59 protein-coding genes (2 of these 59 running past the window's edge) are annotated in these 53,974 nt (G+C 69.2%); 31 read left to right on the top strand and 28 right to left on the bottom strand.

Features of this window, described 5'->3' with window-relative positions:
* Positions 1 to 92 carry the 5' end (the start) of an isoprenylcysteine carboxylmethyltransferase family protein gene (locus Q0581_RS04115; RefSeq protein WP_298697827.1) on the bottom strand. 538 nt of this gene lie to the left of the window's left edge, so only the first 92 of its 630 coding nucleotides appear in the window; it begins with the start codon at positions 90 to 92; the stop codon falls past the left edge of the window.
* 61 nt (positions 93 to 153) lie between these two features.
* Positions 154 to 1,125 (bottom strand): M28 family peptidase, encoded by a 972-nt coding sequence (locus Q0581_RS04110; RefSeq protein WP_298697825.1) that lies wholly within the window; start codon positions 1,123 to 1,125, stop codon positions 154 to 156.
* A gap of 122 nt (positions 1,126 to 1,247) precedes the next feature.
* On the opposite strand from Q0581_RS04110, the gene ligA reads away from it, so the two are divergent.
* On the top strand, positions 1,248 to 3,569 hold the full coding sequence (ligA, locus tag Q0581_RS04105; RefSeq protein WP_298697823.1) for an NAD-dependent DNA ligase LigA: 2,322 nt from the start codon (positions 1,248 to 1,250) through the stop codon (positions 3,567 to 3,569).
* Positions 3,570 to 3,729: 160 nt separating this feature from the next.
* Here ligA and Q0581_RS04100 read toward each other — a convergent pair whose 3' ends face one another.
* The 3 genes from Q0581_RS04100 to Q0581_RS04090 form a co-directional block, all read right to left on the bottom strand.
* Positions 3,730 to 3,969 (bottom strand): phosphotyrosine protein phosphatase, encoded by a 240-nt coding sequence (locus tag Q0581_RS04100; RefSeq protein WP_298697822.1) that lies wholly within the window; start codon positions 3,967 to 3,969, stop codon positions 3,730 to 3,732.
* A 77-nt stretch (positions 3,970 to 4,046) separates the two neighbouring features.
* Positions 4,047 to 4,481: a hypothetical protein gene (locus Q0581_RS04095; RefSeq protein WP_298697820.1), complete on the bottom strand. Its 435-nt coding sequence runs from the start codon at positions 4,479 to 4,481 to the stop codon at positions 4,047 to 4,049.
* Complete coding sequence (locus tag Q0581_RS04090; protein ID WP_298697818.1) at positions 4,478 to 6,010, bottom strand: acyl-CoA carboxylase subunit beta; 1,533 nt, start codon at positions 6,008 to 6,010, stop codon at positions 4,478 to 4,480. The genes Q0581_RS04095 and Q0581_RS04090 overlap by 4 nt, the downstream gene beginning before the upstream one ends.
* Positions 6,011 to 6,143: 133 nt before the next feature.
* Here Q0581_RS04090 and guaB point away from each other — a divergent pair, with 133 nt between their 5' ends.
* The 5 genes from guaB to guaA are packed head-to-tail and all read left to right on the top strand — an operon-like array spanning position 6,144 to position 11,679.
* Positions 6,144 to 7,601 carry an IMP dehydrogenase gene (guaB, locus tag Q0581_RS04085; RefSeq protein ID WP_298697817.1) on the top strand — a complete coding sequence of 486 codons (1,458 nt, stop codon included), beginning with the start codon at positions 6,144 to 6,146 and terminating at the stop codon, positions 7,599 to 7,601.
* An 18-nt stretch (positions 7,602 to 7,619) separates the two neighbouring features.
* Positions 7,620 to 8,018 (top strand): MAPEG family protein, encoded by a 399-nt coding sequence (locus tag Q0581_RS04080; protein ID WP_324523761.1) that lies wholly within the window; start codon positions 7,620 to 7,622, stop codon positions 8,016 to 8,018.
* A gap of 12 nt (positions 8,019 to 8,030) precedes the next feature.
* Positions 8,031 to 9,431, top strand: coding sequence for an RsmB/NOP family class I SAM-dependent RNA methyltransferase (locus Q0581_RS04075; protein ID WP_298697815.1), 1,401 nt, complete (start codon positions 8,031 to 8,033; stop codon positions 9,429 to 9,431).
* Positions 9,428 to 10,123: a 5'-methylthioadenosine/S-adenosylhomocysteine nucleosidase gene (locus tag Q0581_RS04070; protein ID WP_298697813.1), complete on the top strand. Its 696-nt coding sequence runs from the start codon at positions 9,428 to 9,430 to the stop codon at positions 10,121 to 10,123. The genes Q0581_RS04075 and Q0581_RS04070 overlap by 4 nt, the downstream gene beginning before the upstream one ends.
* Positions 10,120 to 11,679 carry a glutamine-hydrolyzing GMP synthase gene (gene guaA / locus Q0581_RS04065; RefSeq protein ID WP_298697812.1) on the top strand — a complete coding sequence of 520 codons (1,560 nt, stop codon included), beginning with the start codon at positions 10,120 to 10,122 and terminating at the stop codon, positions 11,677 to 11,679. The genes Q0581_RS04070 and guaA overlap by 4 nt, the downstream gene beginning before the upstream one ends.
* A 30-nt stretch (positions 11,680 to 11,709) precedes the next feature.
* Here guaA and Q0581_RS04060 read toward each other — a convergent pair whose 3' ends face one another.
* Genes Q0581_RS04060 through Q0581_RS04045 form a run of 4 tightly spaced genes read right to left on the bottom strand, consistent with a single transcriptional unit; the run spans position 11,710 to position 16,566 of the window.
* The gene (locus Q0581_RS04060; RefSeq protein ID WP_298697810.1) at positions 11,710 to 12,396 is read right to left on the bottom strand and encodes a hypothetical protein; all 687 of its coding nucleotides are present in this window, start codon (positions 12,394 to 12,396) and stop codon (positions 11,710 to 11,712) included.
* 27 nt (positions 12,397 to 12,423) lie between these two features.
* Entirely contained in the window at positions 12,424 to 14,451 is a 2,028-nt protein-coding gene (locus Q0581_RS04055) for a hypothetical protein (protein WP_298697809.1), read from the bottom strand.
* Between the two features lie 2 nt (positions 14,452 to 14,453).
* Positions 14,454 to 15,983: a hypothetical protein gene (locus Q0581_RS04050; RefSeq protein WP_298697807.1), complete on the bottom strand. Its 1,530-nt coding sequence runs from the start codon at positions 15,981 to 15,983 to the stop codon at positions 14,454 to 14,456.
* 31 nt (positions 15,984 to 16,014) lie between these two features.
* Entirely contained in the window at positions 16,015 to 16,566 is a 552-nt protein-coding gene (locus Q0581_RS04045) for a hypothetical protein (protein ID WP_298697806.1), read from the bottom strand.
* 290 nt (positions 16,567 to 16,856) lie between these two features.
* Between Q0581_RS04045 and Q0581_RS04040 the strand changes: the two genes are divergently transcribed.
* The 4 genes from Q0581_RS04040 to Q0581_RS04025 all read left to right on the top strand — a co-directional run bounded on the left by Q0581_RS04040 (position 16,857) and on the right by Q0581_RS04025 (position 18,573).
* On the top strand, positions 16,857 to 17,204 hold the full coding sequence (locus Q0581_RS04040; RefSeq protein WP_298697805.1) for an arsenate reductase: 348 nt from the start codon (positions 16,857 to 16,859) through the stop codon (positions 17,202 to 17,204).
* 96 nt (positions 17,205 to 17,300) lie between these two features.
* Positions 17,301 to 17,723, top strand: a complete 423-nt coding sequence (locus Q0581_RS04035) for a hypothetical protein (protein ID WP_298697803.1) — start codon at positions 17,301 to 17,303, stop codon at positions 17,721 to 17,723.
* A gap of 30 nt (positions 17,724 to 17,753) precedes the next feature.
* Positions 17,754 to 18,284 (top strand): RNA polymerase sigma factor, encoded by a 531-nt coding sequence (locus Q0581_RS04030; protein ID WP_298697801.1) that lies wholly within the window; start codon positions 17,754 to 17,756, stop codon positions 18,282 to 18,284.
* Positions 18,274 to 18,573: a hypothetical protein gene (locus tag Q0581_RS04025; protein ID WP_298697799.1), complete on the top strand. Its 300-nt coding sequence runs from the start codon at positions 18,274 to 18,276 to the stop codon at positions 18,571 to 18,573. The genes Q0581_RS04030 and Q0581_RS04025 overlap by 11 nt, the downstream gene beginning before the upstream one ends.
* Here Q0581_RS04025 and Q0581_RS04020 read toward each other — a convergent pair.
* Entirely contained in the window at positions 18,560 to 19,369 is an 810-nt protein-coding gene (locus Q0581_RS04020) for an endonuclease/exonuclease/phosphatase family protein (protein WP_298697797.1), read from the bottom strand. The genes Q0581_RS04025 and Q0581_RS04020 overlap by 14 nt on opposite strands.
* 167 nt (positions 19,370 to 19,536) lie before the next feature.
* Here Q0581_RS04020 and Q0581_RS04015 point away from each other — a divergent pair, with 167 nt between their 5' ends.
* From Q0581_RS04015 to der, 7 genes are all read left to right on the top strand, one after another.
* Positions 19,537 to 19,941, top strand: coding sequence for a DUF6249 domain-containing protein (locus Q0581_RS04015; RefSeq protein ID WP_298697795.1), 405 nt, complete (start codon positions 19,537 to 19,539; stop codon positions 19,939 to 19,941).
* A gap of 25 nt (positions 19,942 to 19,966) precedes the next feature.
* Entirely contained in the window at positions 19,967 to 20,521 is a 555-nt protein-coding gene (locus Q0581_RS04010; protein ID WP_298697793.1) for a sigma-70 family RNA polymerase sigma factor, read from the top strand.
* Positions 20,511 to 20,924, top strand: coding sequence for a hypothetical protein (locus tag Q0581_RS04005; protein ID WP_298697791.1), 414 nt, complete (start codon positions 20,511 to 20,513; stop codon positions 20,922 to 20,924). Before Q0581_RS04010 ends, Q0581_RS04005 begins: the two co-directional genes overlap by 11 nt.
* A complete protein-coding gene (gene panB / locus Q0581_RS04000; RefSeq protein WP_298697789.1) occupies positions 20,925 to 21,761 on the top strand; it encodes a 3-methyl-2-oxobutanoate hydroxymethyltransferase in 837 nt (278 codons plus the stop codon). It abuts the gene before it with no gap.
* 80 nt (positions 21,762 to 21,841) lie between these two features.
* Positions 21,842 to 22,654 (top strand): tetratricopeptide repeat protein, encoded by an 813-nt coding sequence (locus tag Q0581_RS03995; protein WP_298697787.1) that lies wholly within the window; start codon positions 21,842 to 21,844, stop codon positions 22,652 to 22,654.
* A gap of 29 nt (positions 22,655 to 22,683) precedes the next feature.
* Complete coding sequence (locus tag Q0581_RS03990) at positions 22,684 to 24,114, top strand: PQQ-like beta-propeller repeat protein (protein ID WP_298697785.1); 1,431 nt, start codon at positions 22,684 to 22,686, stop codon at positions 24,112 to 24,114.
* A 20-nt stretch (positions 24,115 to 24,134) separates the two neighbouring features.
* Entirely contained in the window at positions 24,135 to 25,757 is a 1,623-nt protein-coding gene (gene der, locus Q0581_RS03985; RefSeq protein WP_298697783.1) for a ribosome biogenesis GTPase Der, read from the top strand.
* Here der and Q0581_RS03980 read toward each other — a convergent pair.
* A complete protein-coding gene (locus tag Q0581_RS03980; RefSeq protein ID WP_298697781.1) occupies positions 25,754 to 26,506 on the bottom strand; it encodes an SDR family NAD(P)-dependent oxidoreductase in 753 nt (250 codons plus the stop codon). The genes der and Q0581_RS03980 overlap by 4 nt on opposite strands.
* Positions 26,507 to 26,576: 70 nt before the next feature.
* Here Q0581_RS03980 and Q0581_RS03975 point away from each other — a divergent pair, with 70 nt between their 5' ends.
* Positions 26,577 to 26,834 carry a CopG family transcriptional regulator gene (locus Q0581_RS03975; protein ID WP_298697779.1) on the top strand — a complete coding sequence of 86 codons (258 nt, stop codon included), beginning with the start codon at positions 26,577 to 26,579 and terminating at the stop codon, positions 26,832 to 26,834.
* Positions 26,831 to 27,148 (top strand): type II toxin-antitoxin system RelE/ParE family toxin, encoded by a 318-nt coding sequence (locus Q0581_RS03970; RefSeq protein WP_298697777.1) that lies wholly within the window; start codon positions 26,831 to 26,833, stop codon positions 27,146 to 27,148. The genes Q0581_RS03975 and Q0581_RS03970 overlap by 4 nt, the downstream gene beginning before the upstream one ends.
* Here Q0581_RS03970 and Q0581_RS03965 read toward each other — a convergent pair.
* From Q0581_RS03965 to Q0581_RS03910, 12 genes are all read right to left on the bottom strand, one after another.
* Positions 27,142 to 27,486, bottom strand: coding sequence for a VOC family protein (locus tag Q0581_RS03965; RefSeq protein ID WP_298697775.1), 345 nt, complete (start codon positions 27,484 to 27,486; stop codon positions 27,142 to 27,144). The genes Q0581_RS03970 and Q0581_RS03965 overlap by 7 nt on opposite strands.
* A gap of 6 nt (positions 27,487 to 27,492) precedes the next feature.
* Complete coding sequence (purF, locus tag Q0581_RS03960; protein ID WP_298697773.1) at positions 27,493 to 28,998, bottom strand: amidophosphoribosyltransferase; 1,506 nt, start codon at positions 28,996 to 28,998, stop codon at positions 27,493 to 27,495.
* 30 nt (positions 28,999 to 29,028) lie between these two features.
* Positions 29,029 to 29,616: a CvpA family protein gene (locus Q0581_RS03955; RefSeq protein WP_298697771.1), complete on the bottom strand. Its 588-nt coding sequence runs from the start codon at positions 29,614 to 29,616 to the stop codon at positions 29,029 to 29,031.
* Positions 29,617 to 30,163: 547 nt separating this feature from the next.
* Positions 30,164 to 31,528: a DNA repair protein RadA gene (radA, locus tag Q0581_RS03950; RefSeq protein ID WP_298697770.1), complete on the bottom strand. Its 1,365-nt coding sequence runs from the start codon at positions 31,526 to 31,528 to the stop codon at positions 30,164 to 30,166.
* Positions 31,529 to 31,601: 73 nt separating this feature from the next.
* Complete coding sequence (gene alr / locus Q0581_RS03945; protein WP_298697768.1) at positions 31,602 to 32,648, bottom strand: alanine racemase; 1,047 nt, start codon at positions 32,646 to 32,648, stop codon at positions 31,602 to 31,604.
* A gap of 41 nt (positions 32,649 to 32,689) precedes the next feature.
* Positions 32,690 to 34,147 (bottom strand): replicative DNA helicase, encoded by a 1,458-nt coding sequence (locus Q0581_RS03940; RefSeq protein WP_298697861.1) that lies wholly within the window; start codon positions 34,145 to 34,147, stop codon positions 32,690 to 32,692.
* A gap of 152 nt (positions 34,148 to 34,299) precedes the next feature.
* Positions 34,300 to 34,686, bottom strand: coding sequence for a hypothetical protein (locus Q0581_RS03935; RefSeq protein ID WP_298697766.1), 387 nt, complete (start codon positions 34,684 to 34,686; stop codon positions 34,300 to 34,302).
* Positions 34,687 to 34,818: 132 nt separating this feature from the next.
* Entirely contained in the window at positions 34,819 to 35,403 is a 585-nt protein-coding gene (gene rplI, locus Q0581_RS03930) for a 50S ribosomal protein L9 (RefSeq protein ID WP_298697765.1), read from the bottom strand.
* 1 nt (position 35,404) lies between these two features.
* Entirely contained in the window at positions 35,405 to 35,680 is a 276-nt protein-coding gene (gene rpsR, locus Q0581_RS03925; RefSeq protein WP_298697763.1) for a 30S ribosomal protein S18, read from the bottom strand.
* 12 nt (positions 35,681 to 35,692) lie between these two features.
* A complete protein-coding gene (gene rpsF, locus Q0581_RS03920; RefSeq protein ID WP_298697762.1) occupies positions 35,693 to 36,082 on the bottom strand; it encodes a 30S ribosomal protein S6 in 390 nt (129 codons plus the stop codon).
* A gap of 184 nt (positions 36,083 to 36,266) precedes the next feature.
* Positions 36,267 to 37,001, bottom strand: a complete 735-nt coding sequence (locus tag Q0581_RS03915) for an arginyltransferase (RefSeq protein ID WP_298697760.1) — start codon at positions 36,999 to 37,001, stop codon at positions 36,267 to 36,269.
* A gap of 115 nt (positions 37,002 to 37,116) precedes the next feature.
* Positions 37,117 to 38,019 (bottom strand): flagellar motor protein MotB, encoded by a 903-nt coding sequence (locus tag Q0581_RS03910; RefSeq protein ID WP_298697758.1) that lies wholly within the window; start codon positions 38,017 to 38,019, stop codon positions 37,117 to 37,119.
* Between the two features lie 166 nt (positions 38,020 to 38,185).
* On the opposite strand from Q0581_RS03910, the gene Q0581_RS03905 reads away from it, so the two are divergent.
* Genes Q0581_RS03905 through Q0581_RS03895 form a run of 3 tightly spaced genes read left to right on the top strand, consistent with a single transcriptional unit; the run spans position 38,186 to position 40,100 of the window.
* Positions 38,186 to 38,692 carry a flavin reductase family protein gene (locus Q0581_RS03905; RefSeq protein WP_298697756.1) on the top strand — a complete coding sequence of 169 codons (507 nt, stop codon included), beginning with the start codon at positions 38,186 to 38,188 and terminating at the stop codon, positions 38,690 to 38,692.
* Positions 38,689 to 39,564 carry an NAD(P)-dependent oxidoreductase gene (locus tag Q0581_RS03900; protein ID WP_298697754.1) on the top strand — a complete coding sequence of 292 codons (876 nt, stop codon included), beginning with the start codon at positions 38,689 to 38,691 and terminating at the stop codon, positions 39,562 to 39,564. The genes Q0581_RS03905 and Q0581_RS03900 overlap by 4 nt, the downstream gene beginning before the upstream one ends.
* Positions 39,504 to 40,100 (top strand): hypothetical protein, encoded by a 597-nt coding sequence (locus Q0581_RS03895; protein ID WP_298697752.1) that lies wholly within the window; start codon positions 39,504 to 39,506, stop codon positions 40,098 to 40,100. Before Q0581_RS03900 ends, Q0581_RS03895 begins: the two co-directional genes overlap by 61 nt.
* Here Q0581_RS03895 and hemB read toward each other — a convergent pair.
* Entirely contained in the window at positions 40,064 to 41,068 is a 1,005-nt protein-coding gene (hemB, locus tag Q0581_RS03890) for a porphobilinogen synthase (RefSeq protein ID WP_298697751.1), read from the bottom strand. The two genes, Q0581_RS03895 and hemB, sit on opposite strands and share 37 nt — an antisense overlap.
* Before the next feature lie 221 nt (positions 41,069 to 41,289).
* Here hemB and Q0581_RS03885 point away from each other — a divergent pair, with 221 nt between their 5' ends.
* The 3 genes from Q0581_RS03885 to Q0581_RS03875 are packed head-to-tail and all read left to right on the top strand — an operon-like array spanning position 41,290 to position 44,326.
* Entirely contained in the window at positions 41,290 to 42,429 is a 1,140-nt protein-coding gene (locus tag Q0581_RS03885) for an acyl-CoA dehydrogenase family protein (protein WP_298697750.1), read from the top strand.
* Positions 42,426 to 43,478, top strand: a complete 1,053-nt coding sequence (locus tag Q0581_RS03880; protein ID WP_298697749.1) for an enoyl-CoA hydratase/isomerase family protein — start codon at positions 42,426 to 42,428, stop codon at positions 43,476 to 43,478. Before Q0581_RS03885 ends, Q0581_RS03880 begins: the two co-directional genes overlap by 4 nt.
* Before the next feature lie 56 nt (positions 43,479 to 43,534).
* Positions 43,535 to 44,326, top strand: a complete 792-nt coding sequence (locus tag Q0581_RS03875) for a hypothetical protein (protein ID WP_298697747.1) — start codon at positions 43,535 to 43,537, stop codon at positions 44,324 to 44,326.
* Between the two features lie 75 nt (positions 44,327 to 44,401).
* Here the strand turns inward: Q0581_RS03875 and Q0581_RS03870 are convergent, their stop codons facing one another.
* Positions 44,402 to 44,752: a hypothetical protein gene (locus tag Q0581_RS03870; RefSeq protein WP_298697745.1), complete on the bottom strand. Its 351-nt coding sequence runs from the start codon at positions 44,750 to 44,752 to the stop codon at positions 44,402 to 44,404.
* A gap of 286 nt (positions 44,753 to 45,038) precedes the next feature.
* Here Q0581_RS03870 and Q0581_RS03865 point away from each other — a divergent pair, with 286 nt between their 5' ends.
* From Q0581_RS03865 to Q0581_RS03855, 3 genes are read left to right on the top strand one after another with little or no spacing between them, the layout of a single operon-like run.
* Positions 45,039 to 45,911: a 50S ribosomal protein L11 methyltransferase gene (locus Q0581_RS03865; protein WP_298697743.1), complete on the top strand. Its 873-nt coding sequence runs from the start codon at positions 45,039 to 45,041 to the stop codon at positions 45,909 to 45,911.
* A gap of 55 nt (positions 45,912 to 45,966) precedes the next feature.
* Entirely contained in the window at positions 45,967 to 46,416 is a 450-nt protein-coding gene (locus Q0581_RS03860; RefSeq protein ID WP_298697741.1) for a hypothetical protein, read from the top strand.
* 48 nt (positions 46,417 to 46,464) lie between these two features.
* Positions 46,465 to 48,276 carry an aminopeptidase P family protein gene (locus Q0581_RS03855; RefSeq protein ID WP_298697740.1) on the top strand — a complete coding sequence of 604 codons (1,812 nt, stop codon included), beginning with the start codon at positions 46,465 to 46,467 and terminating at the stop codon, positions 48,274 to 48,276.
* 4 nt (positions 48,277 to 48,280) lie between these two features.
* Here the strand turns inward: Q0581_RS03855 and Q0581_RS03850 are convergent, their stop codons facing one another.
* Positions 48,281 to 49,036 carry a pseudouridine synthase gene (locus Q0581_RS03850; RefSeq protein WP_298697739.1) on the bottom strand — a complete coding sequence of 252 codons (756 nt, stop codon included), beginning with the start codon at positions 49,034 to 49,036 and terminating at the stop codon, positions 48,281 to 48,283.
* A complete protein-coding gene (locus tag Q0581_RS03845; RefSeq protein WP_298697737.1) occupies positions 49,036 to 49,659 on the bottom strand; it encodes a DUF938 domain-containing protein in 624 nt (207 codons plus the stop codon). The genes Q0581_RS03850 and Q0581_RS03845 overlap by 1 nt, the downstream gene beginning before the upstream one ends.
* A gap of 208 nt (positions 49,660 to 49,867) precedes the next feature.
* On the opposite strand from Q0581_RS03845, the gene Q0581_RS03840 reads away from it, so the two are divergent.
* Both Q0581_RS03840 and Q0581_RS03835 read left to right on the top strand, forming a co-directional pair.
* Positions 49,868 to 51,715 (top strand): phosphoenolpyruvate carboxykinase (GTP), encoded by a 1,848-nt coding sequence (locus Q0581_RS03840; RefSeq protein ID WP_366876593.1) that lies wholly within the window; start codon positions 49,868 to 49,870, stop codon positions 51,713 to 51,715.
* A gap of 40 nt (positions 51,716 to 51,755) precedes the next feature.
* On the top strand, positions 51,756 to 52,778 hold the full coding sequence (locus Q0581_RS03835; protein ID WP_298697733.1) for an FAD-dependent oxidoreductase: 1,023 nt from the start codon (positions 51,756 to 51,758) through the stop codon (positions 52,776 to 52,778).
* On the opposite strand, the gene Q0581_RS03830 is transcribed toward Q0581_RS03835, so the two are convergent.
* Positions 52,759 to 53,493 carry a TonB family protein gene (locus Q0581_RS03830; RefSeq protein ID WP_298697731.1) on the bottom strand — a complete coding sequence of 245 codons (735 nt, stop codon included), beginning with the start codon at positions 53,491 to 53,493 and terminating at the stop codon, positions 52,759 to 52,761. The genes Q0581_RS03835 and Q0581_RS03830 overlap by 20 nt on opposite strands.
* A 131-nt stretch (positions 53,494 to 53,624) precedes the next feature.
* On the opposite strand from Q0581_RS03830, the gene Q0581_RS03825 reads away from it, so the two are divergent.
* A protein-coding gene (locus Q0581_RS03825; RefSeq protein WP_298697729.1) for a transglycosylase SLT domain-containing protein crosses the window boundary here: on the top strand, positions 53,625 to 53,974 show its start. It continues 466 nt past the right edge of the window; 350 of the gene's 816 nt are visible here — the first part of the coding sequence; it begins with the start codon at positions 53,625 to 53,627; the stop codon falls past the right edge of the window.

Below are 53,974 nucleotides of genomic sequence, written 5' to 3'. Positions count from 1 at the left end.
GCGCCGATCAGCGCCAGACCCAGAAGCAGCACCGCCAGCTTGCGAAGCTTCTGGACCGCCTGAATGTCGAACAGGGACGGAACGACCGACATCAACACACTCCAACCGAAGAGATGCACACCCTCGCGCCGTGGCGCGAGGGCGTCAACGCAATCAGCGGCTCAGCGACCGGTCGATATTCTGGAAGGCGCTCCAGGCCAGTTCGGTGACGCTGATGAAGACCGACGGGGTGATCCGCTCGAAATCGTCGGTCGGCTGGTGATAGTCGGGGTGATAGTTCACGCCGAAATACAGGAAGGGCAGGCCCGCCCGGTGAAAGGCGCCGTGGTCCGACGCCATGACCCAGTTGTCGGCGCCCTTGTCTTCCGGCGTGTCCTTGCCGAACGCCAGGCTGATGGCGCCGTTGGCCGGTATCGGCTCGAGCAGCGGACGCAGGTTCGGATGCTGGTACGTGCCGGTGACCCACAGCTTGTTATCGCTCTCGGCCCGCGCGGTCATGTCGTAGTTCAGGTTGATGGCGATGGCGGTCAGGGGCATGGGCGGCGCCTCGACGAAATGGCGGGCGCCCAGAAGGCCGCGCTCCTCTCCGTCCAGGGCCACGATCAGCACGCTGTGCTCCGGCGGGGCGGCCTTCAGCCGGGCGGCGATCTCCAGCATGGTGGCCACGCCCGAGGCGTTGTCGTCGGCGCCATTGTAGATCTGGCCGTCCTTGACCCCTTCGTGGTCATAGTGGGCGGTCAGCACGATATAGCGGTCCGACACGCGCGTGCCCGGAATGACGCCCAGCACATTAACGCCGTTGAAGGTGCGGGTCGCGCCGTCGCGGCCGTTCACCGTCGCCTCGAACGGCTGCAGCCGCCCCATGGCCGGCGCGGCGATGCCCATGGCCTCCAGCCGTCCGACGATATAGTTGCGCGCCGCCTCATTGCCCGGCGTGCCGATGGCGCGTCCGGCCATGTCGTCGGCCGACAGGATGCGCAGGTCGTCCATCATCCGGGCATAGGGGTCCGGCTGGGGCGCGACGGGTTCGGCGGCGGGCGCCGTCGCCTGGGGCGCGCCGAAGCACGAGGCCAGCGCCAGGGCGGTCAGGCTGACCAGGGCGAAACGGGCGAATGTCGGGCGCATGCGGAATCCTTGAAAGGGGCGATACGACGGGCATCCTATCGGCCCGGTCTTCAGGCGTCAGCTTAACGTCCTGTCATGGCGGCGCTAGAACCTCTGTCCAGTTTCCGCCGTTTGCGATTCCCATGGCCCCCATTCCCGTCGACGATCTGACCGAAGACCAGGCCCGGCAGGAGCTGGCGCGCCTGGCCGACGAACTGGCCCATCACGACCGCCTGTATCATCAGGACGACGCCCCCCAGATCACCGACGCCGACTATGACGCCCTGCGCCAGCGCAACGCCGCCATAGAGGCGCGGTTTCCGGCCCTGGCCCTGGCCGACAGCCCCAGCCTGAAGGTCGGCGCCGAGGTCTCAAGCCAGTTCGCCCCGGTGCGTCACGCCGTGCCCATGCTCAGCTTGGACAACGCCTTCGACGATGGAGAGGTCACGGACTTCGTCGCCCGCATCCGGCGCTTTCTGAAGCTGGACCCGGCCGAAGCCGTCGCCTTCGTGGCCGAGCCCAAGATCGACGGCCTGTCGGCCAGCCTGCTGTATGTCGACGGGGTGCTGGAGCGCGGGGCCACGCGCGGCGACGGCAAGACCGGCGAGGATGTGACCGCCAATCTGCGTACCCTGGACGACATTCCCGAACGCCTGTCGGGCGACGGCTGGCCCGCGCGGATCGAGGTGCGGGGCGAGGTCTACGCCCCCAATGACGCCTTCGACGCCTTCAATGCGGCGGCCGAGGCGGCGGGCCAGCGCACCTATGCCAACCCGCGCAATTTCGCCGCCGGGTCGCTGCGCCAGAAGAAGCCCGAGATCACGGCGACTCGGCCCTTGCGCTTCTTCGCCTATGCCTGGGGCGAACCGGCCGAAGGGTTCGCCGAGACCCAGCATCAGGCGCTGGAAAAGCTGGCCCAATGGGGGTTTCCCACCAATCCGCGATCCGAACGGGTCGAAGGGGCCGACGGGCTGATCGCGGTCTATCGGCGGCTGGAGGCCGACCGCGCGACCCTGGGCTATGACATCGACGGCGTGGTCTACAAGGTCGACCGCATCGACTGGCAACAGCGGCTGGGCTTCATCGCCAGAAGCCCCCGATGGGCCATCGCCCACAAATTCCCGGCCCAGCAGGCGACCACGGTGCTGGAGGGCATCGACATTCAGGTGGGCCGCACCGGCTCCCTGACCCCCGTCGCTCGCCTGACGCCCGTCACGGTCGGCGGCGTGGTGGTGCGCAACGCCACCCTGCACAACGAAGACGAGATCGCCCGCAAGGATGTGCGCATCGGCGACACGGTGGTGCTGCAACGCGCCGGCGACGTCATCCCCCAGATCGTGACCATCGTGCCGGATCGACGCCCCATCGACGCCGCCCCCTATGTCTTCCCGACCCATTGCCCCGTCTGCGGCTCCGAGGCCGTGCGCGAGGAAGGCGAGGCGCGTCGCCGCTGCACCGGCGGCCTGATCTGCAACGCCCAGATCGTCGAGCGACTGAAGCATTTCGTCGGCCGCCGCGCCTTCGACATCGAGGGGCTGGGCGAGAAACAGCTGATCGCCTTCCACGAACGCGGCTGGATCCGCGAACCGGCCGACATCTTCCGCCTGGCCCGTGATGAGCAAAAGCTGGCGGCCCTGCGCGCCGAAGACGGCTATGGCGAGACCAGCGTGCGCAACCTCGTCGCCGGCATCGCCGCGCGGCGCACCATCGCCCTGGACCGCCTGATCTTCGCCCTGGGGGTGCGCGAGATCGGGGAACAGACCTCCCTGCTGCTGGCGCGCGAGTTTGGAAGCTGGGAGGCGTTTCACCAGGCGGGTCTGGAGGCGGCGGCGGGCGTGCCGTCCGCCGACTGGACGGCGCTGAGCCTGACGCCAGGCATATCGCCGCGCGTCCTGTCCATCCTGGCCGCCGCCGAACCGGCCGAGACCGACCCCTGGCCCGAGGCGCCGCTGGATCAGAAGATCGCCCTGGCCTTTCCCGGCCTGGCCGCGCCCGCCCGCCGCGCCCTGGCCGAACGCGCGCCCGACTGGCCTGCCTTGCGCCGCCTGGCCCGGATCGCGCGGGACGAGCGGCCGTCCGAAACACTGGGCCGCATCGCCGGGATCGCCGGGGTCGGCCCGGTCGCCGCCCGCGCCATCGCCGACTTCTTCCACGAAGACCACAACAAGGACGTGGTCGCCGCCCTGGTCGCCGAACTGGAGCGGGTGGAAGACGCCGAACGGCCCCAGACCGACACGGCGGTGGCGGGCAAGACGGTGGTCTTCACCGGCGCCCTGGAGCGTTTCACCCGCGACGAGGCCAAGGCCCGCGCCGAAAGCCTGGGGGCCAAGGTGTCCGGCTCGGTGTCGAAGAAGACCGACTATCTGGTCGCCGGCCCCGGCGCCGGATCGAAACTGGCCGAGGCCCAGAAGCACGGGGTGAAGGTGCTGACCGAGGACGAATGGCTGGCCCTGATCGTGGGGTAGACCTTCCCGACCCGCTCATCCCCGCAAAAGCGGGGATCCAGTGTTTTGGGCGATCCAGATTATCCATCAGCCCTCGGACAGAGATCCCAGACATCGTGCGTCGCAACAGGACTGGATCCCCGCGGTCGCGGGGATGAGCGGCTATTGGATTGCGCCCTGGTCACAGATGCCGCGCCACCCGCTGTTCCAGCAGGGTGACCAGTTCGGGCTGCATGAAGGCGTAGTCGTCGGGGATATCCAGGCACACCACCCGCTTGCTCCGCAGCCGGTCGCGGAACCGGCGGTTCAGCTTGGCCCGATGCGACCGCTCCATCACGAAGATGACGTCGGCCCAGTCGATATGGTCGGCGTCCACGACCTCTTCCGCATCCGGCGCCAGCCCGGCCGACGCCGTCTCCACGCCCGGCCGCCCGGCGAACACCCGCTCGGCCGTCGGCGAACGCAGGCGGTTACGGGCGCAGAGGAAGAGGAGGTTGGTCAGGGCCGCCGCCGCGTCAGCCAGGCCCGGAGCGCGACCTGCGCATCAGCTGTACCGACCGGGTCGTCCGCACCGAAGATCGAGTCAGATTCGAGCCATTCGATCAGCATGTCCAAAATCGCCTCACGCTGGTCGGCCTGCCAACTATCGAAACCGGCGTAATCCAGCTTGTCGGCCAGCACTTCGGGAACCGTGATCCATCCATACGACGGTGCAGCGGCGCTACGGATCAGGAAAGACGGCAACACCCATTTGAAAGTCTCCGGGCCGCCTATCGTCGTCTGGGCGCGGGACATCACGACATTGATGTCTTCGTGTGACCAGCCTGCGCGATCACTCGCGAGCATCCGCGCAACACGCTCGTGATCCTCGTCGCGCGCGGCATGGAGGGGGGCTTCTGGACGAACGGCATCAAACGCGCGCGGAAATCTCACAGCGGAATGTTATCGTGCTTCTTCCACGGATTGCTCTGGGTCTTGCCCTTCAGCGTCCGTAGCGCCTTGATCAGCCGCCGCCGCGTGCCGTGGGGCATGATGACGTCGTCGATATAGCCCAGTTTGGCCGCCACGAAGGGGTTGGCGAAGCGGTCCTTGTATTCGGCTTCGCGCGCCGCCAGGGCCTCGGGGTCGCCGGCCTCTTTCCTGAAGATGATCTCGACCGCGCCCTTGGCGCCCATGACGGCGATCTCGGCGCTGGGCCAGGCGTAGTTGACGTCGCCGCGCAGGTGTTTGCTGCTCATCACGTCATAGGCGCCGCCATAGGCCTTGCGCGTGATGACGGTCAGTTTCGGCACCGTCGCCTCGGCATAGGCGAACAGCAGCTTGGCCCCGTGCTTGATCAGGCCGCCGTATTCCTGGCGCGTGCCGGGCATGAAGCCAGGCACGTCGACGAAGGTGACGATGGGGATGTGGAAGGCGTCGCAGAAGCGCACGAAACGGGCGGCCTTGCGGCTGCTGTCGATGTCCAGCACGCCCGCCAGCACCTGGGGCTGGTTGGCGACGATGCCCACCGGCGCGCCGTCCAGGCGGCCGAAGCCGCAGACGATGTTTTTCGCATAGTCGGCGCCGATCTCGAAGAAGTCGGCCTCGTCCACCGTCTTCAGGATCAGCTCCTTGATGTCATAGGGCTGGTTCGGATTGGCGGGCACCAGGGTGTCCAGCGACGCCTCGTCGCGGTCGGGGTCGTCATAACTGTCGCGCACCGGCGGCTTTTCGCGGTTCGACAGGGGCAGGAAGCCGATCAGGCGCCGCACCTCGGCCAGGGCCTCCAGGTCGTTCTCGAAGGCGCCGTCGGCCACGCCCGACTTGCCGGCATGCACCCGCGCGCCGCCCAGGTCTTCGTGGCTGACGACCTCATTGGTGACCGTCTTCACCACGTCGGGGCCGGTCACGTACATGTACGATGTGTCCTTCACCATGAAGATGAAGTCGGTGATGGCGGGCGAATAGACGTCGCCGCCCGCGCACGGCCCCATGATGACGCTGATCTGGGGGATGACGCCCGAGGCCAGGGTGTTCTGCAGGAAGATGTCGGCATAGCCCGCCAGGCTCTCGACCCCCTCCTGGATCCGGGCGCCGCCGGCGTCGAACAGGCCGATGATCGGCGCGCCATTGGTCAGGGCCATGCCCTGAAGTTTGACGATCTTGGCCGCATGCGCCCCCGACAGAGACCCGCCGAAGACCGTGAAATCCTTGGAGAAGACATAGACCAGACGGCCGTTGATCGTGCCGCGGCCGGTCACCACCCCGTCGCCGGGGATGCGCTGCTTCTCCATGCCGAATTCGTGGCTGCGGTGCTCCACGAACATGTCGGTTTCCTCGAAACTGCCTTCGTCCAGCAGCACCTCGATCCGCTCGCGCGCGGTCAGCTTGCCCTTGGCGTGCTGATTGGCGATCCGGGCCTCGCCCCCGCCCAGTTTCGCGGCGGCGCGGCGGGCTTCCAACTGGTCCAGGATGTCTTGCATGGGGCGGGTCTCCTCAAGGGTTGGGATAGGCGCCGTTCCCACAAGACGCAAGCGATCGGCGCCCGGCCGCACGTGCGCGGTTGACACCACGCCCGGCGCAGGGGATACGCGGCCCGCAAAACGGAGGCTCCTGATGGAGATACGCGAAGGCCTGACCTTCGACGATGTTTTGCTTGAACCCGGTCCTTCCGAGATAATGCCCGCCGATGCGGACGTCTCGACCCGGCTGACGCGCGACATCCGGTTGAACATGCCCCTGACCTCGTCCGCCATGGACACGGTCACCGAGGCGCGGCTGGCCATCGCCATGGCCCAGGCCGGGGGCTTGGGCGTCCTGCACCGCAATCTGACGGTCGAACAGCAGGCCGACCAGGTGCGTCAGGTCAAACGCTACGAAAGCGGCATGGTGGTGAACCCCGTCACCGTCACGCCCGACACCACCCTGGGCCAGGTGCGCCAGATCACGGCGGCCAAGAAGATCACCGGCTTCCCGGTGGTGGACCCGCAGTCGGGGCGTCTGGTCGGCATGCTGACCAACCGCGACATGCGGTTCGAGAGCGACCTGAACCGCAAGGCCGCCGATCTGATGACCACCGGCCCCCTGTTCACCGTGCGCGAGGGCGCCGGGCGCGACGAGGCCATCGCCATCCTGCGCGAGCGCAAGATCGAGCGGGTCATCGTGACCGACGATCAGGACCGCGCGGTTGGCCTGATCACCATGAAGGACATCGAGAAGGCCCAGGCCTTCCCCCACGCGGCCAAGGACGACCAGGGCCGGCTGCTGGTGGGCGCGGCCTCGACCGTTGGCGACAGCGGCTATGAGCGGTCGATGGCGCTGGCGGATGCGGGCGTGGACGTGGTGGTGATCGACACCGCCCATGGCCACTCGGTCCAGGTCGCCCGCGCGGTCGAGCGGGTGAAGCGCGAGAGCAACCGCATCCAGGTCATCGCCGGCAATGTGGCCACCTATGACGCCGCGCGCGCCCTGATCGACGCGGGCGCCGATGCGGTGAAGGTCGGCATCGGCCCGGGCAGCATCTGCACCACCCGCATCGTCGCGGGCGTGGGCGTGCCGCAACTGACCGCCATCCTGGAGGCCGTGCGCGCGGCCGGCGACAGCGGCGTGCCGATCATCGCCGACGGCGGCATCAAATATTCCGGCGATCTGGCCAAGGCCATCGCGGCGGGCGCCAGCGTGGCCATGATGGGCTCGATGTTCGCCGGCACCGACGAAAGCCCCGGCGAGGTCTTCCTGTACCAGGGCCGGTCCTACAAGTCGTACCGCGGCATGGGTTCGGTCGGCGCCATGGGCCAGGGCTCGGCCGACCGCTATTTCCAGAAAGAGGTCGAGGCCCAGAAGCTGGTGCCCGAAGGCATCGAGGGCCAGACGCCCTACAAGGGGCCGATCGCCCCGGTGATCCACCAGCTGGTCGGCGGCCTGCGCGCGGCCATGGGCTATGTCGGCGCCGGGACCATCGACGAATTCCAGAAGCGGGCGAAATTCGTGCGCATCACCGGCGCGGGCCTGCGCGAAAGCCATGTCCACGACGTGATGATCACGCGCGAGGCGCCCAACTATCGTCAGGGCTGACCGGGGAGGGTCGAGACCATGGATATGACGCCTGAGTTCATCATGCTGGCCTTCACCCTGATCCTGGCGCTGGTCCAGATCATGTGGGCGGCGTCGGCGCGGACGTCCGAGCTGGGGCTGAAGTGGAACGCCGGCGCGCGCGACGGCGTGCCGCCGCCGCCGGGGCCTCTGGCCGGGCGTCTGATGCGGGCCCAGGCCAATCTGTTCGAGACCCTGCCGATCTTCGCCGCGGCGGTGATCATGGCCCATGTGGCGGGCGAGGACGGTCAGCTGACCTTCGTCGGAACCCACCTCTATTTCTTCGGGCGGCTGGCCTATCTGCCGCTCTATGCCTTTGGCGTGCCCTATATCCGGTCCGTGGCCTGGGCGGTCAGCCTGGTGGGGCTGGTCATGGTCATCGCCGCCCTGTTCGTCTGATCCCGAGGTTCCGTGACCCCTGCCGCCCGTCTCGCCGCCGCCGCCTCGGTTCTGGACTCCATCGCCCAGGGCCGCCAACCGGCCGAGGCCGTGCTGAAGGCCTGGGGCCAGGCCAACCGCTATGCCGGGTCCAAGGACAGGAAGGCCATCGCCGACCGGGTTTACAAGGTGCTGCGCGCCCGCGCCCGACTGTCGTGGGCCATGGGCGGGCGCGAGGACGGGCGGGCGCTGGTGATCGGGTCGCTCAGCCTGATCGACGGACTGGCGCTGGATCAAATCGAGGCCCTGCATTCGGGCGACGGCTATGGCCCGCGTCCGCTGTCGAAACAGGAACGGTCGCGGCTGACGGCGGCGGGCGAGGGGGATCTGCCTGGCTGGGTCGCGGCGGGCTTGCCGGCATTCGTAGTCGAGGATTTCAAGGCGACCTTCGGCGACCGCTGGGCCGAAGAGGCGCAAGGGTTGATGGCGCCGCGCGCGCCGATCGACCTGCGGGTCAATACGCTGAAAGCGGATGTAGAGGCCGTGCGCGCCGAACTGGCCGAAGCCGGGCTGGAGGCGACGCCGACGCCGGGATCGCCCGTGGGCCTGCGCCTGGCCTCGGAGCCGCCGCCGAACATCCAGGCCACCGACGCCTTCAAGGACGGCCGCATCGAGATCCAGGACGAGGGCAGCCAGATCGTCTGCGCCCTGGCCGGGGCCGCGCCGGGCATGACGGTGGTCGACTACTGCGCCGGGGGCGGCGGCAAGACCCTGGGGCTGGCGGCCATGATGTTTCCTTCCCCCCTCGCGGGGGAAGGTGTCTCGCAGCGCGAGACGGATGGGGGGGCTGTCGGCGACACACCCGATCATCCTGCAGACGAGACGAGGGACCAGCCCCCCCATCCGAGCGGCTCCGCCGCCCACCTTCCCCCGCGAGGGGGGAAGGGACGATTGATCGCGTCCGACGTCGTGCAGAAGCGTCTGGACAATATCCGGCCCCGGCTGGCGCGCGCGGGGGTGGAGGCGGACCTGCGTCTGCTGGGCCAGAACGGTGGGGGGATGGAGGATCTGAACGGACAGGCCGATCTGGTCTTCGTCGATGCGCCGTGCAGCGGATCGGGCACCTGGCGACGCCGGCCCGAGGACGCCTGGCGGCTGACGGCGGATGAGGTCGCGCGGCTGCACGCCCTGCAGGTGCGCATTCTGGGCCAGGCGGCGAAACTGGTGCGGCCGGGCGGGCGGCTGATCTATGTCACCTGCTCGATGCTGGCGGCCGAGAACGAGGCCAGCGCCGACGCCTTCGAGGCCGCGCATCCCGACTTCCGGCCTGTGGCGCTGGATCATGCGAGTGCCGTGGGCCATCGCCTGCGCCTGTCGCCGGCCAGCACCGACACCGACGGCTTCTTCGCCGCCCTTTATGAGCGGTCGGCATGAGGCTGGAACGCTATGGCCCGGTCGTCGTCCTGCCGGTCATGGCGGCGCCGGCGGAATATGGCGCGCATCTGCAGGCCCGCATCGACCCCTTGATGACCGGCGTCGGCCCGGTCGAGGCGGCGGTGGCCCTGACAGCCGCCCTGGCCAGGCTGGAGGCCCAGGGTCAAACGCCGGACCTGATCGTGTCGCTGGGCTCGTGCGGGTCGCCGACGCTGGATCATGCGGCCGTCTATCAGGCGTCGTCGGTGGCCTATCGCGACATGGACGCCAGCCCGCTGGGGTTCGAGAAGGGGATCACGCCCCTGCTGGACCTGCCGGCCGTCCTGGCCCTGCCGTGCCCCGTTCCGGGCGTGCCCTGCGCCCGCCTGTCGACCGGAGCGAACGTGGTGTCCGGCGCCGCCTATGGCGCCATCGACGCCGAGATGGTGGACATGGAGACCTGGGCCCTGCTGCGGTCGGCCCAGACGTTCGGCGTGCCCCTGGTGGCCCTGCGCGGCGTGTCGGACGGGCGAACCGAGCTGAAGGCCCTGAGCGACTGGACCGACACCCTGCATCTGGTGGACGCCCATCTGGCCGTCGCCCTGGACGCCCTGGCCGAGGGGCTGCGCACGCGCGGCCTGGGCCTGCTTGAAATCCCGGCCGGACACGGCCAAGACCCCGCCCATTCACGCTCCCTGGACCTGATCCCATGACCACCGCCGCCCACCAGAAGGTCCTGATCGTCGATTTCGGCAGCCAGGTGACCCAGCTGATCGCCCGGCGCCTGCGCGAGGCGGGGGTCTATTGCGAGATCCATCCGTTCGACAAGGCGGGCGCGGCCCTGGCGAAGATGCAGCCCCAGGCCATCATCCTGTCGGGCGGACCGGCGTCCACGACCGAAGCCGAAAGTCCGCGCGCCGATGCGGCCCTGTTCGAGGCGGGCGTGCCGGTGCTGGGCATCTGTTATGGCCAGCAGGCGATCTGCGCCCAGCTGGGCGGCAAGGTCGAAAGCGGCCACCATCGCGAGTTCGGTCGCGCCGAGATCGCCGTCCAGAAGGACAGCCCCCTGTTCGCCGGCCTGGCCGCGCCGGGCGAGGCCGAGCCGGTGTGGATGAGCCACGGCGACCGCGTCACCGCCATCCCGCCGGGGTTCGAGGTCATCGCCACCAGCGAAGGCGCCCCCTTCGCCGCCATCGGCGACGAGGCGCGGAAAATCTATGGCGTCCAGTTCCACCCGGAGGTGATGCACACCCCGCGCGGCGCGACGATCCTGAAGAATTTCACCCACCGGATCGCGGGCCTGACCGGCGACTGGACCATGGCCGCCTATCGCGCCGAACAGGTCCAGAAGATCCGCGCCCAGGTCGGAACGGGCAAGGTGATCTGCGGCCTGTCGGGCGGGGTCGACAGTTCGGTGGCGGCGGTGCTGATCCACGAGGCGATCGGCGACCAGCTGACCTGCGTCTTCGTGGACACCGGCCTGTTGCGCAAGGACGAGGCCAAACAGGTCACGACCCTGTTCCGGGAACACTACAACATCCCGCTGATCCACGTGGACGCCTCGGCGGAATTCCTGGGGGCGCTGGCGGGCGTCTCGGACCCGGAGACCAAGCGCAAGACCATCGGCAAGATCTTCATCGACGTGTTCGACCGCGAGGCGAACAAGATCGAGGGCGCCGAATTCCTGGCCCAGGGGACGCTGTATCCCGACGTGATCGAGAGCGTCTCGGCCAGCGGCGGCCCCAGCGCGGTGATCAAGAGCCACCATAATGTCGGCGGCCTGCCCGACTATATGAAGCTGAAACTGGTCGAACCCCTGCGTGAACTGTTCAAGGACGAGGTGCGGGCCCTGGGCCGCGAACTGGGCCTGACCGACGCCTTCGTGGGCCGCCATCCGTTCCCCGGGCCGGGCCTGGCCATCCGCATTCCGGGCGAGATCACGCCCGACGCCGTGGCGACCCTGCAGGAAGCGGACGCCATCTATCTGGACGAGATCCGCAAGGCGGGCCTGTATGACGAGATCTGGCAGGCGTTCGCGGTGCTGCTGCCGGTCAAGACGGTGGGCGTCATGGGCGACGCCCGCACCTATGAGAAGGTGCTGGCCCTGCGCGCCGTCACCTCGACCGACGGCATGACGGCGGACTTCTTCCAGTTCCCCTGGGACGTCCTGGCCCGCACGGCGACGCGGATCATCAACGAGGTGCGCGGCGTCAACCGCGTCGTCTATGACGTGACGTCCAAGCCGCCGGGGACCATCGAGTGGGAATAGGGGACGGCGCGGCCGTCCCCTGTCCGTAGATCAGATTTCCACAGCGCGGGGCTGGGTGCTGCTGGAGTCCTGGGGCTCGGCCACGCCGCCCTTGGCCATGATGGCGCGCATCGGCGTCCACATCGAACGCGCGGCGTTGGTCTGGATCATGATCAGCTCGGCCGCCGCCCGCAGCTGACCCAGCTTGGTCAGCATCATCGGGTTGCGGGCGATATTGTTGACCAGGGTCGGCGCCTGCTGGGCCAGGCGCACATTGCGCACCATGGCCAGCGAGAAGTTGAAGGCCGCGTTCAGCATCAGGCTGCGCTGGTCGCTGGAGGCGCCGTCGAAACGGGTCTGCCAGACTTCGGCTTCGGCCGCATTGGCCGACAGGGCCTGCAGGTCTTCCTGGAAGGCGGCCTTGTGGGCGTTCAGTTCGCCGACATTGGTGGAGCCGTTCAGCTGGGTGATGCGGGCGCGATACTGTTCGCGGTTCTCGCGCTCGTCGCTGGCGGCGCGCAGGGCGACGGCGGCGATCATCATCATCTGGGTGGTCTGAGCGGTTTCAGCCAGGAAGGCGTCCGGGCTGTAGCTGGCGGCGTTGCCGCCGCCGACGCCCGGCACCAGGCCGCGCAACTGGCCCAGTTGGCCCAACTGGGCCTGGGCCGAACTGGCGACGAGGCTTAGCGCCACCGCCCCGGCGATGAGGCCGGCAGTATGAGTCTTGTTGGTTTTCATGGCTTTTCCCTCCCAATAAGCCGTGGATCAACGCGATGATGGCGGCGCGGTCTCGCGCGCGGCCCGTGACGCCAGGCCGGCGGCGGCCTCGGCGATGTCGGCGACGATGGAGCGTTCGACCATCTCGGCCGGCGCTCCGGCGCTCAGGGCCGCAGGCGTCAGCGTCTGTTGCAGACCGCGGCCGGCCACCCGTTCGCCGTTCTGTTTCAACGTATAGCCGACGGTCAGGTCGTAGCGGCGGCCCGACCGTGCGTCCGCAGCGGCCGGCTCGATCTGATTGACCGGCTCGAAGCAGATGTCGGGCGACCGGGGCGACAGCACGCCGGCCTGGGCGTCCGACTGAAAACCGCCATCGCCCAGGCGCGCGGCCAGCACGGGGGCGAACTGCGGGATATGCACGGCCCCGCCGAAACCGGCGGCGAAATTGTTCAGGGCGATCGGCTGGAAATGCACCGGCGCGATCGAACCGCGCTGGCTGATCGAAGGGGCGCCATTCGGCGCGAGGCACTGGGCGAAGACCGCGCGCGACGACGAGCCGACGCCCGACGCTTCATAGGCCAACTGGTCGCCCGAACGGATCGCGGGCTGTTCGACGTCGGCATAGCGGGCGAAACCCTGGCCGCCCGACACCTCGGCCACCTCGACGCGGGTGACGGGAGCCCAGACCTCGCCCTGGACGCCGGACACCGAGCCGATGCGGCGCAGGATCACGCCGTCCACGCCCGGCGACAGCCGCTGGCCCGCGTCGCGGATGGTCGCGCCGCCCGAGGCCGGCGACACCGGCACGCGCAGGCGCGCAGGCTTGAAATTCGTCCCCACCGCCTGCGACAGTCGGGTGATGGCGTTCTTGATGGCCGTGTCGCGGTCCTGGGCCGCGCCCAGGCCGCCGCCGTCGACAAGGTCGCTGTTCAACTGGTCCGCCGCCTGGGCGGCGAAGACGACGCGCCCCTGGTGGTTCAGGATCTCGACCATGGCGCGGGCGTGGGTGGTGCGCCGGCGGATGTTGGCGACATTGGTGCCGGTTTCGATCGGGTCGAAGGCCACCACCGAGACGCGCGCAAAATAGTCGGGCCAGGTGCGCGGGCGGGGCGAGACCGAGGCGTTGCCCAGGGCCTCTTCGCGGATGCGGGCGAAACTGGCGTTGACGGGGGTGACGGCCAGGCCCGCCGAGGCGGCGAAGGCGTCTTCGGCCATCTGGGTCAGATAGGCGGGCGACTGTTCCTCGGGCGCATCGACGACCACGACCAGGACCGACGGCCGTTCCAGCACCTCGACCGGCTGGGCGACGTGTCGCGCTAGGGTCTGGCCCACCGACAACTGGCCCAGCATCGGCTCGACGATGGCGTAGTCGGCGTCGGCGAAAACCACCGAGGCGTCGCCCAGGGCGTCGCCTTCGCGCACCCCCTGGCGGCGGCCGATATTGACCACATAGCGGTCGCCCGCGCGTCCGCGCACCGTGCCGGTCACGGCGTGAGGACGGAATTTCGTCGCGGCGTCATTGACCAAATGCTGAAGCTCCTGGTCGATCAGGGCCGGCAACTGGCGCGCGGCCTCGGCCTCGAAGGTGCGGTCGGCCAAAACCCCCCCGACGATGGTCGAGCGGCTGACGGTCAGCAGCACCTCGCCGGTCAGGGCGTTCGAGAAGGTGATGCTCATGGCCAGGGGCGTGATCGCCTCGGACCCGGAGGATTTGCGCACCCGCCACAGGTCGGCGCGGGTCAGGTGCAGGGTGGCGACCACCGTGCCGGACAGCATGGCCTCGCGCGTGACGCCCGGGGGCAGGGCGTCGTTCAGCCCGGCCGGGCCGTCGGGAAAGCGCTGGCGCATCAACTGGTCGAAGCGCACCCCGACCTGCCGGCTGGCCTGCGGCCCGAACAGGCCGCAGAAGGCCGAAGCGATCCGCACATTGCGGGCGCTCTGGGGAATCGAGGCGCAGTCCGAGGCTTCCGGCCCGTAAAGGCCCGGCGACGGGAAGACCCGCAACGCCGGGGCCTGGGCGGCGGCCGGCGCAGCCAGAAGGGCGGCGGCCACGCCAGACATGGCCAGCCGCCGCATGATCAGCAGGTCCCGGACAGGCAGATCAGCACGGATTGCGGCGCCGCTTCGGCCTTCATTTCGGCGAAGCGAGCGTTGGCGCGCATGCGCTGGTACAGGGCCAGGTGCAGCGGGGTCGAGCCGGTGTAGCGGACCTGGAACGTCATCTGGTCGCCCGACTGTTCCAGGAAGGCCGAACCGGAAATGCCCGGAATCGCCGACAGAACGTCCAGGATATCCGCCTGCATCGCCAGGTCCGACGCACCGCGGACGGTCAGGGTGTAGTCGGTGGTCCCGGTCGCGGCCTGCACGGCGCCGGCGCGGGCGCGGGTCTGGTTGCGCCAGAAGCGCTGGATCTGCGGGCCCAGGGTTTCGGCCGCCTGTTTCGACAGCGATTCCGCCAGCTGGCTGGCGCACAGCTCATAGCTGGCGGCCGAGGCGGCGCCCGATTTGGTGGTCGAGCCGATGTCTTCATAGCTTGCCGAGGCATAGGCCTGGGCGGCGATTTCGCCGGTGCAGCTGGGCTGGCCCGTGGCGGGGTTCACGCCGTTGTCGCGGATCGAGAAATGCCCGCCCATGAAGAAGGGTGCATTGCGCGACACATGGGTCATGAAGTCACGCAGGCGACCGCTTTCCTGCAGGTCGGCGTACAGGGGCTGCATGCCCGGCGCGAAGTCGGCCATGGCCGGCACGGCGTTGCTGGTGGCGATGTCGTAGTTGATCAGTTCGCCCGTCAGGGCCGCCACGGCGGCGCGGCCGGCGGCGGTCGACGCGGTGGTCTGATAGGTGATGCGCTGGCTGAAGCGGACATTGTCGTGGGCGCTGGCCTGGACGTTGTTGGCCACGGCCAGATCCCGCGAGGACGAATAGGCGGCGGAGCTGCTGCCGCGAACGGCGCTGGAGCGCGAACCCGAGGCGCGGCTGGCGCCCGAGCCATAGCCGTCCGAATAGCCCGAGGCCGACGAACCGCTGGCGCTGCTGCCGGCGGCGTAGCTGCTGGACTGGCCCGCACGCTCACGCTCGGACAGGGCCATGCGCGAGGTGTCGCTGTATTGGGCGCCGCTGTCGCGCGAGTATTCGGTCACGACCTCGGCGGGCGCCTGCAGGTCGCGCGCGGCGCCGACCACTTCGTCCAGCATGACCAGGATGCGCTGGCGCTCGCCGCCGCCGCGACGGCTGGACGACTGGATGCCCTCGTCGTCCAGACGGGCGATGACCCAGGACCGATCGACCCGCGCCGACACGGTGGTGCGGAACTCGCGCCCGACTCGTTGCGACGAATAGTCGACGATCATTTCCGGGCGGATCTGGTTGGCGATGCGCAGGATGACGTCCGACGACAGTTCGCCCATCCGCTCGGCGCCCAGAATTTCGCGGGCCAGCGACCGGATCAGGTCCGCGCGGGCCGCGGCCTCGGCGGCGGCGCGCGTGGCGTTGGCGTCACGCGTCACGGCGGCGGCGCCCGTACCGGACACGACGCCGTCCTGGGCCAGGGCGGGAACAGCGGCCGCAACGGCCAGGGCGAATACGGAAACGGCGGCGAAACGACGCATGATTGGCACTCTTGGCTGAATGTCGGGGGATTTAGTTGGAATCGCGCAGGACGACGTCGCCGGCGCGAACGACGCCGCCGTTCGGGCCTTCGATGATCTCGACGTTGCCGGCGCGGATCCGGGTCTCGGGCGCGCGTTTGCGGGTGGTCGAAGCGGCCGACGCAGCCTTGGCCGGCGTCTCCGGGGCCATGGCGGCCTTGACCGCGCGGAACGGTTGCGAGCTGCGGACGGAATCGAACACCGGCTCGGCCAGGGCCGCCTGCGCGTCGGGCAGTTCAGCCGCCAGAGCCTGCAGGAAGGCGGTCGCCGAAGCCTTGGCGTCGCCCTTGGCGGCCTCGGCCTGGGCGCGTTGCAGGTGCGCCGTCGGATCTTCTGGGCGGGCGGCCTGGGCCATAGCGGCCATCTGGGCGGCCTGGCCGAAATTTTGCGCCGTCATGGCGCCGTCAAAGCCGGACAGAGCGGCCGCTTCCCCCTGAGCACCGTCCGCACCGGCCGGCGAACCCAGCCGATCACAGCCCGAAACCGCCAGCGCAGCCAGTGTGAAAGCAAGCGCAAGGCTGCGCCCGTTAATGTGTTTGTGCATGAAAAAGCCCCTGAATGGCCATGATCTAGCACTGTTCGGTCGGGCTGCGTCAAGCCTGCGTTAACGCCTCCGTCAGGGTTCGTCAGGCCATCAGGGGCGTGCCCTGACTAATCTTCATCGCGATTATGCGGATATGTAAACGAATTGTGCGGGCTTCCGGCGCGGGCGGAATGGCGTCACGACCCATGGATGACGCGCCGCAATTGTCTCGCGTCATGCGTGTGTGGGCGTCGGTTCTCATCACCCGAAAACGCTTGATCCCCCTGCGCGGGGCCGCCAGATGCGGAGGCATGATCACCCTGTACGGAATCCCCAACTGCGACACGGTCAAGAAGGCCCGGACCTGGCTGGACCAGAACGGCGTGGCGCATGTGTTCCACGACTACAAGAAGGCCGGGATCGACCGGACGCGGGTCGAGGCCTGGGTCGGCGAACTGGGCTGGGAGACGGTGCTGAACCGCGCCGGCACGACGTTCCGCGCCCTGCCGGATGCGGACAAGGCGAACCTGGACGCCGGGCGCGCGGTCGATCTGATGCTGGCCAATCCGTCGATGATCAAGCGGCCGATCCTGGACACGGGCGCGCGCCGCGTGGCCGGGTTCAAGCCGGACGTCTATGCGGGCCTGGACCTGGGCTGAAAAACTTCAGTCGTTCTGCATCCGATCGGCACGGGCGTGACGACTAGGGGGTGAAGGACGATCCGGCGAACCGGCCGGCGTCAGGAGGATGAGACGATGGAAGACCTGTTCCGTTCCTACTGGTGGCTGATGTTCCCCATGGCCTGGTTCGTGGTCGGGGGCTTCACCAGCTTCCTGAACTATCGCCGCCAGAAGGAGACGTTGGACCTGCTGCGGACCTATGCCGAGAAGGGGCAGGAGCCGCCCGAGGCCCTGTTGAAGGTGCTGAACCGCCCGATCGACAGCGACACCGAGTTCTTCGGCGGCGCCTATGACGCTCCGTCCAAGTCCAATGAAGGCAACTGGTTCTCGGTGGTGCTGTTCGGGCTGCTGGCGGCCGGTTTCGGCTATGCCGCCTGGGCCGACATGTATGGCGCGGGCCAGGCGTTTCTGATCGTCGCCTTCGTGCTGGGCTCGGTCTGCGTGGCCTGCCTGGTCTCGACCCTGATGAAGCGGGGGCGTCGCCGGGGCGGCGAGTGATCGCGGGGCGACGGGGCAGGGGAGGCGGCCTTGAGCGACGAGGCCGAATGGGTGCGCCGCGCGCAAGGCGGATCGGACGTGGCCTTCGCCCGTCTGGTCCAGCAGCATCAGGCGCCGGTGCGGGCCTTCCTGCGCCGCACCCTGGGCGGCGGCTGGGCCGAGGCGGACGATGTGGCGCAAGACACCTTCATCGCCGCCTGGACGACGCTGCGGGCGCTGAAGGAGCCGGCGCGTTTCCGGTCCTGGCTGCTGGGCGTGGCGTGGCGGCGGGCGCAGGATCACATCCGGTCCCGACGCCGGGGCGCCGCGCGCGACGCCGCCTGGCTGGAGGCGGCCGAGACGCCGCCGGGGGTGTCGCACGAGGACCGCATGGCCATGGCGCGGGCGATGGGCGACCTGGCGCCCGATGTGCGGGCCTGTGTGGCCTTGTGCCTGGCCGACGGCTGGTCGCATTCCGAGGCGGCCTCGGCCCTGGGCTTGCCCCTGGGCACGGTGAAGTCGCATGTTGCGCGCGGACGCACGCGCCTGCTGGCGGCGCTGGGAGGGTCCGATGACGCCTGAGGACACGCTGAACCGCCTGTTCGCCGCCCAGAGGCCGCCCGCGCGCGACCTGGCGTTCGAGACGGCGGTGGCCGAGCGGATCGCCCGGCGGCGCGCCTGGGGCGCGGTCGGGGCCATGGCGCCCTGGGCCGTGGCGGCCACGGCGGCGCTGTGGGGGCTTCAGCCGGTGGCGGCGACCCTGGGCCAGACGCTGGGCCAGGCTTTGGCGCCCACGGCGGCGATGCTGGTGCTGGGCGGGCTGACGGCGACGGCGGCCCTGCGGCTGACGCGCCGGTTCAACGCAGGCTGACGGTCGCGGCCACGCCGAAATGGTCTGACGGATATTCGCCCTGGGTCGGCTGGTCGCCGATGCGCCGGGCGCTGACGGGCGCAAAGGCCGTCTCCTGAGCGAAGATATGGTCGATGACCCGGTTCGGGTGGCCCTTGGCCGGGTTCAGGGTGGTGTCGACGCTGTTGCGGGGCAGGGCGCTGAAGAAGCCGGGGCCGGTCAGGGCGTTCAGGCCGGCGTCCTCCTGAACCGCATTGAAATCGCCCATGACGATCAGCGGCGTCCGGTCCCGGGGCAGCCAGGCCATCAGGTCGGCGATCTGACGCGCGCGCACTGCCTGGGCGTCGGCCTGCCAAGCCAGGTGGGTGTTGACGATGTCGACGGCGCGGCCGCCGACCCGGACCCGCGCCCGGATGGCGGTGCGATAGTCGTCCAGCGGCTCCAGCTTCTTCCAGTCATGCTGGATGACCGGCAGGCGCGACAGGATGGCGTTGCCATACCGACGCGGCGCCCCCTCGGCGTCGGTTGAGCAGAAGTGCACTTCGTATCCCCCTAGCGCTTGCGCCAGGTCGCGCGCCTGGTTCGGCAGGTCGACGGCCGCATCCTCCAGCACCTCTTGCAGGCCGATCACGTCGGCGTCGGCGTCGCGCAGCGCCTGGATCAGCAGCGGCCGTCGCGCGGCCCAGTCGCCCTGATTGTGCCAGATGTTGAAACAGGCCAGCTTCAGAGAAGGCGCGACGCCGGTCGCCCGCGTCGTGGCGCAACCGGCCACGGCGGCGGCCCCCAGGCCGGTGATCAAGGTGCGGCGGGCGATCATGGCGTCCTCCCAGACGACGATTTCGGCGCCAGTGTAACCGGTTTCACGAACCTGTCGAAAGTTTCACCTTGGGCGACGCATCCATCGGCGGGGTTCGCAGTCTCTTGTTGTCAGAAGGCCCCGGCATCACGCTGGGGCGCACATGATCCAAAGCGGGGAGTTCAAACATGGAAGACTTCATTCCGGTCATCGCCATCCTGTCGGTCTTCGGCACCATCACGGCCATCATCGTCGGCCCGACCTATTTCAAGACGCGCGAGCGCCGCGACATGCAGAAGACGGTGCGCGCCGCCATCGACAAGGGCCAGCCCCTGCCGCCCGAGGTGATCGAGGCCCTGTCGAACGAAGCGGCCCGCGCCCTGCCGTCGCGCACCCGCGACATCCGCCGGGGCATCATCTGGCTGGCCGTGGGCATCGGCACCATCGCCTTCGCCCTGGTGAAGGACTTCAACTCGGTCAACGGCGGCTGGGAAGACGGCGTCAGCAACGGCCTGCTGGGCCTGGCCTGCATCCCGGTGACCATCGGTCTGGCCTATATCGTCCTGAGCTTCTTCAACAAGAACAAGGACTGAGGCGCGCGGGCGAGGGGGCGACGGCATGGTTCCGTCCATCAGAGACCTGCATGACACCGAGCTGGCCGCCCTGTCGGCGGCCGGCGGGCGGCGCGAGTTCGGCGAACTGGTCCGGCGGCACGGTTCGGCCGTGCGCGGTCTGCTGCGCCGGATGGGCGCCGCGCCGTCCCTGGCCGACGACGTGGCCCAGGACGCCTTTTTGCAAGCGTTCGAGAAATGCGCCGAGTTTCGCGGCGACGGCCCCTTCGCGGGCTGGGTCAAGCGGATCGCGGCGCGGCTCTATCTGAAGCGCATCGCCCGCGAGGCCCGCTATGTCGATGCGATCGAGACGGATCAGGCGGCCCCGGCCGCCGATACGGACGGCCGCATGGACCTGGACGACGCCCTGAAGGGGCTGAGCGAGGTCGAACGTCTGTGCGTTTCATTGTGCCATGGCGCGGGTCTGTCCCACCCGGAAATCGCCGCCGCCATGGATTTGCCGCTGGGAACGGTGAAGTCTCATGTCAAACGTGGTCTGGATAAACTCCGCGCCCGGCTTCAGCCGCAGGCGCAGCCCGGGAGGACGGCCGATGTCGGCTGACGAGTTCGATCCCTTCGTCGAGCGTCTGTTCGCCCAGACGCCCCCCATGGCCGACGCCGATCTGTTCGCGCTGGAGGTGCAGGGGCGGTTGGCCAAGCGTTCGCGGGTGCGGACCGTGGTTCTGGGCGTGGCGGGCCTGCTGGGCGGGCTGACGGCTGTGCGCGAAGTGGCCGGCATGGACCTGGCGTTCGGCCGCGCCGCCATCGGCGGCGGCCAGATGACCGAAGGCGCCCGTTCAGTCGTGGCGGCGGCCCAGTCGGATATCCAGGGATCCCTGGATCAGATGGGCCTGGCGAACCTGAGCCTTGGATCGATGGGGGCGATGCAGCTATTCTGGCTGACGGCGGCGGCGCTGGTCGCCTTGCTGGCCGCCGGCGCCATGAAGCTGTCCCAGGAGATGTAGTTGTCCAGCCAGAAGCAGGAGACGGTCCGCCGGATCGCCGCACCCGACATCCTGGCGCGGAAAGGGGGCGAGCCGATCGTCTGCCTGACCGCCTATGACGCGCCGACGGCCGAGATCCTGGACGCCCATTGCGACCTGCTGCTGGTCGGCGACAGCGTCGGCATGGTGGTGCACGGCCTGCCCAATACGGTCGGCGTGACGCTGGAGATGATGATCCTGCACGGCCAGGCGGTCATGCGCGGCGCCCGGCGGGCCATGGTCGTCATCGACATGCCCTTCGGCAGCTATGAGGGCGGCAAGGAGCAGGCGTATGAAAACTGCGCCCGCGTGATGAAGGAAACGGGCGCGCAAGGGGTCAAGCTGGAAAGCGGCCCGACGGTGCCCCAGACCATCGACTATCTGGTCCAACGCGGCATTCCGGTCATGGGCCATGTCGGCCTGCGGCCCCAGGCGGTGCTGACCGACGGCGCCTTCAAGGCCAAGGGGCGCACCGAAGAGGAGCGCCTGCGCGTCATGGCCGAGGCCGAGGCCACCGCCGACGCCGGCGCCTTTTCGGTGGTGATCGAGGGCGTGGCCGAAGGGCTGGCGCGCGAGATCACGGCCGCCATCGACAAGCCCACCATCGGCATCGGCGCCTCGTCGGCGTGCGACGGCCAGATCCTGGTGGCGCCCGACATGCTGGGCCTGTTCGACTGGACGCCGAAATTCGTGCGCCGCTATGCCGGACTGCGTGGCGAAATCGACCGGGCGGTCGCCGAATACGCCGCCGACGTGCGCGCCCGCCGTTTTCCTGCCGAAGTCGAGACCTACTTCTCGAAAAAGCCGGTCCAGCCGTGATCGTCCGCGTTGCGGCGACGGTTGCAAGCCTCTAGGGTCGCGCCGGTTTTTGCTGTCAGCGGTTTTTGGGGCGACGTTCCGTGGTTGATGTCTTCGAGCAGGTCGAGGAAGACCTTCGTTCCGACCGCTATCGCCGCATGGCGCGCGTCTGGCTGCCGATCGTCGGCGGTCTGCTGGCCGTGGCCCTGGCGGCCGCCCTGGCCTGGTGGGCCTGGGACAGCTTCCAGACATCCAATGCGTCCAAGGCGTCGGTCGCCTATGACCGCGGCATGGAGGCCCTGCAGGCCCAGGACCTGAACGGCGCCAAGGCCGCCTTCGAGGAGGCCGCCAAGGTCGGCGGCGGCGCCTATCGCGTTCTGGCCCTGACCCAGCAGGCCGGTCTGGCCGTCCAGCGCGAAGACGTCCCCGAGGCCATCCGCCTGTATGACGAGGCCGCCAAGGCCTCGCGCGATCCGCTGCTGACCGACCAGGCCGCGCTGAAGGCCGCCTGGCTGGTGATGGAAGGCAAGCTGGACAACGCCAAATTCGCCGATGTGCAGAAGCGTCTGGAGCCCTTGACCCAGGAAGGCCGTCCGCTGCGTCCCTTCGCCCAGGAAGCCCTGGCCATGGCGCAACTGCAGATGGGCCAGATCCAGCCCGCGCGCTCGACCTTCGTCCAGCTGCAGCTGGGCCAGGACGTGCCCGAACAGGTGCGCCAGCGCGCCCAGGCCGGCATTGACACCATCGATTCGGGCACGGCGCCGGCCCTGGCCCGAATCGTGGACGAAATGGACCGCCTCGGCGTCCAGGTCGCTCAAGCTCAGGCGCAAGCCCAGGCCCAGGCCCAGGCCCAGGCCCAAGCTCGGGCGCAGACGAGCCAGGCCGCGCCTGCCGCCGCCGCGCCTGCCCAGTAACCGTTCGGAATAAGAGCGAAAGACCGCCCATGTCCCGCGTCCTGAAAGTCGCCCTGATCTGCGGCATGGCCGCCACGGTCGCGGCCTGCGGCACGGTTCGCCGCGCCCTGCCGTTCAACCTTGGCGGCTCCGAGGCCCCCACCGCCGTCGCCAGCCAGGGCGAGCGCATCTCGGTGCTGGATTTCGAACAGAGGCTGGCCCCGTCGGCCGCCCTGTCGGGCCGCGACTTCTTCCTGCCGGGGCCTCAGGCCGCGACCGCCTGGACCCAGCCGGGCGGCAACGCCGAGAATGCGGTCGAACATGTGATCGCCGCCGCCGACTTCACCGTCGCCTGGCGTCGTGACATCGGCGTCGGGTCCGGCCGCACCACCCAGGTGATGGCCCCCATCGTGGCCAACAACGGCCGCGTCTTCGTTCTGGACGGCGATTCGACCGTCACGGCGGTGGACGCCGCCACCGGCGCCGTCGCCTGGAAGGCCAGCGTCAAGCCGAATGAGCGCGAGCCGGGCTCCGGCGTTCTGGGCCTGCCGCTGATCAGCGGCGGCAGCGGCGCCGTTTCGGGCGGTTTCGGCGGCGGCGTGGCCGTGGCCGGGGACAAGGTGTTCGTCTCATCCGGTTATCGCACCATGACGGCGCTGAACGCCGCCACCGGCGCCGTGGTCTGGAGCCATCGTGTCGATGCGCCGATCCACGGCGCGCCGACCGTCGCAGGCGGACGGGTGTTCGTGGTCGATATCGACAACCAGCTGTTGGCCTTCGACGTCAATACCGGCGACCAGCACTGGACCTATCGCGGCATCACCGAGCCGGCCCGCGTCATGCGCGCCTCCAGCCCGGCGGTGACCGGCGACACGGTGATCGCGCCCTTCTCTTCGGGTGAAGTGGTCGCCCTGCGCGCCTCGAACGGGCAGCAGCTGTGGCAACAGGTGCTGAGCCGCACCAGCCGCACCAGCGCCCTGTCGGAAATCCGCGACATCGCCGGCCGTCCCGTCATCAGCCGCGGCAATGTCTATGCCGTCAGCCATTCGGGCGTGCTGTCGGCCATGGACATCCGCTCGGGCCAGCCGCGCTGGCAACTGCCGGTCGCGGGCGTCAATGCGCCCCTGCCGGCGGGTGATGTGGTGTTCGTCGTCTCCAAGGCGGGCGAACTGACCGTGGTCAACCGCGAAACCGGCCAAGTCTACTGGACCCGCGACCTGAACGAGGGTCGGGTGCGTCAGGAAGGCGGCTTCCTGGGCGTGTTCGACCGCACGGTGCGCCCCGACTGGGCCGGGCCGCTGCTGGCGTCCAACCGGCTGGTGCTGGTCAACTCGGATGGCGAACTGGTGGGTCTGAACCCCAAGACCGGTGCGGTCGAGGCGACCCTGCGACTGGGCGCGGCGTCCTACATCGCGCCGGCGGCCTATAATGGCGCGCTTTATGTGCTGACGGACAAGGGACAGTTGGTCAGCATCCGCTGATCGGCCTATAGGCTGACGTCATGGCATTGAAGGTCGCCATCGTCGGCCGCCCCAACGTGGGCAAGTCGACCCTGTTCAACCGGCTGGTGGGAAAACGGCTGGCGCTGGTCGACGACCGGCCGGGGGTGACGCGCGACCGCCGCTATGCCGACGGGACCATCGGCGATCTGGACCTGACCCTGATCGACACGGCGGGCTATGAGGACGTCACCGACGAAAGCCTGGAAGCCCGCATGCGCGAGCAGACCGAGGCGGCGATCGAGGACGCGGACCTGATCCTGTTCATGATGGATGCGCGCGAGGGTGTGACCGCCCTGGACCGCATCTTCGCCGACCGTCTGCGCCATCAGCACAAGCCGGTGGTCATGCTGGCCAACAAGTCCGAGAGCCGCGAGAGCGGCGGCGGCATCGGCGAGGCCTACGCCCTGGGCTTTGGCGAACCCGTCGCCATCTCGGCCGAGCATGGCGAGGGCATGGCCGATCTGTACGCCGCCATCGTCGCCGGTTCCGCCGACATCTTCGTCGAGGAAGAGGACGCGCCGGACAAGCCGATCCGCATCGCCGTCATCGGCCGCCCCAACGCCGGCAAATCGACCCTGATCAACCGCCTGATCGGCGAAGACCGCCTGCTGACCGGTCCCGAGGCCGGGATCACGCGCGATTCCATCTCGGTCGACTGGGTCTGGGAAGACCGCAACATCCGTCTGGTCGACACCGCCGGCATGCGGCGCAAGGCGCGGGTTCAGGAAAAGCTGGAGAAGCTGTCGGTCGCCGACACCATCCGCGCCATCACTTTCGCCGAGGTGGTGATTCTGGTCATGGACAAGGACGACGCCTTCGACACCCAGGATTTGCAGCTGGCCGACCTGGTCGAGCGCGAAGGCCGCGCCCTGGTCTATGTTGCGGCCAAATGGGACCTGGAGGACGAGCCCCAGGCGCGCCTGGCCAAGCTGAAGGCCACGGCCGAGGACAAGCTGCCGCAACTGCGCGGCTCGCCCTTCGTGGCCCTGTCGTCGCACTCGGGCCGGGGCGTCGAACGCCTGATGCCGGCGGTGATCCAGGCCTATGACACCTGGTCGGTGAAGGTGAAGACCAAGGATCTGAACACCTGGCTGGCCATGGCTGTCCAGCGCCACCCGCCGCCCGCCGTGGACGGCAAGCGGATCAAGCCCAAATACATCGCCCAGACCAAGGCCCGGCCGCCCACCTTCGTGATGATGGCCAGCCGCGCCGAGTCCCTGCCGGACCATTACAAGCGCTATCTGGTCAACAGCCTGCGCGAGAGCTTTGAGCTGCCCGGCACGCCGATCCGCCTGACCGTCAAGTCGGGCGGCGCCAACCCCTATGCCGAGGGCGGGGCCAAGTCGGGGCCGGAACGCTACAAGGGCGACGCCAAGACCGCCCCGCGCCGCGTCAAGAAGGCCGAGAAGGAAGAGGCCCTGTCCAAACTGCCCGGCAAGGCGCTGGAGCAGAAGAAGGCCCGCGTCGCCAAGCCCAAGGTTCTGGGCGCCCTGAAGGCCAGCGCCTCCAAGAAGGCCGGGTCCAGCGTGGCGATCCAGAAGGGCGCCCGCGGCGGGGCGCGGCAGGTGTCGCGCTCGGGGCGGATACGCACCGGCCAGAAGAGCGGACCGAAGAAGCGTTAAACCAGCGCCGCCGCCGTCGGGCCGGCCTGCCATTCGCTGAATTTGACGCTCAAGGGCGGGGTCAGGTCGGCGCGGGCCAGTTCGACGATCAGGGGGGCGATGTCCGACGGCGGGGGCAGGGCGGCCGGGTCCTCGCCCGGAAAGGCCTGGGCGCGCAGCTGGGTGCGCATGCGGCCCGGATCGACCACGGCGACGCGGATGGCGGTGCTTTCGATCTCGTCGGCCCAGGTCTTCATCAGCGCCTCGGCGCCCGCCTTGGTCGCGGCGTAGGCGCCCCAGAAGGCGCGCGGGCTGGCGGCGACGCTGGTGGTCAGGTGGATCACACGCCCGGCGTCCGAGGCGCGCAGAAGCGGCTCCAGCGAACGGATCAGGCGATAGACCCCGGTGAAATTGACCTTCTCGACCTTGGCGAACTCGCGCGGTTCGGCGTGGGCCACCGGCGTCAGGCCCGACGGCCCCATGATGGCCGCCGCCTGGACCCAGACGTCCAGCCGTCCGAACCGTTCGTAAAGGGCGCCGCCCAGCCGGTCGATGGCCCCGCCGTCCACCAGATCGAACGGGATCAGGGTTGCGTGCCGGCCCGTGGCGGCGAAGATGGCGTCGTCCAGTTCTTCCAGCCCGCCCTGGGTGCGGGCGGCAGCCACGACATGGGCGCCGGCCCGGGCCAGGCCCAGGGCGCTTTCATAGCCGATGCCGCGCGAGGCGCCGACGACCAGGGCGATACGGTCTTTCAGAGGCAGGTCCGTCATGGCGCGGTGGTAGGGATGGCTGAAGGTCCGGTCAATGTGTTACATTGTGATGCATTCGATGGAGCCGGACATGGCCAAGACCGCGACTTTGACCTTGCGGGTCAGCGAATCCCTGAAGGAAAAGCTGGGCCGCTATGCAGAGCAGACCCATAGAACCCCTTCGGCCGTAGCCGAGCGTGGACTCGAAGCCTTCCTTGACCGCGAAATGGAAATGCTGGAGGCGATCGAGCAGTCCCGAGCCGATTTCCGGGAGGGGCGAACCGTGTCCCATGAAGAGGCCATGGCGCGCCTACAGGCCACGATCGACCGGCACAGGGCGAAGATATGAGGTCCGTCCGGTGGTCGGATGCGGCCATCGACCAGTTGGACGCGGCCGTCGATTATCTCAGCGATCGCAATGCTGACGCGGCTCAGGTCCTCAAGGATCGGATCATGGACACGGTGGCGGCTCTCGCTACACGCCCGATCGGCCGCCCTGGCTATTGCGATGGAACATATGAAAAGGCTGTCCTGCATACCGCCTATGTCATCGTCTATTCGCTGGTCGGCGGCCCGGACGACGCCCTGCATGTCCATCGGGTCTTTCACACGGCCCAAAACTGGACCGGGTGGTCGCCAAACCCTGAAGACGAGGTTCAGTAACCCTCGGCCGATTGCCACAGGCTGAAACTGGTTCCCTGGTCGTCGCAGACCACGGCCGACAGGCCCGACGGACTTTGGGACGGAACGGCCGCCTTGCCGCCCAGTTCGACCACGCGGGCGCAGGCGGCCTGGATGTCGTCGACCCGGAAATACAGATTGGCGTATGACCCGGCCCGCTCGGCCTTGGTGAAGCCGAACTCCGGCGCGCCGCCGACGACATGGGCGTAGGTCGCATGGCTGCTGCCGTCATCGAAGGTCCAGCCGAACAGGGCGGCGTAGAAGGCGCGCGCCTTGTCGATGTCGGGGGTGTCCAGGGTGAAATAGCCGAGGCGGGTCATGCCCGCTTAAGCGCTCACCAGCAGGGAAAGTTGCCGACCCGAGGCGTCGCGCCCGCCCTCGGCGATTTCGCGGTCCAGCAGGCGGGTCGGATAGTCGCCGGTGAAATAGTGGTCGGTGAACTGGGGCGCGGCGTCATTGCGCCCGTCCTGACCCAGGGCGCGGTAAAGGCCGTCGACCGACAGGAAGCCCAGGGTGTCGACCTCCAGATACTGGCGCATCTCCTCCAGCGACTTCTGGGCGGCGATCAACTGCTCCCGTTCCGGCATGTCGATGCCATAGAAGTCGGGATACAGGATCGGCGGGCTGGCGGACCGCAGATGCACCTCTGCGGCGCCGGCGGCGCGCACGGCCCGGACCAGCTTCACGGAGGTGGTGCCGCGCACGATGGAATCGTCGATCAGCACCACCCGCTTGCCGGCCAGGGCGGCCTTGTTGGGGCTGTGCTTCATGCGGACGCCTTTTTGCCGGGCGCCCTGGCTGGGCTGGATGAAGGTGCGGCCCAGATAGTGGCTGCGGATGATGCCCATCTCGAACGGGATGCCGCTTTCGTGGGCGTAACCCAGGGCCGCCGGCACGCCGGAATCGGGCACAGGCACCACGATGTCGGCCTCAACCGCGTGTTCGCGGGCCAGGGCGCGGCCCATGGCCTTGCGCACCTCATAGACCGAGCGGCCGTCCACCACCGAATCGGGGCGGGCGAAATAGACGTATTCGAACAGGCAGGGCCGGGCGGCGCGGGCCGGGAAGGGCTTCAGCGAGGTCAGGCCGTCCTCGTCGATCACCACCACTTCGCCGTGTTCGATGTCGCGCACGAAGTCGGCGCCGATCATGTCCAGGGCGCAGGTCTCGGACGCCAGAACCCAGGCGTCGCCCGCCTTGCCCAGCACCAGCGGGCGGATGCCCAGCGGGTCGCGCGCGCCGATCATCTTCTTGGTCGTCTGGGCCACCAGGGCGTAGCCGCCCTCGATCTGGCCCAGGGCGTCGATGAAGCGATCGACGATCTTGGCCTTACGGCTGCGGGCGATCAGATGCAGGATGACCTCGGAATCCGACGTCGACTGGAAGATGGCGCCTTCGCCCACCAGCCGGTTCCGCAGGTACAGGAAGTTGGTCAGATTGCCGTTGTGAGCGATGGCGATGCCGCCGGTGTCCAGGTCGGCGAACATCGGCTGGATGTTGCGCAGGAAGCTGCCGCCCGAGGTGGAATAGCGGGTGTGGCCCACCGCCGCCGGGCCGGGCATGCGGCCCGACAGATCGGCGCCGCCGAAGGCTTCGCCCACCAGGCCCATGTGCCGCTCGGTATGGAACCGGTCGTCGCCGACGCTGGCGATGCCACAGGCTTCCTGGCCGCGGTGCTGCAGCGCGTGCAGGCCCAGGGCGACGATGGAGGACGCCTCGTCCGCCGCGGCGCCCCAGACGCCGCAGACGCCGCATTCCAGACGGGGACGGTCGTCGTCGGCGTCGCGCTCATGCGGGCGATGCACGACGGGATCGGCGATGTGGTGGATCATCGACGTCGTCTCCGGTCAGCCGGGCAAAACTCAGGATGGCGGCGAGTTAGTCCCCGATTGGGGCCGGGGCAAGGCCCTGTCGCCGGAAAACCCTTCGCGGGCGGATGAAGCGACGACGGGCGACACCGCGTCCATGCCCCGGCCGATGCCCGGCAGAATGGTCTGGATCAGGCGGGCCGAGCCGGCGCTGATCTTGTAAAGACGCGCGTCGGTCAGCCAGCGCGGGGTCTTTTCGCCCGGCATGGCGGCGACCACGACCAGATGGATGGCCCCCAGCAGCACCAGCGCCCGCGCCGCGCCCACGAAGACGCCGATGACCCGGTCCACCCCGCCCAGGTGCGGATGGGCCTGGGCCTTCTTCGACAGCTGCGAGCCGAACAGGCGCACGCCCCAATACAGCGCCAGGAAGCTGACGACCGCCGCCAGGATTGACCCGGCCCAGTCGGGATCGACCAGCCCCCGCCCGATCGGCGCCGTCAGCGGCAGGGCGATCAGGGCGACAAAGGCCGCCAGCACGAAGCTGAGCAGGGTGATAACCTCGCGCACCCCGCCGCGCACCCAGCCGGCGGCGGCCGAGGCCAGGATCAGAATGACAGCCAGGGCGTCATAGCCGGTCATGCGATCTTCCCTCTCCTCATCCGACTAAACCAGTTCCGGGTAGCCCTGATGCATCGCCAAAAATCTGGATCTATGGCGACGTTATCTCTGTCTATCTGGATGCCATCGGCTTTGAGTTTCCGGTCCATGTTTCCAATAGCTTCGCGAGCTCTCGTCCTCGCATTGTCCAGTACAGCTAGATCATTGCCTGGATTTCTGCGCTGATCGATCATCTCAGCGGTATCCCAAAGGAGTCGGACTTGGAGTAAGTCGTTAAGCCAGGATGTCGGCGTCACCGCTGTGGTGTCGATCGCATCCAGTCCGAATTTGGTGCTAGACCAATCAGATGCGGCTCTAGTCTGGAATTTCCCTTCGGTTATATTTTGCGCAACATCTTCGACAAATCGAAACGCAAAGTAAGCCAGATTTCGGTGAGCAACTCTGTTGGAGATACGTCTCGCCGTGTCCGCCCGTTGGGATATAAGAAGCGCGGCTAGTGCGACCAAGGCCGAGGTCGCAGCTATCCCATTTCCAATATCAGCCCGGACAACCTCAATCATCGAAGCCTTCAATAGCGGCTTTCGGAGATTCTTTCGACGGCTTCGGACAGGCGGGTCACGGCGGTGACGCGCGCGGCGCCGGCCTTGCCGTTCAGGGGCGGGGACAGGGCCTGGTCGAAGCCCAGCTTCATCGCCTCGCGCAGGCGCGCCTCGGCCCGGCCGACGGCGCGCACCTCGCCCGACAGGCCGATCTCGCCGAAGACGACGCAGCCTTGCGGCAGGGGCATGTCGGTCGCGGATGAAATCAGGGCGGCGGCGGCGGCCAGGTCGGCGGCCGGTTCGTTGACCCGCAGGCCCCCCGCCACGTTCAGATAGACGTCCCGGTCCCCGAACCCCAGGCCGCACCGCGCCTCCAGCACCGCCAGAACCATGGCCAACCGCCCGGAATCCCAGCCGACGACCGCTCGGCGCGGCGTGCCGTATGCGCTGGGCGCCACCAGGGCCTGGATCTCGACCAGCACGGGCCGCGACCCTTCTATGCCGGCGAAGACGGCGGCGCCGGGCGCGCGCTCCTTGCCCTCGCCCAGGAACAGGGCCGACGGGTTGGCCACTTCGCGCAGGCCGCTGTCGCCCATTTCGAACACGCCGATCTCGTCAGTGGCGCCAAAGCGGTTCTTGCCCGCGCGCAGAATGCGGAACGGATAGCCGCGCTCGCCCTCGAAGGTCATGACGGCGTCGACCATGTGTTCGACCACGCGCGGCCCGGCCACCTGTCCGTCCTTGGTGACATGGCCGACCAGGATGACGGCCGGCCCGCCTGCCTTGGCCAGGCGCACCATCTCGGCGGCGCAGGCCCGGACCTGGACGATCGACCCCGGCCCGGCCTCGTGCACGTCGCTCCACAGGGTCTGGATCGAATCGATGACCACGATGTCGAACCGCTCGCGCTTCAGCGTCGACAGGATTTCGCGCAGGGCCGTGGCGCTGGCCAGTTCGACCGGCGCCTGGGCCAGACCCATGCGGCGCGCGCGGCTGCGGATCTGTTCGATGGCCTCTTCGCCCGAGATATAGGCCACCCGCCGTCCGGCCAGGGCCGCGCGGGCGCAGACCTCCAGCAACAGGGTCGACTTGCCCACCCCCGGATCGCCCGACAGCAGGATGGCCGAACCCGGCACCACGCCGCCGCCGCACACCCGGTCGAACTCGGCCACCCCGGTGACCAGACGCGGCGGTTCGGGGTTTTCGGACTGGAGGGTCTCGAAGTTCAGGCCGCGTGAACGGCTTGTCGCGGCGGGCTTCAGGGCGCCGGGCGGGGCGCTGCGGGCCTCTTCGACGATGGTGTTCCACTGGCCGCAGGCGGCGCATTGCCCGGCCCATTTGCCATGCACCGCCCCGCAGGATTGGCAGACGAAGATCGCAGAGTCCTTGGCCATGAAGACAGGCTTACAGGATCAGCATCGGCCGGGGCAGGGGGCGCAGGCCGGCTTGCGACCGATCCTGACGCCGTCAGTCGACGTAGACGCGCGGCACCCGCCGGCTGATGCTGGTCAGCAGCTCATAGGCGATGGTCCCGGCCGCCTGGGCCGCGTCGTCCAGCAGGCGGTGCGCGCCATACAGTTCGGCCGCATCGCCGACCGCGACGTCCAGGCCGGTCACGTCCACGGCGCAGACGTCCATCGACACCCGGCCGACGATGGGGCGCAGTTCGCCGCCGATCCAGACCTGGCCCGCGCGCCCGCCGGAATAGGCCCGCAGCACGCCGTCGGCATAGCCGGCCGCGACCGTGGCGACCCGGCGCGGCGCCTCGGCCACGAAGCCGCGCGAATAGCCGACGCTGTCTTCGGCCGGCACGTCTCGCACCTGCAGCACATCGGCGCTCAGGGTCGCCACCGGGGCGATGCGCGGATCGGGCCGCCCCTCGGGGCCGCCGCCGTACAGGCAGACACCCGGCCGAACGGCGTCGAAAGCATAGTCCGGGCCCAGGAAACACCCGCCCGAGTTGGCGAACGAACGCACGGCGCCCGGATAGCGCCCGGCCGCCGTGGCGAAGGCGTCACGCTGGCGCCGGTTCATCGGCTGGGCCGGATCGTCGGAACAGGCCAGGTGGCTCATGACCAGCGTCAGCCCCTCGAATGACAGGGGCGCCTCCTCGGGACGGAAGCCCAGTCGGTTCATCCCGGTGTCGATCTGGACGCCGCAGGCGCCGCCGCCCGCCGCCCGCCAGTCGGCCAGTTGCACGCCATGGTTAAGCACCGGACGCAGGTCCGCCGCCTTCAGGTCCTCGGCCGTCCCCGCGACGCAGCCGTCCAGCACATAGATGACGGGTGCGCTCCCCAGCGCCTGCCGCAGAGCCACGCCCTCGGCCGCGCGGGCGACGAAGAAGGTCCGCGCGCCCTCGGCCATCAGGCGGCGCGCGATGGGGATCGCCCCCAGGCCATAGCTGTCGGCCTTGACCACCGGATGCACCGGCGCCCCGGCGATGGCGCCGACGGTGTGGAAATTGCGGGCCAGGGCGGCCAGATCGACGGTGAGGCGGGCGGGGGAAGGGGCCATGCCCGCCCACTATGCCGCAAGTGCGAAGCGATGCGAAAGCGTCAATCGTTACCGTAGCTGTCGTAACGCCCGTCGCGCGCCAGATTGCCGAACCGCACCGTGTCGTCGTGGAAGGACATCTTGACCGTGCCGATAGGGCCGTGGCGCTGTTTGCCGATGATGACCTCGGCGGTGCCGCGCACGGCGTCCATGTCCTGCTGCCACTTCAGGTGTTCTTCGGTGCCCTCGCGCGGCTCGCCCCGGCTCAGGTAATAGGCCTCTCGATAAACGAACATCACGCAGTCGGCGTCCTGCTCGATCGAGCCGGATTCGCGCAGGTCCGACAGCTGGGGCCGCTTGTCGTCGCGCTGCTCGACCTGACGCGACAGCTGCGACAGGGCGATGATCGGCACCGACAGCTCCTTGGCCAGGGCTTTAAGCCCGCCGGTGATCTCGCTGACCTCCTGCACTCGGTTCTTCTGGCTGTTGCCTTCGCCCGTGGTGATCAGCTGCAGATAGTCGACGATGATCAGGTCCAGCCCATGCTCCATCCGCTTCAGCCGCCGCGCGCGGGCCGCCAGCTTGGAGATGGACAGGCCGCCGGTGGCGTCGATGTACAGCGGGCTTTCCCCGATCTCGACCGCGGCATCGCGGATGCGGCCGAAGTCGGCGGCGTCGATCTCGCCCTTGCGCAGCTTGTCGGACGACACGCCCGAGGCGTCGGCCAGAATACGCATGGCCAGCTGTTCGGCGCTCATTTCCAACGAATAGAAGGCGACCACCCCGCCGGACACGGTCTTGCGCCCCTCCGGCGCCGGCTCCCAGCGATAGTTGCGCGCCACATTGAAGGCGATGTTGGTCGCCAGGGCCGTCTTACCCATCGACGGGCGTCCGGCCAGGATCAGCAGGTCCGACGGGTGCAGTCCGCCCAGCTTCTGGTCCAGATCGTCGAAATAGGTGGCCAGGCCCGCCAGCTTGCCGTCGCGCTGATACGCCTCGCCCGCCATCTCGACCGCGCCGGCCAGGGCGTTGGAGAAGCTGACGAAGCCGGACGACGGCTGGCCCGTCTCGGCCAGGGTGTACAGCGACTGTTCCGCCTGTTCGATCTTGTCCAAGGCCTGGGTTTCGGGGTCCGGCGCATCCTTGATGATCTCGCCGCCGATGCGGATCAGGTCACGGCGCAGGGCCAGGTCATAGACCACGCGAGCATAGTCGGGGGCGTTGGCGGCCGGGGGCGCGCGGTCCACCAGATCGGCCAGATAGCGCAGGCCGCCGAACTCCTGGAACGCCGGGTCCTGCTTGAACCGCTCCATCAGGATGGTCGGTTCGGCCAGCAGGCCCTGGCGGATGTGGTCCTCGATGGCGTCATACAGGCGCTGGTGGAACGGCTCGTAGAAATGCGCGCCGCGCAGCCGGTCGGACAGGCGCTCGAACACCGCATTGTCGAACATCAGCGCGCCCAGAAGCGCCTGCTCCGCCTCCAGATTGTGGGGCAGGGACGGGATGGACGCGGGGTCCATGCCAGGGTCGAACGGTATGGGGGCGAGCAGGGTCATCGGTTAACGCAATACCCCTGACAGACCCCTGCGACAGGATCGGTGGCGCCCTCTGTCGTGGACAGAATCAGCCTTCTGGGGACAGGCCGAAAATCCCTATGCGGATCAGTCGGCGCTTACGCTCGGCAGGGATAGCCGTCGACCAGCCAGGCGCGGAAGCCGTCGCGCACGCTCATCCGCGCGCGACGTGGCTGGGGGATGGCGTTCAGGAAGCGCAGCACCTGCTGGGCGTTGACCTGGATCTTCTCGGGCGGGCAGGCGCCGTTGGGGCGACCGGCGGCCTGGGCGGTGCGGGCTTCCTCGACCACGGCGCCCATGGCAGTGCTGGCCTCGGTCATCAGGCGGCGGGCGCTGGGGCGCAGCATGGCGGTGGCGTTCATCGGGATGCGGTTCGCATCGGCGACGAAGGCGTCCAGGGTGCGGGTCGGCTGGGCCGCCGCCGGCATCGGCGCGGCGATGGCGGCGCACAGGGCGGCCAGAACCAGAAACAGACGACGGATCATGCGTTTTCCCTCCCGATGACGCGCCAGCTTGACCGCGTCCGTATGGCCGAACAAGGGCGGCCGAATTGAAAAGGGGCGCCGTGGTTTCCCACCGCGCCCCTTCGCATCAGATCGCCAGAGCGATGAAGCCGATCAGGCCTCTTCGCCCAGGTTTTCCTGCTGACCGGCGCCGCCGGCCAGCATGTCGGCGGCGGCTTCTTCGGCCGCGGCGCGCTCTTCAGAGAATTGCGCGGCGATGACGTCTTCGCCCTTGGCCTGACGCTCGGCTTCTTCGGCCGAACGGGCGATGTTGATCTTGACCTTGGCGGTGACCTCGGCGTGCAGGCGGACCGGCACTTCGTGGACGCCCAGGGTCTTGATGGCGACGTTCAGGACGACCTGCGAACGCTCGACCTTGCCGCCTTCGGCCTGGATGGCCTCAGCGACGTCGCGGCCCGCGACCGAACCGTACAGCTGGCCGGTTTCGCCGGCCTGACGGATCATGACGTAGGTCTGGCCGTCGATCTTGTCGGCGACCTTCTGGGCATCGGCCTTGTTCTTCTCGTTGCGGGCCTCGATGGCGGCGCGCTCGACTTCGAAGGCTTTCAGGTTGGCGCTGGTGGCGCGACGAGCCTTGTCGCGCGGCAGCAGGAAGTTGCGGGCGAAGCCGTCCTTGACGGTGACGACGTCGCCGATGGCGCCGAGGTTCTCGACGCGTTCAAGCAGAACGACCTTCATCTTACTTCACCACATAAGGCAGGAGGGCCAGATAGCGGGCGCGCTTGATGGCCTTGGCCAGTTCGCGCTGCTTCTTCTGGGAAACGGCGGTGATGCGCGAGGGCACGATCTTGCCGCGTTCGGAGACGTAGCGCTGCAGCAGCTTCACGTCCTTGTAGTCGATCTTCGGCGCATTGGCGCCCGAGAATGGGCACACCTTGCGGCGACGATAGAAGGGGCGACGAGCCGGGCCAGAGCCGACCGGAGCGCCCGGCACGGGAGCGTTGGTGTCAGTCATGTTCCAGGTCCTTTAGGCTTCGACTTCGGCGTCGGCGTCTTCACGCGGGCCGCGTTCACGTTCGCGCTCGCGTTCCCGCTCGCGGCGGGCCAGCAGCGGCGACAGCTCCAGGTCCAGTTCTTCGACGCGGACGGTCAGCCAGCGCAGGACGTCTTCGTTGATCGACAGCTGACGCTCGACCTCGGCCATGGCGGCCGGGGGGGCGTCGACGGCCAGCAGCGAATAGTGCGCCTTGCGGTTCTTCTTGACCCGATAGGTCAGGTTGCGCAGACCCCAGTATTCGATCTTGGCGACCGAGCCGCCGCCGGCTTCGATCAGGCCCTTGATGGTGTCGTTCAGGGCTTCGGCCTGTTGCGCGCTGATATCCTGGCGCGACATGACCGTGTGCTCGTACAGAGCCATTCGTCATCTCCCTTTGCGGAGGTCGGCGAGATGCGGCCGGGTAAGCCGAAGCCCGATGGTTCTCGATGCGGCGAACGGGATGATCCCGCCCCTTTGACGTTCCGCGAAAGAGACCGACGTCCTGGAAAGCGGGCGCGTATAGGGGAAAAGCGGCGTGGGGGCAAGGCGCGACGGGCCTGTTCCCTTACTCCACGCGCATCCAGCCCAGGGGCTTCAGCATCTCCATGGGGCGGAAGCGGGCCTTGTAGTCCATCTTGGGCGAGCCTTGGACCCAGTAGCCCAGATAGACATAGGGCAGGCGCACGGCCGCCGCCTGGCGCAGGTGGTCCAGGATGGCGAACACCCCCAGGCTGCGCTTCTCCAGCGCCGGATCATAGAAGCTGTAGACCATCGACAGGCCGTCGTTCAGCAGGTCGGTCAGGGCGCAGGCCACCAGATCGCCGGGGCCGCCGTCGTGGGACGGCAGGCGGTATTCGATCAGATGGGTGCGCACGGCCGTGTCCTCGACCATGGCGACATAGTCGGCCCAGCCCATGTCGCTCATGCCGCCGCTGGGGTGACGCCCCTCCAGATAGCGGCGCAGCAGGTCGAACTGCTCGGGCGTGGCCTCGGCCTCGACCAGGGATCGCGACAGGTCGGCGTTGCGGGCCAGCACCTTGCGCTGCCCGCGCGAGAAGGCGAAGTCGGCCACCGGCAGGCGCACCGACACGCAGGCGGCGCAGGTCTCGCAGGCGGGGCGATAGGCGATGTTCTGACTGCGCCGGAAACCGGACTGGGTCAGTTCGTCATTGACATGCGCGCCATCGGAAAACGGCAGGTTGGCGAACACCTTCCGCTCGGTCTGGTCCGGCAGATAGGGACAGGGCGCGGTCGCCGTCAGATAGAATTGCAGCTGTCGGTGCGGGATGTGCCGGGTCATGGCCGCAGACCCTGCGGACCGCGTGGCGCGCACTGTGCCGAACGACGCTTCATGGCGATGATGTGAGGCCGTTTCGGCCCCGGCCGCAAGGTGTGGCGCCTTGCAGCCGAAACGATCACAGGCTGGTGTCCGTGGGCAGGACCGGCGCCTCGCGCAGCAGGACGATGGCGATGCGGCGGTTGCCGGCCAGGCTGGGGTCGTCGGGATACAGCGGATCGGACCCCGCCTTGCCCGACACCTGATAGACCCGGTCGGGATCGACGCCCGCGCCCTGCAGCACCAGGCGCGAGGCGTTGGCGCGCGCCGACGACAGGGTCCAGTCGTTCGGCCCGGAAGCGCGCCCGGACCCGGCCGCCGCGCTGGTGTGACCGGTGATGGAGATGCGGTTGGGCAGCTGGTTGATCACCCGCGACACCGCCCGCAGCAGCAGATTGGCGCGCGCGTTCGGCCGGCTGGAGTTGGTCTCGAACATCGAGCGGCCTTCCTGATCGACCAGCTGGATGCGCAGACCCTCGGGCGTCTGGTCGACGATCAGCTGACGCGACAGCTCGGCCAGTTCCGGCATGGACTGCATGGCCTGACGCAGGGATTCGGCGGCGGAGGCGAACTCGGCCGCCTCGCGCCGGGCGATCTCTTCACGCAGGGCCTGTTCCGAGGCGGCGGCCAGGTTCGAGCTTTGGCCCGCGTCCTGGGGCGCGTCCGGCGGCGCCTCGGGGGCCAGCTGGTTGATGACCGACATCGAGCCGGACCCCTTGGCCCCGTCGTCGCCCAGGGCCGTACCGCCCAGGATGCCGCCCGAACCGCTGGTGGTCTGGCTGACGCTGGCGGGGGCGAAATATTCGGCGATGCCGCGCTTCTGCTCCGGGTCGGTGGTGTTGATCAGCCACATCAACAGGAAGAAGGCCATCATGGCGGTCACGAAGTCCGCATAGGCCACCTTCCAGGCGCCGCCATGGTGGCCGCCGCCGGAGACCTTCTTGATCTTCTTGATCAGGATCGGGCGATCGCTGGCGGACATTCGGGGCACACGGGCGCAAGGGGAAGAACAGGCTTAATGATCGCGCCGGGCCGTTAAGAAGGCGTTTGCGATAATCGGCCCTGGCGTCTTGGTTTGGCGCCCCCCTGATTGGCGCCCCCCGACCGGCGCTCTTGCCGCGTGGCGGGGGCTGGCCTAGGGGACGGGAGTGTCCGACGCCCCTGTCCCTTCCGAACTTCGCCGCGCCTATCGCGACGCCCTGGGCGTCTTTTCGACCGGCGTCTGCGTGGTGACGGCCCATACGCCGGACGGGGCGTTCGGCATCACGGTCAACTCCTTCACCTCGGTCTCGCTGGACCCGCCGCTGGTGCTGTGGTGCCTGGACCAGGCGTCCGAGCGGCACGATCTGTTCGCCGCCGCCGACCGGTTCGCCGTCCATGTGCTGCCGGTCGAGGATCGCGAGATGTCCGACCGTTTCGCCTGGGGCGTCTGCCGCCTGTCGCCGGACGAGTTCGACACCGAAGACCCGGCCCCGCCGCGCCTGAAGAACGCCTTGGCGCGGCTGGACTGCACGACCGAACAGCGCGTGCCCATGGGCGACCATCTGACCATCGTCGGGCGGGTGCAGGCGTTCGACAGCCGGGCGGGCGACGCCCTGACCTATTACCGGGGCCGCTATGGGGTGGCCGTCGATCCGAACGGGGCGTCCGAATGACCATCGCCTTCGCCGGCCTGGGCGTCATGGGCGCCCCGATGGCCCGACACCTGATCGGCGCAGGTCACGCCGTCACCGGCTATAACCGCAGCCCCGACAAGGCCCGCGCCTGGGCCGATGCGACCGGCGGCCGCTTCGCCGCCACCGTGGCCGAGGCGGCCGGTGGCGCGGACATCCTCATCCTGTGCGTCGGCAATGACGACGATGTGCGCCAGGTGGTGACCGAGGCCCTGCTGCATCTGGCGCCCGGCGCGGTGATCGTGGACCACACCACCACCTCGGCTCGCGTGGCGCGCGAGATGGCCGATCTGGCGGCGGCGTCGGGCCGTGCCTTCATCGACGCCCCGGTGTCGGGCGGACAGGCGGGGGCCGAGAACGGCACGCTGTCGGTCATGGCCGGGGGCGATGCGGACGCCCTAGGCAGGGTCCAGCCGGTACTGCGCGCCTATGCCAAGGCGGTCCAGCACATGGGACCGGCCGGGGCGGGCCAGCTGACCAAGATGGTCAATCAGATCTGCATCGCCGGGGTGGTGCAGGGCCTGGCCGAGGCGGTGCATTTCGCCGAAAAGGCCGGGCTGGACGCCGACGCCGTCTATCAGGCCGTGTCCAAGGGCGCGGCGCAAAGCTGGCAGATGGACAACCGCTGGGCCACCATGGCCGACGGTCGGTTCGACTTCGGCTTCGCCGTCGACTGGATGCGCAAGGATTTGGGCCTGGTGCTGGACGAGGCGCGGGCCAACGGTTCGCACCTGGCCATGACCGCCCTGGTCGATCAATTCTATTCCGAAGTGCAGTCCATGGGGGGATCGCGATGGGACACGTCGAGCCTGGCGGCCCGGTTGCAGCGCCGGTCAAACGACGCCGCCGACTGACGCCCATCTGGCGTGAAGGCCAGGCGCCGCATCCGGTCTGGGATCTGTGGTGGGCGCTGAAAAAGCGCTTCAGCCTGGTCGGCGCGCCCGCCAGCTGGTTCGGTACGCCCGGCGCCTGGACCTATTTCGGCAATGACTTCGTCACCGGCCTGCGCCGCAACGGCTCGACCCAGGACGCCTTCGACCTGATGGACGCGCGGCCCGATCTGGTCGAGGCGGTGCGCGACCTGGCCCTGCTGAACCTGAAGCGGCAGGAACAGATGTTCCAGTTCATCGCCCTGCTTTACGTCTCGGTGCCGGTGACCCTGGTGCTGGGCATGGCGCAGCTGATGCCCCAGGCGCTGATCCGCCTGGCCACCGAACAGAGGACCGGGACCATGATCCTGGTCGGCGCCCTGACGGTCGGGGCGCTGGTCTATCTGGTGGGCATGTGGCGGGCGCGACAACTGGTGTCGGTGATCGAGCTGTGGCGGATCGAGCGGGGACCTGTGAAGCCGGCTCAGCCCAGCCGACGCGCCGCCTCGGGCGCGAAATAGGTCAGCACCCCGGCGCAGCCTGCGCGCTTGAACGCCGTCAGGGTCTCGATCATGGCCCGGTCGCCGTCCAGCCAGCCGTTGGCGATGGCGGCCTGCATCATCGCGTATTCGCCCGACACCTGATAGGCGAAGGTCGGCACCTTGAAGGTCTCGGACACGCGCCGCACGATGTCCAGATAGGGCAGGCCCGGCTTGACCATCACCGCATCGGCGCCCTCGGCGATATCCATGGCCACTTCGCGCAGGGCCTCGTCCGAATTGGCGAAATCCATCTGATAGGTCTTCTTGTCGCCGCTCAGCATCTTCGCCGACCCCACCGCGTCGCGATACGGTCCATAGAAGGCGGAGGCGTATTTGGCGGCGTAGGACAGGATGAGGGTGTCCTGAAACCCATTGGCCTCCAGCGCCTCGCGGATCGCCTGGACCCGGCCGTCCATCATGTCGGACGGCGCCACCACATCGGCCCCGGCGTGGGCCTGGATGAAGGCCTGTTCGGCCAGCCGCTCCAGGCTGGCGTCGTTCAGAACGCGCCCGTCCTCGACCACGCCGTCGTGGCCGTGGTCGGTATAGCAGTCCAGCGCCACGTCGCAGATGACGCCGATCTCGGGCGCGGCGTCCTTGATGGCCTTGATGCAGTCGGGGATCAGGCCGTCCGGGTCGGTCGCGCCCGTGCCCACGGCGTCCTTGGTCGCCGGATCGACATTGGGGAACAGGGCCACCGCCGGAATGCCCAGATCGCGCGCCTCTTTCGCCGCCTCGGCCGCCGCCCTGGGCGACAGGCGGAAGACGCCGGGCATGGAGGCCACCGGAACGCGGTCCTCGGCGCCGTCATGCACGATCAGCGGCCAGATCAGATCGGCGGGCGTCAGGGTCGTCTCGGCCGTCAAGCGCCGCACCCACGGGCTGGCCCTTAACCGGCGCGGCCGGGCGAGCGGGAAGGGGGCGGGGGCGAACGGCTGCGTGGTCATGGGGCGCTCCATATCGCCCTTCTCCCGCTGGGAGAAGGTGGCCTGGCGCGAGCCAGGTCGGATGAGGGTCGGCTGTATCCGTCGGCGTGAGCCGTGGCGGAACAGCCAACCCTCACCCTTGCGCGCCAGAACGACGGCGTCGCCGCCGTGCGCTCAAGCCCTCTCCCATCGGGAGAGGGTAGGGGGTAGAACCCCGCGCAAAGACTCGAAGGAAACGCCCCATGGACTTCGCCCTGACCGACGACCAGCGCGCCATTCAGGACGCCGCCCGCGCCTTTGCAGCGGCCGAGCTGGCGCCGCACAGCGCCGAGTGGGACGAGACCAAGACCTTTCCGGTCGACACCCTGCGCGCCGCCGCCGAAATGGGCTTCTGCGGCATCTATGCGGGCGAGGAGCACGGCGGCATGGGCCTGGGCCGGGTTGAGGCGGCGGTGATCTTCGAGGAGCTGGCGGCCGGGGACGTGTCGACCGCCGCCTTCATCTCGATCCACAACATGTCCACCTGGATGATCGACCGGTTCGGGTCCGACGACCTGCGCGGCCGCTATGTCCCGGCGCTGACGGCAATGGACAGGATCGCCAGCTATTGCCTGACCGAGCCGGGTTCCGGCTCGGACGCCGCCGCCATGCGCACCACGGCGGTGCGCGACGGCGACCATTGGGTGCTGAACGGCTCCAAGGCCTTCATCTCGGGCGCGGGGACCAGCGATGTCTATGTGGTCATGGCCCGCACGGGCGAGCCGGGGCCGAAGGGGATTTCAGCCTTCGTCGTCGATCTGGGGACGCCGGGCCTGAGCTTCGGCGCGCAGGAGAAGAAGATGGGCTGGAACAGCCAGCCCACCGCCATTGTCAGCTTCGACGACTGCCGCATCCCGGTCGCCAATCTGCTGGGCGACGAAGGGGCGGGCTTCCGTTACGCCATGATGGGTCTGGACGGCGGGCGGTTGAACATCGCCGCCTGTTCGCTGGGCGGGGCGCGGCTGGCGCTGGAGACGGCCCAGGCCTATGTCGCCACGCGAAAACAGTTCGGCAAGGCGCTGAACGAGTTTCAAAATACGCAATTCAAGCTGGCCGACATGGCGACCCAGCTGGAGGCGGCGCGGTTGATGGTTCTGCGCGGCGCCTGGGCCATCGACACCGGCCATCCCGAGAAGACCAAATGGTGCGCCATGGCCAAGCGGCTGGCCACCGACGCCTGTTTCCAGATCGCCGACGAGGCGCTGCAACTGCATGGCGGCTATGGCTATCTGAAGGACTATCCGCTGGAGCGGATCGTGCGCGACCTTCGGGTGCACCGCATCCTGGAAGGCACGAACGAGATCATGCGCGTCATCACCGCGCGGGAGATGATGCGCGGATGAGCGACGAACCCGAAATCCTGACCCGCGTCGAAGCCGGCGTCGGCCGCATCACCCTGAACCGGCCCAAGGCGCTGCATGCGCTGAACCGGGGCATGTGCGAGGCGATGATCGCGGCGCTGCTGGACTGGCGCGCGGATGAGGCGGTGAAGTCGGTGCTGATCGACCATGCCGGCGAGCGCGGCTTCTGCGCCGGGGGCGACATCCGCATGATCGCCGAAAGCGGCGCGGGCGATGCGGCCGAGGCCCGGCGCTTCTTCGACACGGAATACAAGCTGAACCACCTCTTGTTCACCTATCCCAAGCCGGTGACGGCCCTGGTGGACGGCATCGTCATGGGCGGCGGCGTGGGCATCAGCGAACCGGCCGAGGTGCGCATCGCCACCGAACGCACCACCTACGCCATGCCCGAGACGGGGATCGGCCTGTTCCCCGATGTGGGCGGCGGCTGGTTCCTGCCGCGCCTGCCGGGCCAGACGGGCGTCTGGATCGCCCTGACCGGCGCACGGCTGAAGGCGGCGGACACCGTCTTCCTGGGCATCCACACCCACTATCTGCCGACCGATGCGCTGGAGGCGTTCCGCGCCATCCTGGCCACCGATCCGGCCCACCCGGCCGACATCGCCGACGGGCTGGAGGATGACGCAGGCGAGGCGCCGATCGAACCGCATCTGGAGGCCATCGACCGCCTGTTCGCCCATGACACGGTCGAGGCGATCTTCGCCGCGCTGGAGGCCGAAGGGTCCGACTGGGCCCAGGCGCAGCTGGCGATCCTGAAGACCAAATCGCCCCAGTCGCTGAAGGTGTCGCTGCGCCAGATCCGCGCCGGCGCCGCCCTGACCGACTTCGCCGACAACATGGCCATGGAATACGCCCTGGGCGGCCGGGTTGTGCGCACCCACGACTTTCAGGAGGGCGTGCGCGCCGTGATCGTGGACAAGGACAATGCGCCCCGGTGGTCGCCCGCGACCCTGGACGGCGTCAGCGACGCCGACCTGGACGCCCTGTTCGCGCCCCTGCCGTCCGATCAGGCGTGGCGTCCGCTGGATTGAGCTTGCGTCGCGGGTGAAACAGCGTCCCTATCCCTGCGCCGTTGCAGGAGGCCCTCATGAGAACCGCCGTATCCGCCGCCGTCGCCGGGGCGATCAGCCTGGCCCTGGGCGGCTGTGTCATCATCGCCAATGGGCCGGGGTCGCATGACGTCATCGTCAACGCCGCGCCTGAAACCGACCACGCCGCCCTGTACGCCGAAGCCGTGGCCGACCCGCGTCGTCCGGCCGACGAGGTGGCGCGTGACCCGCTGCGTTATCCGGCCGAGATGCTGGCCTTCATCGGCCTGCAGCCCGGCGACGTCATCGCCGACATCCGGCCGGAGGAAGGCTATTTCACCCGCCTGTTCGCGCCCGTGGTCGGGCCGACCGGCCGAGTTTTCGCCTTCGTGCCGAACCAGACGGCGGCGCGCGAGAATGTGCACGGCGACACCCTGGCCTCGACCTATCCGAACGTCAGCCGCATCACCGCCGCCCTGGAGGACATGCCGTTCGGCCGCCCGGTGGACGTGGTGTTCACGGCCCAGGAATACCACGACTTCGTCATTCCTCGCTTCGGCGTGGACGTGGCGCGGATGAATGCGGCGGTGTTCGCGGCGCTGAAGCCCGGCGGCCTGTATGTCATCCTGGATCACCAGGCCGCGCCGGGGGCGGGGCTGGAAGTGGTCGCAACCCTGCACCGGATCGAAGGCGCCGCCCTGCGTCGTCAGGTCGAGGCGGCGGGTTTCGTGTTCGAGGCCGAGACCAAGGTGGTGGCCAACCCCGACGACGACCACAGCCTGAACGTCTTTGACCCCGCCATTCGCGGCCGGACCGACCAGTTCGTCTATCGCTTCCGCAAGCCGGGCTGAGGCGGCGCGGACCCGGCATGAAAAAGGCCCCGGACGGATCGACCGTCCGGGGCCTTTGACATTCAGGCGTTCAGATCAGCGCTTGCCGAAGATGGCGTCGCCCAGCTTGGCCCAGAAACCCTTGGGCGCCGGCTTGGCGGCGGGCTTGGGCGCGGCGGCGGCGGGCGCCGGAGCCGGAGCGGGGGCCGCAGCGGCGACCGGCGCGGGCTTGGGCGCAGCGGCGGGCTTGGCGGCCGCCGGCTTCCTGGCGGCGGGTTTCGCCGCAGCCTTCGGAGCGGCAGCCTTGGGCGCGGTCGCCTTCGGGGCCGCGGCCTTGGCGGCCGGTTTCGCGGCGGTCTTGGGCGCAGCGGGCTTCTTGGCGGGTGCAGCCTTCGCGGCGGGCTTGGCCGCCGTCTTGGGCGCAGCAGCCTTGGCGGCCGGCTTCACAGCGGCTTTCGGAGCCGTCGCCTTCGGAGCCGCAGTCTTGGCGGCGGCCGGTTTCGTGGCGGGCTTGGCCGCGGCGGGCGCCTTGGCGGCGACGGGTTTCTTTGCGGCCGCAGGCTTGGCGGCGCTCGACTTCGCGGCCGGTTTAGGCTTGGAAGCGGACTTTGGTGCTGACGGTGATTTGGCCATGGACTCCCCGACCCCTCGGTTTGGACGAAGGCGCGCTGGACCGCATTGGACCGGGTCGCGCCGAATAGCTGCGATTCGGCATGATAACGGGCTTTAGGAAATGTCACAGACCGCAGTTCAGATAATCGCACATGGCGACCGAGAAGTCGCAGAGGCCGCCGCCGCGGCGCTGGACGCGGACCCCCTGCTGGAAGGCGCGACCTATTCCATCCTGGAGGAAGACGAGGACAGGGGCGTCTGGCGCATCGACGCCTTTCCGACCACGGACGAGGAGGCGGACGGGGTCGCCGCCGCCCTGCGTGCGCACGACGGCCTGACCGTGGTGGTCGAAAAGCTGGCCGACGCCGACTGGCTGGCCATGTCGCTGTCGGGCCTGCCGCCGGTCGAGGCGGGGCGGTTCTTCGTCTATGGCGCCCATGACCAGGGCAAGGTTCCGGCCGACCGGGTCAGCATCAAGATCGACGCCGGCGCCGCCTTCGGCACCGGCCATCACGGCACCACGGTCGGATGTCTGGAGGCGCTGGAGACGGTGCTGACCACGGCGGGCGCGCCGCGGAGGGTGCTGGACGTCGGGACCGGCACCGGGGTCCTGGGCATCGCCGCCAATCTGACCGGAACGCCGGTGGTCGTGGGGACGGACATCGACAGCCCCTCGGTTCGCATCGCGGGCGAGAACGCCGAGATCAACGGCGCCCAGGCGGTGTTCGTCGAGGACGGGGACCTGAGCCATCCGGCGGTGACCGGCCAGGCGCCCTATGACCTGGTGTTCGCCAACATCCTGGCGCGGCCTCTGATCGAACTGGCGCCGGCGATCACGGCGCGGATGACGCCGGACGGGCGCGCCATCCTGTCGGGCCTGCTGCGGACCCAGGAGGCCGAGGTTCTGGAGGCCTATGAGGCCCTGGGGTTCGCGGTCGAGCAGACCATCCATCACGATGCCTGGTCGGCCCTGCTGCTGCGCCGGGGCGGATAGGGAACCGGGGGCCAAGCGAGGCCGTTCTGCGGGGCGAACACCAGGAGGTCCGCCCGTGAGCCAGTATGATCCCGACCTGAACCCCTCGACCCCGCCGCCGGCCCAGCCGGTCTATACCGAGACGGTGGTGGTGCGGCCCGAGTCCAACACCGGCTGGTGGGTGGCGGGCGGCTTGGCAGTCGCCGTGCTGCTGGTGGTGATCTGGCTGCTGGCCTCCAACAACGGCGCGACCAGCCAGGCCGAGGTCGAAACCCGCCTGGCCGAGGCCCAGGCCGTCCAGGCTCAGGCCCAGGCCGACGCCGCCAGCGCCTCGGCCCAGGTCCAGGGTCAGATTGCGGGGGCCCAGGCGGGGGTGGCCATCGCCCGCGCCGACGCCGCCCGCGCTCAGGCCGAGGCTGCCCGCGCCGCCGCCGAGGCCCGCGCCGCCGAGGCCCGCAGCGAGCCGGCGCCCGGTGCGTCGACGGGCGCGGCTCCGGTCGTGACCTCGACCACGCCTCAGCCCTGATCATCGACGCCTTTCCCGGCGGCGCATGGCGGTGCTAGACCCGCCGCCATGCGCCAGACCTTTGACGAAGCCACCGACCCGTCCTTCGGCCGGAAACACCTGCCCCTGCTTCGCGCCCGCATGGCCGAGCAGGGGCTGGACGGCTTCCTCATCCCGCATGAGGACGAGCACCAGAACGAATACCTGCCCGAGGCCAACGAGCGGCTGGCCTGGATCAGCGGCTTCACCGGCTCGGCCGGCGCGGGGGCGGTGCTGACCGATCGAGCGGCCGTGTTCGCCGACGGCCGCTATACGGTGCAGGTGCGGGCCCAGGTCGATGCGGACCAGTTCGAAATCCTGGCGCTGGAAGACAACGGTCTGGCGCGCTGGCTGGAAGGCGCGCCCAAGGGATCGGTAATCGGCTATGACCCACGTTTGCACAGCCCGGACGCCCTGGCGGGGCTGAGGGCGGCGGCGGCCAGGGCGGGGGCTGAGCTGAAGCCCGTTCAGGTCAATCCGCTGGACCTGGCCTGGGGTGATGATCGCCCGGCGCAACCCATGGCCCCTGTGGTCCCCCACGAAGACCGCCATGCGGGCGAGAGTGCGGCGTCAAAGCGCGCCCGGATCGGCAAGGCCATCGCCGACAAGGGCGCGGATGCGGCCGTCCTGACGGCGCCATCCTCCATCGCCTGGCTGTTCAATGTGCGCGGCGGCGACGTGATCCGCTCGCCCCTGCCTCTGGCCCAGGCGGTGGTCCAGGCCGATGGTTCGGCCAGCCTGTTCGTCGATCCCAGGAAGGTGACCAATGAACTGCCCGGCTGGCTGGGCGACGCCGTCTCGGTTCAGTCGCCCGAGGCGCTGGACGGGGCTCTGGAGGGGCTGAAGGGCCGCCGGGTGCTGATCGATCCGTCGCTGTCCTCGGCCTGGTGGTTCGACCGGCTGGCGGCGGCGGGGGCGACCGTGGTGCGCGGGGCCGATCCCTGCACCCTGCCGCGCGCGGTCAAGAACGCGGTCGAGATCGAAGGCTCGCGCCAGGCCCACATCCGCGACGGGGCGGCGCTGACGCGCTTCCTGCACTGGGTCGATACGGTGGCGCAGCAGACCCTGCCGGACGAGCGCCAGGTGGCCGAGGCGCTGGAAGGCTTCCGCGAACAGACCGGCGCGCTGAAGGACCTGTCGTTCGACACCATCGCCGGGGCCGGGCCGAACGGCGCCCTGCCACACTACAAGCCCGTGACCCGAACGATCCGACGCATGGAGCGCGGCTCTCTGCTGTTGGTGGACGGCGGCGGCCAGTATCTGGATGGGACCACCGATGTGACGCGGACCATGGCCGTGGGCGACCCCAGCGCCGACCAGCGCCGCATGTTCACCCTGGTGCTGAAGGGGCATATCGCCATGGCGGTGGTGAGGTTCCCGGCCGGGACCAACGGCATGCAGCTGGACGCCCTGGCGCGTCTGCCGCTGTGGATGCAGGGGTTCGACTACGACCACGGCACCGGCCACGGCGTCGGCAGCTATCTGGGCGTGCACGAGGGGCCGCAGCGGATCGCCAAATGGGGGACGACCCAGGCGCTTCTGCCCGGCATGATCGTGTCGAACGAGCCGGGCTATTACCGCGAGAACCACTGGGGCATCCGCATCGAGACCCTGCAGGTGGTGACCGAGGCGCAACCCATCGCGGGCGGGGAACGGCCGATGCTGGGGTTCGAGCAGCTGACCCTGGCGCCGCTGGATCGCAAACTGATCGACGTGGACCTGCTGACGGCCGACGAACGCGCCTATGTCGACGCCTATCACGCGACGGTGCTGGCCCGGGTCGGGCCGTTGCTGGATGGCGATGTTCTGGACTGGCTGACGGCCCAGTGCGCGCCGCTTTAGGCCATCAGCCGATCAGCTTGGCCCGCTCGTCCGGCGTCAGCATGCGCCATTGCCCCTCTGGCAGGTCGCCCAGGCCCACCGGGCCGATGCGGATGCGCTTCAGGTCGGTGACCTCCAGCCCCACCAGTTCGCACATGCGGCGGATCTGACGGTTGCGGCCCTCGCGCAGGATGAAGCGCAGGCGGCGGGGTTTCAGCTGGGTCACCTCGGCGGGTCTCAGCATCCGCCCGTCCAGCGACAGGCCGCGACGCAACAGCGCCAGCTTGGCGTCGGTCACATCCCCCGCGACGCGGACCAGATACTCCTTGGGCAGGTCCGACTCCGGTCCGATCACCGCCTTGGCCACCACGCCGTCCGTCGAGAATAGCAGCAGGCCGCGCGAATCCTCGTCCAGCCGCCCGATGGGGGGCACGGAGGCGTCGGCGGCGATGTCCGCCGATCCGTCCTGGGCGTTCACGGCGGTGAGCAGGCGCACGGCGGGGATCTTGTCCGGCTCGGGCTGGCCCGAGACATAGCCGACGGGCTTGTGCAGCATCAGGGTGAAACCGGCGTCCAGGGCGCGGGTGGCGGCGTCGTTCAGCGTCAGGGTTTCGCCCGGCGCGATCTTGCGCCCCGCGTCGGTCACCGTCGCCCCGTCGATGCTGACCAGACCCTCGGCGATCAGGCCGTCCGCCTCGCGCCGCGAACAGACGCCCGACTGACCCAGCCATTTGTTGATGCGAACCGGCTCAGGCCCGTCATAGGTGCGGGTCCAGGCCATCAGACGCGCCGCAGCAGCAGGCTGAGGTTGTTCGCCGGCATGGCGACCCGCAGCGTCAGCGCCAGGCCGTGATCCTTGGCCAGGGCGGCCACATCGGCCACGTCGCGCAGGCCCCAGGCCGGGTCGCGGCGTTTCAGGTCGGCGTCGAAGGCCTCGTTCGACGGCGCCGTCTGGACCCCCGCCTCGCGATAGGGGCCATACAGAAACAGCAGGCCGCCGGGCGCCAGCGCGCGCTGGGCCAGCGCCATCAGACCCTCGGTCGCCGCCCAGGGGCTGATGTGGATCATGTTGATGCAGGTGATGGCCGCGAACGGGCCATCGGGCCAGGTGGCGGGGTCCAGACAGTCCACCTCCAGTGGAGGGTTCAGATTGGCCGGACCGGCCGCGCCCCGCCAGGCGGCGATGCTGGCGCGGGCCTGGGGGCTGGGGTCGCTGGGCGTCCAGTCCAGGCCGGGCAGGGCGGTGGAGAAGGCCACGGCGTGCTGGCCCGACCCGGCCGCGATCTCCAGCACCCGGCCGCGCGCCGGCAGATGGGCGCGCAGCACCGCCAGAATCGGCTCGGCGTTCCGCTGGGCCGCGGGCGAAGCCAGGGCGCCGTCGGGGGCGGCGGTCGGGGAATTCATCGTCTGCATCCGTTCCCGATACCCGGCCTGCGACAGGGCGAAAAGTGCGCATCGACGCGACCGGCGACTTCACACGGGGTTGAAACGTGCATCGGTTGACGCGGCGTCGACTTGGGTGTCTTTCCCCTGAAACATTGCGTGATGCGTCACGCGGAGGAAATCGGCCACGGCGGCGTCAGATCGCCGGGCCGGCACGTTCAGGAGCGTCATCGTGACCCAATCGATTCCCGGCCTTCATCCGGCCCCGACCGCCCACGCGCGCCTTGTCGCCTGGGTCGAGCAGATCGCGGCCCTGACCAAGCCCGCGCGCGTCCACTGGTGCGACGGTTCCGAGGCGGAAAAAGAGGCCATCGCCGCCGACCTGGTGGCCAAGGGCACGCTGAAGCCTCTGGACCCCGCCAAGCGCCCCGGCTGCTATTACGCCGCCTCCGATCCGCGCGACGTGGCGCGGGTCGAAAGCCGCACCTTCATCTGCCCCGCCGATCCGGCCGACGCCGGTCCGACCAATAACTGGGCCGAGCCGGTTCAGATGCGCGCGCGCCTGAACGGCCTGTTCGACGGCTGCATGGCCGGGCGGACGATGTATGTCGTGCCCTTCTGCATGGGACCGCTGGGATCGCCGATCAGCGCCCTGGGCGTCGAGATCACCGACAGCGGCTATGTCGCCGTGTCGATGGGCGTCATGACCCGCATGGGCAAGCCGGCGCTGGACCTGCTGGGCGCCGATGGCGACTTCGTGCCGGCGGTGCACACCCTGGGCGCGCCCCTGGCCGAGGGTCAGGCCGATGTGCCCTGGCCCTGCAACGACGACAAATGGATCGTCCATTTCCCCGAGACGCGGGAAATCTGGTCCTATGGCTCGGGCTATGGCGGCAACGCCCTGCTGGGCAAGAAATGCTACGCCCTGCGCATCGCCTCGGTCATGGCCCGCGACGAGGGCTGGCTGGCCGAGCATATGCTGATCCTGAAGCTGACCAGCCCCGAGGGCCGGTCCAAATACGTCGCCGCCGCCTTCCCCAGCGCCTGCGGCAAGACCAATCTGGCCATGCTGCAGCCGGCGCTGGACGGCTGGAAGGCCGAGACCATCGGCGACGACATCGCCTGGATGCGCTTCGGCGACGACGGCCGCCTGTATGCCGTGAACCCCGAAGCCGGCTTCTTCGGCGTGGCGCCGGGCACCAGCCGCAACACCAACCAGAACGCCCTGGCCACCCTGACGCGCAACACCATCTTCACCAACACGGCCCTGACGCATGACGGCGACGTCTGGTGGGAGGGCCTGTCCAAGCCGGCGCCCGAGGGCCTGACCAACTGGAAGGGCCAGCCGCACGATCCGGCGTCGGGCGAACCCGCCGCCCATCCGAACGCCCGTTTCGCGGCCCCGGCGCATCAGTGCCCGACCATCGCGCCGGAATGGGAAGACCCCAAGGGCGTGCCGATCGACGCCATCCTGTTCGGCGGCCGCCGGGCCAGCGCGGTGCCGCTGGTGACCGAGGCCTTCGACTGGGAGCACGGCGTCTTCCTGGGCTCGACCGTGGCGTCCGAGGGCACGGCGGCGGCCGAGAACAAGGTCGGCGAACTGCGCCGCGACCCGTTCGCCATGCTGCCGTTCTGCGGCTACAACATGGGCGACTATTTCGGCCACTGGCTGAAGATGGCCGAGGGGCGCGACGCCTCGAAACTGCCGCGCATGTTCTTCGTCAACTGGTTCCGCAAGGACCAGGACGGCGGTTTCATCTGGCCCGGCTTCGGCGACAACATCCGCGTGCTGAAGTGGGTGACCGAGCGTCTGGATGGCGTCGCCGAGGCCGTGGACACGCCGGTGGGCCGTCTGCCGACGCGCGCGGCGCTGGACCTGTCGGGCCTGGACCTGACCGAGGCGCAGCTGGACACCCTGCTCAGCGTCGACGCCGAGGTCTGGACCGAAGAGGCCTCGCTGATCCCCGAGTTCTTCGCCCAGTTCGAGGACCGACTGCCCCAGGCCCTGTGGCGCCAGCACGAGGCGCTGACCCAGCGTCTGGACGCGGCGCGCGCGGCGGCCCTGGCGGCCGAATAGGGGCTTGATCGAACGCCGCGTCCGGCCGATTGGACCGGGCGTGGCGTCTTCTTCCCTGAACATCCTGATCGTGGGCGCGGGCGTGCTGGGCCTCAGCACGGCGGCGACCTTGCGCGCGCGGGGCCATGCGGTCGCCGTGGTCGATCCGGGCGGGCTGAACGCCTCGGCCGTCGCGGGGGGGATGATCGCCCCGGCCATGGAATGCGCCCTGGACAATCCGGGGCTTCAGCGCGCCCGCCTGCTGCGCACCGCTCTGGACCTGTGGCCCGCCTTCGCCGCGCAGACGGGGGTGGAGCTGACGCCCGCCCAGGCGGAATGGCGCGGAGAGAATTGGCCGTCGCTGGCGGCGTGTCTGACGGCCCATGGCTTCGTGGCGGAGCAAGTGGCCGGCGGGGTGCGGGCGCCCGACGACCTGCGCCTGTCGCCGCCCCAGGCCCTGGCCCGAATGGCGCGGGGCGTCGAGATGATCCGGGGCGCGGTCACGGCCGTGACCCGCACCGACGACGGCTGGCGGATCACCCTGGACGACGGCGCGACGCGGGATGCGCAGGGACTGATCCTGGCGACCGGGGCCGAGACTCAGATTTCCGGCCTGCCGGACGACGCTCAGGCGATTCTGGACCGGGTGTCGCCGGTGCGCGGCCAGATCGGCCTGGTGCGTCAGCCCCTGTGCGACCGCACGATCCGGGGACCGGGCGGCTATGTCACCCCGGTGGATGACGGCGTGCTGATCGGCGCGACCATGGAGGCGGGGCGCCGCGATCTGGCGCCCGAGGCGGCGACGTCCCAACGCCTGCTGCGTATGGCCGAGACCCTGCTGGGCCGCGCCATCGATCCGGCGGATGTGGAATGGCGCGTGGGCCTGCGCGGAAACTCGCCGGACGATCAGCCGATGGCGGGCCGGGCGGCGCCGGGTCTGGCGGTGGCCCTGGCGCCGCGCCGCAACGGCTGGCTGATCGGGCCGCTGATCGGCGCGGTGGTGGCCGACGCCGTCGAAGGCCGCGCACCCCGAGCCGAGGCGGCGGCCTTCGATCCTCTGCGGTTCAGCCCTCCGGCAGGGTGAAGCGCACACCGACATCCACATAGGCCCCATCGACGGCGCGACCGTCCACGGCGCCGGGGTTCATGCGGAAATAGCGGCTCAGGCTCATGGCCGACCGGCCGAAGCCGTATCCGCCCGGCGTCTCGGCGGTGACCGCGCAGCCCGTCAGCGTCCCGTCCAACCGCACGGCGCATCGCAGGGTGGCCGAGCCGCCGACCTCGTTCCGCAGCGCCCGGTCGGGATAGGCGTTCAGCAACTGATCGCCCGTCGGCTTGCGCAGCCAGCTGGGGTTGGTGATGACGGTGGTGCGGGCGACCGGCGGTTCAGGCGTCACGGCCACGCCGGTCGCATCGCTGGGAACCGCATGGCTCAGGTTGATGGCGGGGCCCGTCACCGGCGCCGGATTGTCGATGGGCGGCACGTTCAGGGTGTCGGTCGGCGCGGTGGGCGGGGCCGTGCGGTGGACCGGCGGGGTCGGCGCCGCCGGGGCCGGGTCGCTGGCCACGGGCGGGGGCGGCTTGGGCCGGAACATGTCGACCTCGATGGTCGGGCCGGGGTCGGTGGGCGCGGGCGTCGCGATCTCGAACCGCTGTTGATACAGGGCCACGCCGATGGCGGCATGCACCAGAAGCGAGGCCCCCACGGCGCCCCAGGCCCAGCGGGGCAGCGGCTTCTTGCGTTCGCCAAAATCCAGGGGGCTGACCAGAGCCGGTCCGCCCGCAGTCTTCATCATCATGGCCGTCACTCCCATTCGGAAGCCCCCGCAGCCAAGGCGAATGGTGGCGCTTACCTTGCGGCAAGTTTGTGGCGTGCCGGGTCGTTAACGATTCAGGTTTCGTTAACCATGTTCGCCCAGCGTCCGGCCCAATGACCGTAGGCGCGATTCCATCTACGACAGGGGTAGAGGCCGCCATCCGGCGCGCTTCCGACACGACCGGCGTGGACTTCGACTTCCTGGTCCGCACCGCGCGGCGCGAAAGCGCGATGAACCCTCAGGCGAAGGCGCGCACCTCTTCGGCGGCGGGCCTGTTCCAGTTCATCGAACAGACCTGGCTGGCCACCGTGAAGAAGGCCGGGGCGCGCCATGGCTATGGCCAGTACGCCGATCTGATCCATCGGGGCGCCGACGGGCGCTGGCGGGTCGAGGGTTCGGCGCGAAACGTGGTGCTGGACCTGCGCTTCGATGCGCGCGCGGCCTCGGCCATGGCGGCCGAGCT

The organism is uncultured Brevundimonas sp. (assembly GCF_937863155.1).
Classification (GTDB): domain Bacteria; phylum Pseudomonadota; class Alphaproteobacteria; order Caulobacterales; family Caulobacteraceae; genus Brevundimonas.
This window is presented reverse-complemented; position numbering and strand designations above follow the sequence as displayed.

What these genes read in the sequence shown, in the direction of transcription:
- Q0581_RS04110 (WP_298697825.1), bottom strand. Translation starts at nt 1,125, where the DNA reads ATGCGCCCGACATTCGCCCGTTTCGCCCTGGTCAGCCTGACCGCCCTG.
- ligA (WP_298697823.1), top strand. Translation starts at nt 1,248, where the DNA reads ATGGCCCCCATTCCCGTCGACGATCTGACCGAAGACCAGGCCCGGCAG.
- Q0581_RS04090 (WP_298697818.1), bottom strand. Translation starts at nt 6,010, where the DNA reads ATGCAAGACATCCTGGACCAGTTGGAAGCCCGCCGCGCCGCCGCGAAA.
- guaB (WP_298697817.1), top strand. Translation starts at nt 6,144, where the DNA reads ATGGAGATACGCGAAGGCCTGACCTTCGACGATGTTTTGCTTGAACCC.
- Q0581_RS04080 (WP_324523761.1), top strand. Translation starts at nt 7,620, where the DNA reads ATGGATATGACGCCTGAGTTCATCATGCTGGCCTTCACCCTGATCCTG.
- Q0581_RS04070 (WP_298697813.1), top strand. Translation starts at nt 9,428, where the DNA reads ATGAGGCTGGAACGCTATGGCCCGGTCGTCGTCCTGCCGGTCATGGCG.
- guaA (WP_298697812.1), top strand. Translation starts at nt 10,120, where the DNA reads ATGACCACCGCCGCCCACCAGAAGGTCCTGATCGTCGATTTCGGCAGC.
- Q0581_RS04060 (WP_298697810.1), bottom strand. Translation starts at nt 12,396, where the DNA reads ATGAAAACCAACAAGACTCATACTGCCGGCCTCATCGCCGGGGCGGTG.
- Q0581_RS04055 (WP_298697809.1), bottom strand. Translation starts at nt 14,451, where the DNA reads ATGCGGCGGCTGGCCATGTCTGGCGTGGCCGCCGCCCTTCTGGCTGCG.
- Q0581_RS04050 (WP_298697807.1), bottom strand. Translation starts at nt 15,983, where the DNA reads ATGCGTCGTTTCGCCGCCGTTTCCGTATTCGCCCTGGCCGTTGCGGCC.
- Q0581_RS04045 (WP_298697806.1), bottom strand. Translation starts at nt 16,566, where the DNA reads ATGCACAAACACATTAACGGGCGCAGCCTTGCGCTTGCTTTCACACTG.
- Q0581_RS04040 (WP_298697805.1), top strand. Translation starts at nt 16,857, where the DNA reads ATGATCACCCTGTACGGAATCCCCAACTGCGACACGGTCAAGAAGGCC.
- Q0581_RS04035 (WP_298697803.1), top strand. Translation starts at nt 17,301, where the DNA reads ATGGAAGACCTGTTCCGTTCCTACTGGTGGCTGATGTTCCCCATGGCC.
- Q0581_RS04025 (WP_298697799.1), top strand. Translation starts at nt 18,274, where the DNA reads ATGACGCCTGAGGACACGCTGAACCGCCTGTTCGCCGCCCAGAGGCCG.
- Q0581_RS04020 (WP_298697797.1), bottom strand. Translation starts at nt 19,369, where the DNA reads ATGATCGCCCGCCGCACCTTGATCACCGGCCTGGGGGCCGCCGCCGTG.
- Q0581_RS04015 (WP_298697795.1), top strand. Translation starts at nt 19,537, where the DNA reads ATGGAAGACTTCATTCCGGTCATCGCCATCCTGTCGGTCTTCGGCACC.
- Q0581_RS04010 (WP_298697793.1), top strand. Translation starts at nt 19,967, where the DNA reads ATGGTTCCGTCCATCAGAGACCTGCATGACACCGAGCTGGCCGCCCTG.
- Q0581_RS04005 (WP_298697791.1), top strand. Translation starts at nt 20,511, where the DNA reads ATGTCGGCTGACGAGTTCGATCCCTTCGTCGAGCGTCTGTTCGCCCAG.
- Q0581_RS03990 (WP_298697785.1), top strand. Translation starts at nt 22,684, where the DNA reads ATGTCCCGCGTCCTGAAAGTCGCCCTGATCTGCGGCATGGCCGCCACG.
- der (WP_298697783.1), top strand. Translation starts at nt 24,135, where the DNA reads ATGGCATTGAAGGTCGCCATCGTCGGCCGCCCCAACGTGGGCAAGTCG.
- Q0581_RS03980 (WP_298697781.1), bottom strand. Translation starts at nt 26,506, where the DNA reads ATGACGGACCTGCCTCTGAAAGACCGTATCGCCCTGGTCGTCGGCGCC.
- Q0581_RS03975 (WP_298697779.1), top strand. Translation starts at nt 26,577, where the DNA reads ATGGCCAAGACCGCGACTTTGACCTTGCGGGTCAGCGAATCCCTGAAG.
- Q0581_RS03970 (WP_298697777.1), top strand. Translation starts at nt 26,831, where the DNA reads ATGAGGTCCGTCCGGTGGTCGGATGCGGCCATCGACCAGTTGGACGCG.
- Q0581_RS03965 (WP_298697775.1), bottom strand. Translation starts at nt 27,486, where the DNA reads ATGACCCGCCTCGGCTATTTCACCCTGGACACCCCCGACATCGACAAG.
- purF (WP_298697773.1), bottom strand. Translation starts at nt 28,998, where the DNA reads ATGATCCACCACATCGCCGATCCCGTCGTGCATCGCCCGCATGAGCGC.
- Q0581_RS03955 (WP_298697771.1), bottom strand. Translation starts at nt 29,616, where the DNA reads ATGACCGGCTATGACGCCCTGGCTGTCATTCTGATCCTGGCCTCGGCC.
- radA (WP_298697770.1), bottom strand. Translation starts at nt 31,528, where the DNA reads ATGGCCAAGGACTCTGCGATCTTCGTCTGCCAATCCTGCGGGGCGGTG.
- alr (WP_298697768.1), bottom strand. Translation starts at nt 32,648, where the DNA reads ATGGCCCCTTCCCCCGCCCGCCTCACCGTCGATCTGGCCGCCCTGGCC.
- Q0581_RS03940 (WP_298697861.1), bottom strand. Translation starts at nt 34,147, where the DNA reads ATGGACCCCGCGTCCATCCCGTCCCTGCCCCACAATCTGGAGGCGGAG.
- Q0581_RS03935 (WP_298697766.1), bottom strand. Translation starts at nt 34,686, where the DNA reads ATGATCCGTCGTCTGTTTCTGGTTCTGGCCGCCCTGTGCGCCGCCATC.
- rplI (WP_298697765.1), bottom strand. Translation starts at nt 35,403, where the DNA reads ATGAAGGTCGTTCTGCTTGAACGCGTCGAGAACCTCGGCGCCATCGGC.
- rpsR (WP_298697763.1), bottom strand. Translation starts at nt 35,680, where the DNA reads ATGACTGACACCAACGCTCCCGTGCCGGGCGCTCCGGTCGGCTCTGGC.
- rpsF (WP_298697762.1), bottom strand. Translation starts at nt 36,082, where the DNA reads ATGGCTCTGTACGAGCACACGGTCATGTCGCGCCAGGATATCAGCGCG.
- Q0581_RS03915 (WP_298697760.1), bottom strand. Translation starts at nt 37,001, where the DNA reads ATGACCCGGCACATCCCGCACCGACAGCTGCAATTCTATCTGACGGCG.
- Q0581_RS03910 (WP_298697758.1), bottom strand. Translation starts at nt 38,019, where the DNA reads ATGTCCGCCAGCGATCGCCCGATCCTGATCAAGAAGATCAAGAAGGTC.
- Q0581_RS03900 (WP_298697754.1), top strand. Translation starts at nt 38,689, where the DNA reads ATGACCATCGCCTTCGCCGGCCTGGGCGTCATGGGCGCCCCGATGGCC.
- Q0581_RS03895 (WP_298697752.1), top strand. Translation starts at nt 39,504, where the DNA reads ATGGGACACGTCGAGCCTGGCGGCCCGGTTGCAGCGCCGGTCAAACGA.
- hemB (WP_298697751.1), bottom strand. Translation starts at nt 41,068, where the DNA reads ATGACCACGCAGCCGTTCGCCCCCGCCCCCTTCCCGCTCGCCCGGCCG.
- Q0581_RS03885 (WP_298697750.1), top strand. Translation starts at nt 41,290, where the DNA reads ATGGACTTCGCCCTGACCGACGACCAGCGCGCCATTCAGGACGCCGCC.
- Q0581_RS03880 (WP_298697749.1), top strand. Translation starts at nt 42,426, where the DNA reads ATGAGCGACGAACCCGAAATCCTGACCCGCGTCGAAGCCGGCGTCGGC.
- Q0581_RS03875 (WP_298697747.1), top strand. Translation starts at nt 43,535, where the DNA reads ATGAGAACCGCCGTATCCGCCGCCGTCGCCGGGGCGATCAGCCTGGCC.
- Q0581_RS03865 (WP_298697743.1), top strand. Translation starts at nt 45,039, where the DNA reads ATGTCACAGACCGCAGTTCAGATAATCGCACATGGCGACCGAGAAGTC.
- Q0581_RS03855 (WP_298697740.1), top strand. Translation starts at nt 46,465, where the DNA reads ATGCGCCAGACCTTTGACGAAGCCACCGACCCGTCCTTCGGCCGGAAA.
- Q0581_RS03850 (WP_298697739.1), bottom strand. Translation starts at nt 49,036, where the DNA reads ATGGCCTGGACCCGCACCTATGACGGGCCTGAGCCGGTTCGCATCAAC.
- Q0581_RS03845 (WP_298697737.1), bottom strand. Translation starts at nt 49,659, where the DNA reads ATGAATTCCCCGACCGCCGCCCCCGACGGCGCCCTGGCTTCGCCCGCG.
- Q0581_RS03830 (WP_298697731.1), bottom strand. Translation starts at nt 53,493, where the DNA reads ATGATGATGAAGACTGCGGGCGGACCGGCTCTGGTCAGCCCCCTGGAT.